The organism is Clostridium sp. AF32-12BH (assembly GCF_003477935.1).
In the GTDB taxonomy this organism is placed as follows: domain Bacteria; phylum Bacillota; class Clostridia; order Lachnospirales; family Lachnospiraceae; genus Brotaphodocola.
The window spans coordinates 106113-153226 of sequence record NZ_QUEH01000009.1 but is presented as its reverse complement, the minus strand read 5'-3'; the positions used below and the strand labels follow the sequence as shown (position 1 = coordinate 153226).

General features: G+C 46.9%; 40 protein-coding genes. 36 read left to right on the top strand and 4 right to left on the bottom strand.

Translation table 11 applies throughout. The annotated features are described in order from the left end of the window. The 3 genes from DWZ40_RS10920 to DWZ40_RS19300 form a co-directional block, all read left to right on the top strand. The coding region (locus DWZ40_RS10920; protein WP_243035313.1) for a Type 1 glutamine amidotransferase-like domain-containing protein at positions 1 to 558 on the top strand (558 nt) is incomplete at its 5' end. A 32-nt stretch (positions 559 to 590) separates the two neighbouring features. Continuing rightward, on the top strand, positions 591 to 2477 hold the full coding sequence (locus DWZ40_RS10915; protein WP_243035312.1) for a DNA methyltransferase: 1887 nt from the start codon (positions 591 to 593) through the stop codon (positions 2475 to 2477). After that, positions 2390 to 3298, top strand: coding sequence for a hypothetical protein (locus DWZ40_RS19300; protein WP_147354185.1), 909 nt, complete (start codon positions 2390 to 2392; stop codon positions 3296 to 3298). Before DWZ40_RS10915 ends, DWZ40_RS19300 begins: the two co-directional genes overlap by 88 nt. Here DWZ40_RS19300 and DWZ40_RS10905 read toward each other — a convergent pair. Continuing rightward, positions 3261 to 4073: an alpha/beta hydrolase gene (locus DWZ40_RS10905; RefSeq protein ID WP_118543070.1), complete on the bottom strand. Its 813-nt coding sequence runs from the start codon at positions 4071 to 4073 to the stop codon at positions 3261 to 3263. The two genes, DWZ40_RS19300 and DWZ40_RS10905, sit on opposite strands and share 38 nt — an antisense overlap. A gap of 506 nt (positions 4074 to 4579) precedes the next feature. Between DWZ40_RS10905 and DWZ40_RS10895 the strand changes: the two genes are divergently transcribed. Then, positions 4580 to 4801 (top strand): transposase domain-containing protein, encoded by a 222-nt coding sequence (locus DWZ40_RS10895; protein ID WP_347560074.1) that lies wholly within the window; start codon positions 4580 to 4582, stop codon positions 4799 to 4801. Positions 4802 to 5008: 207 nt separating this feature from the next. On the opposite strand, the gene DWZ40_RS10890 is transcribed toward DWZ40_RS10895, so the two are convergent. Next, positions 5009 to 5533, bottom strand: a complete 525-nt coding sequence (locus DWZ40_RS10890; RefSeq protein ID WP_147354184.1) for a hypothetical protein — start codon at positions 5531 to 5533, stop codon at positions 5009 to 5011. 314 nt (positions 5534 to 5847) lie between these two features. On the opposite strand from DWZ40_RS10890, the gene DWZ40_RS10885 reads away from it, so the two are divergent. The 21 genes from DWZ40_RS10885 (at position 5848) to DWZ40_RS10790 (ending at position 31072) form a co-directional block, all read left to right on the top strand. Further along, entirely contained in the window at positions 5848 to 6759 is a 912-nt protein-coding gene (locus DWZ40_RS10885) for a LysR family transcriptional regulator (protein ID WP_118543067.1), read from the top strand. 226 nt (positions 6760 to 6985) lie between these two features. Then, the gene (locus DWZ40_RS10880) at positions 6986 to 8404 is read left to right on the top strand and encodes an ABC transporter permease (protein WP_118543066.1); all 1419 of its coding nucleotides are present in this window, start codon (positions 6986 to 6988) and stop codon (positions 8402 to 8404) included. A 15-nt stretch (positions 8405 to 8419) separates the two neighbouring features. Continuing rightward, entirely contained in the window at positions 8420 to 9931 is a 1512-nt protein-coding gene (locus DWZ40_RS20080) for an ABC transporter permease (RefSeq protein ID WP_118543065.1), read from the top strand. Positions 9932 to 9948: 17 nt separating this feature from the next. Beyond that, positions 9949 to 10959, top strand: a complete 1011-nt coding sequence (locus DWZ40_RS19835) for an ABC transporter ATP-binding protein (RefSeq protein ID WP_118705772.1) — start codon at positions 9949 to 9951, stop codon at positions 10957 to 10959. A 3-nt stretch (positions 10960 to 10962) separates the two neighbouring features. Then, positions 10963 to 11952, top strand: a complete 990-nt coding sequence (locus DWZ40_RS19830; RefSeq protein ID WP_207664508.1) for a dipeptide ABC transporter ATP-binding protein — start codon at positions 10963 to 10965, stop codon at positions 11950 to 11952. A 50-nt stretch (positions 11953 to 12002) separates the two neighbouring features. Beyond that, complete coding sequence (locus tag DWZ40_RS10865; protein WP_118543064.1) at positions 12003 to 13850, top strand: ABC transporter substrate-binding protein; 1848 nt, start codon at positions 12003 to 12005, stop codon at positions 13848 to 13850. Between the two features lie 171 nt (positions 13851 to 14021). Further along, positions 14022 to 15470, top strand: coding sequence for a Sapep family Mn(2+)-dependent dipeptidase (locus DWZ40_RS10860; RefSeq protein WP_118543063.1), 1449 nt, complete (start codon positions 14022 to 14024; stop codon positions 15468 to 15470). After that, entirely contained in the window at positions 15467 to 16663 is a 1197-nt protein-coding gene (locus DWZ40_RS10855) for an amidohydrolase (protein WP_118543062.1), read from the top strand. Before DWZ40_RS10860 ends, DWZ40_RS10855 begins: the two co-directional genes overlap by 4 nt. 268 nt (positions 16664 to 16931) lie before the next feature. Continuing rightward, entirely contained in the window at positions 16932 to 17534 is a 603-nt protein-coding gene (locus tag DWZ40_RS10850) for a thymidine kinase (RefSeq protein WP_118543061.1), read from the top strand. Between the two features lie 60 nt (positions 17535 to 17594). Continuing rightward, positions 17595 to 19367: a DUF2075 domain-containing protein gene (locus tag DWZ40_RS10845; RefSeq protein WP_118543060.1), complete on the top strand. Its 1773-nt coding sequence runs from the start codon at positions 17595 to 17597 to the stop codon at positions 19365 to 19367. After that, on the top strand, positions 19364 to 19684 hold the full coding sequence (locus DWZ40_RS10840) for a nucleotide pyrophosphohydrolase (protein ID WP_118543059.1): 321 nt from the start codon (positions 19364 to 19366) through the stop codon (positions 19682 to 19684). Before DWZ40_RS10845 ends, DWZ40_RS10840 begins: the two co-directional genes overlap by 4 nt. 19 nt (positions 19685 to 19703) lie before the next feature. Further along, positions 19704 to 19880 carry a hypothetical protein gene (locus tag DWZ40_RS10835; protein ID WP_182430438.1) on the top strand — a complete coding sequence of 59 codons (177 nt, stop codon included), beginning with the start codon at positions 19704 to 19706 and terminating at the stop codon, positions 19878 to 19880. A gap of 486 nt (positions 19881 to 20366) precedes the next feature. Beyond that, on the top strand, positions 20367 to 20834 hold the full coding sequence (locus DWZ40_RS10830) for a low molecular weight protein-tyrosine-phosphatase (protein ID WP_118543058.1): 468 nt from the start codon (positions 20367 to 20369) through the stop codon (positions 20832 to 20834). After that, positions 20835 to 21740, top strand: coding sequence for a PfkB family carbohydrate kinase (locus tag DWZ40_RS10825; protein ID WP_118543057.1), 906 nt, complete (start codon positions 20835 to 20837; stop codon positions 21738 to 21740). It begins immediately after the preceding gene. 60 nt (positions 21741 to 21800) lie between these two features. Further along, positions 21801 to 22541 carry a YkgJ family cysteine cluster protein gene (locus tag DWZ40_RS10820; RefSeq protein WP_118543056.1) on the top strand — a complete coding sequence of 247 codons (741 nt, stop codon included), beginning with the start codon at positions 21801 to 21803 and terminating at the stop codon, positions 22539 to 22541. Further along, positions 22538 to 23437, top strand: a complete 900-nt coding sequence (locus tag DWZ40_RS10815) for a patatin family protein (protein WP_347560072.1) — start codon at positions 22538 to 22540, stop codon at positions 23435 to 23437. The genes DWZ40_RS10820 and DWZ40_RS10815 overlap by 4 nt, the downstream gene beginning before the upstream one ends. Positions 23438 to 23726: 289 nt before the next feature. Beyond that, positions 23727 to 26009, top strand: coding sequence for a hydratase (locus tag DWZ40_RS10810; protein ID WP_118543055.1), 2283 nt, complete (start codon positions 23727 to 23729; stop codon positions 26007 to 26009). Positions 26010 to 26195: 186 nt separating this feature from the next. Continuing rightward, entirely contained in the window at positions 26196 to 27134 is a 939-nt protein-coding gene (locus DWZ40_RS10805; protein WP_118543054.1) for a LysR family transcriptional regulator, read from the top strand. A gap of 112 nt (positions 27135 to 27246) precedes the next feature. Continuing rightward, on the top strand, positions 27247 to 29202 hold the full coding sequence (locus DWZ40_RS10800; RefSeq protein WP_118543053.1) for an aconitate hydratase: 1956 nt from the start codon (positions 27247 to 27249) through the stop codon (positions 29200 to 29202). A gap of 83 nt (positions 29203 to 29285) precedes the next feature. After that, positions 29286 to 30776: a C69 family dipeptidase gene (locus DWZ40_RS10795; protein WP_118543052.1), complete on the top strand. Its 1491-nt coding sequence runs from the start codon at positions 29286 to 29288 to the stop codon at positions 30774 to 30776. Positions 30777 to 30826: 50 nt separating this feature from the next. Then, positions 30827 to 31072: a LysR family transcriptional regulator gene (locus DWZ40_RS10790; protein WP_118719619.1), complete on the top strand. Its 246-nt coding sequence runs from the start codon at positions 30827 to 30829 to the stop codon at positions 31070 to 31072. An 86-nt stretch (positions 31073 to 31158) separates the two neighbouring features. Here DWZ40_RS10790 and DWZ40_RS10785 read toward each other — a convergent pair whose 3' ends face one another. Next, positions 31159 to 32079 (bottom strand): LysR family transcriptional regulator, encoded by a 921-nt coding sequence (locus DWZ40_RS10785; RefSeq protein ID WP_182431715.1) that lies wholly within the window; start codon positions 32077 to 32079, stop codon positions 31159 to 31161. A 261-nt stretch (positions 32080 to 32340) separates the two neighbouring features. Here DWZ40_RS10785 and DWZ40_RS10780 point away from each other — a divergent pair, with 261 nt between their 5' ends. From DWZ40_RS10780 to DWZ40_RS10755, 6 genes are all read left to right on the top strand, one after another. Beyond that, a complete protein-coding gene (locus DWZ40_RS10780) occupies positions 32341 to 33513 on the top strand; it encodes an isocitrate/isopropylmalate family dehydrogenase (protein WP_118543049.1) in 1173 nt (390 codons plus the stop codon). Positions 33514 to 33741: 228 nt separating this feature from the next. Beyond that, the gene (locus tag DWZ40_RS10775; protein WP_118543048.1) at positions 33742 to 34614 is read left to right on the top strand and encodes a MurR/RpiR family transcriptional regulator; all 873 of its coding nucleotides are present in this window, start codon (positions 33742 to 33744) and stop codon (positions 34612 to 34614) included. A gap of 185 nt (positions 34615 to 34799) precedes the next feature. Next, complete coding sequence (gene pfkB, locus DWZ40_RS10770; RefSeq protein WP_118543047.1) at positions 34800 to 35720, top strand: 1-phosphofructokinase; 921 nt, start codon at positions 34800 to 34802, stop codon at positions 35718 to 35720. Positions 35721 to 35723: 3 nt separating this feature from the next. Further along, positions 35724 to 37778, top strand: a complete 2055-nt coding sequence (locus tag DWZ40_RS10765) for a fructose-specific PTS transporter subunit EIIC (protein ID WP_118543046.1) — start codon at positions 35724 to 35726, stop codon at positions 37776 to 37778. Positions 37779 to 38152: 374 nt separating this feature from the next. Beyond that, complete coding sequence (locus DWZ40_RS10760; protein ID WP_118543045.1) at positions 38153 to 39583, top strand: amino acid permease; 1431 nt, start codon at positions 38153 to 38155, stop codon at positions 39581 to 39583. 175 nt (positions 39584 to 39758) lie between these two features. After that, positions 39759 to 40430, top strand: a complete 672-nt coding sequence (locus DWZ40_RS10755) for a GntR family transcriptional regulator (RefSeq protein ID WP_118543044.1) — start codon at positions 39759 to 39761, stop codon at positions 40428 to 40430. A gap of 101 nt (positions 40431 to 40531) precedes the next feature. On the opposite strand, the gene DWZ40_RS10750 is transcribed toward DWZ40_RS10755, so the two are convergent. Next, positions 40532 to 41200: a hypothetical protein gene (locus tag DWZ40_RS10750; protein WP_182431714.1), complete on the bottom strand. Its 669-nt coding sequence runs from the start codon at positions 41198 to 41200 to the stop codon at positions 40532 to 40534. Positions 41201 to 41438: 238 nt separating this feature from the next. Here DWZ40_RS10750 and DWZ40_RS10745 point away from each other — a divergent pair, with 238 nt between their 5' ends. The 5 genes from DWZ40_RS10745 to DWZ40_RS10725 all read left to right on the top strand — a co-directional run. Next, on the top strand, positions 41439 to 42563 hold the full coding sequence (locus DWZ40_RS10745; RefSeq protein ID WP_118543042.1) for a PrpF domain-containing protein: 1125 nt from the start codon (positions 41439 to 41441) through the stop codon (positions 42561 to 42563). A gap of 114 nt (positions 42564 to 42677) precedes the next feature. Beyond that, the gene (locus DWZ40_RS10740; RefSeq protein ID WP_118543041.1) at positions 42678 to 44945 is read left to right on the top strand and encodes a hydratase; all 2268 of its coding nucleotides are present in this window, start codon (positions 42678 to 42680) and stop codon (positions 44943 to 44945) included. 16 nt (positions 44946 to 44961) lie between these two features. Then, on the top strand, positions 44962 to 46356 hold the full coding sequence (locus tag DWZ40_RS10735) for an MmgE/PrpD family protein (protein ID WP_118543040.1): 1395 nt from the start codon (positions 44962 to 44964) through the stop codon (positions 46354 to 46356). A 12-nt stretch (positions 46357 to 46368) separates the two neighbouring features. Continuing rightward, positions 46369 to 46662, top strand: coding sequence for a citrate lyase acyl carrier protein (gene citD, locus DWZ40_RS10730; RefSeq protein WP_118543039.1), 294 nt, complete (start codon positions 46369 to 46371; stop codon positions 46660 to 46662). Next, positions 46605 to 47114: aldolase/citrate lyase family protein (locus DWZ40_RS10725; RefSeq protein WP_347560071.1), on the top strand; the 510-nt coding region annotated here is incomplete at its 3' end. The genes citD and DWZ40_RS10725, both read left to right, overlap by 58 nt.

The following is a 47114-nucleotide window of genomic DNA, read 5'->3' as shown; positions in this document are numbered from 1 at the left end:
ATAAAGGAAGAAATTGAAAATAAGAAAGTCGCATTTATTCCAACAGCTTCGCTGCGTGAAGGCTACACCGGTTATGTCGGCTCGGCTCGAAAGCTATTCAATAAACTGGGAGCAACCGTAACGGAAATTGATATTTCAACGGAGGCTTATTTAACGATACAGTCCGTTTTTGAAGATGCGGATGTGATCTATTTTACTGGTGGAAATTCTTTCTTTCTTATGGATCAGCTCCGTAAAACGGGAGCGAATGAGCTATTGAAGAAGGAATTGGCAAAGGGAAAACTGATGATCGGTGAATCGGCGGGTGCGATTATATGCGCTCCAACTATCCAATATATTGAACAAATGGATGAAAAGCCGGAGGACTACTCACAAGAAGATGATGCAGGGCTTGATTTGATTGATTTCTATGTTCTTCCGCATTATCTTACAGCACCATTTAAGAAGGTTACTGAGAAAATAATGACTGAATTTTCGGATTTGAATCTATGCCCAATTAACAACCGTCAGGGAATTGTAATCGATGGTGAAGGTTCAAAGGTTATTTGCAAAGACTAATTTGAAAATTCCAGTTTTACGAGGAGAACACAGTGTACGCACAGGCAGCGATAAAACCGAATACCTTACTCCGTAACGGTGCATACGGCATCGTTATGAGGGGTGTGCAAAAATGCACCTGTGCGGGTGCATCGTTAAGGGGTAGATATTCCGCTCCGTTATGTTGTATCAAATTAGACACGGCAACAGATCCAGCATGTGGCAGTGGTAACTTCCTTACGGAAACATATATTAGCATTCGTAGGCTTGAAAATAAGGTATTGGCTGAGTTGCAGAAGGGCCAGATTCGCTTCGGATTTGAAGAAGCAAATCCAATTCAGGTATCCATTGCTCAGTTTTATGGCATTGAGATTAACGATTTCGCCGTTACTGTTGCTAAGACAGCGCTCTGGATTGCGGAGAGCCAGATGATGAAAGAAACAGAAGCAATCGTATTGATGCAACTTGATTTCTTGCCTTTAAAAACTAATGCATCTATCATCGAGAGTAATGCTTTGCAGATTAACTGGGAAGATGTTGTGCCGAAAATGAGCGTCAATTATATTATGGGTAACCCGCCGTTTGTAGGTGCACGGATGATGAATAAAGTCCAGAAGGACGATATAGCACTCGTTTTCCCAGGTTGGAAAAATGCTGGTAACTTGGATTATGTTTGTTGTTGGTATAAAAAATGCACGGATTTTATGAAAAATACAGCTATACGCAGCGCATTAGTATCTACCAATTCTGTGTCACAAGGTGAAAGCGTTGCGAATTTGTGGAAGCCTTTATTTGAGGAAGGAGTTCATATTGATTTTGCTTATCATACATTTAGATGGGATAGTGAGGCAAAAATTAAAGCCCATGTTCATTGTGTAATCATTGGATTTAGCATTGCTGTGAATACGAAACAGAAGAAATTATTTACAGAGGAGAGGTACCAAGCTGTTAAAAATATCAATGGTTATCTGCTTGATGCTGAGGATATTTTTGTTGAAAGTAGAAATAAACCGCTTTGTAATGTCCCAGAAATAGGCATTGGAAATAAGCCGATAGATGGTGGATTTTATCTATTTGAAAAAGAAGAAATGGAGGATTTTATAAAAAAGGAACCTGGATCAAAAAAATATTTTCGACCTTGGTATGGATCCAGAGAATTTATAAATCAAGCACCACGATATTGTTTATGGCTTGGAGAGTGTAGCCCAGCTGAACTTAGAAAAATGCCTTTGTGCATGGATAGAATTAATAAGGTAAGGGAGTATCGTCTTGCCAGCCCAAGTGCAGGTACAATAAAATTAGCTGAAAGACCGACGCGTTTTCATGTTGAAAATATGCCAAAAGGAAACTATATTGTTGTCCCAGAGGTTTCGTCGCAAAGACGAAGATATATCCCGATAGGATTTTTTACACCGGAAATTTTTTGCAGCAATCTTGTAAAAATCATTCCGGACGCTACATTATATCACTTTGGAATACTTACCTCAAATGTACATATGGCCTGGATGCGTGTTGTATGCGGAAGATTAAAAAGCGATTATCGATATTCAAAAGATATCGTTTATAATAATTTCCCATGGCCATTACCAACGGAGCAACAGAAGCAGAAAATTGAGCAGACAGCGCAGGCTATTCTTGACGCACGTGCCATCTATCCTGATAGCAGTCTCGCAGATCTATACGACGAACTAACCATGCCCTCAGAACTTCGAAAGGCACATCAACAGAATGATAAGGCAGTAATGCAGGCTTACGGCTTTGATATTAGGACTACTACGGAAAGCAGTTGCGTAGCTGAACTAATGAAAATGTATCAGGAATTAACAGAAAAAGAAAATGCCAGAGGTAGAAAATGGCCAGAGAGGAAGTGTTCGATTATTGCCGCCAGCAATACAAAACTGAACCGGATTATCCATGGAAAGATTACAATGCCGTGTTGAGGCACTCGGATAATAATAAGTGGTATGGTCTGGTTATGACAGTATCTTTCTATCGCTCACCGGACGACCATCCAGAAGCAGTTCGTTGTGGAATTTTAACTGCCGATCACCAAATTTTCCGTAGGGAACGATGGACAGTTTTAAAGATTTTGCGTGTAAAAAGTGAGAGCAGTCCACTGTTTCTTCGATGCGATAATCCCTTAGTTTTAAGCCATTTTTTCGTGTATCAGGAGACGGAGCCGGATATGCGCTTGGGTGCTGCGTCAATTGGGATTATGACTGATGACAATTATAACATCTTTGAGGACGGTATTGATTTGATGGTAGGTGGTCGCATGATGCCTGTACCTGCTTATCCGGAGTATGAGCACAATCCAGAGCTGCTTGAAGATATGGAAAAGATTAAGTATGTGTTGGATGGAGGAAATCTGTCTTACCGGCCATCACCGCATCGTTTTATTCGCACCAATAGACCATCGACTTATGCTATGGATGAGATGATAGAAGAAGCAAAGCAAGGGCCGAGAAGAGAATTTCCAAAACATGGGAAAAGGACAGAATATACTGTTGATTGGCTGGAAGTACGGCGGAAGACCTCATTTGTACCGATCCAGCTGAGGCAAAAGGGTATGTTCGCTTTGCATCTGGAGCTGGCAAGCTCCGCACCGGACATTGAGATTGGTGCTAAGACGCAGAGAATAGAAAACGAGGAAAAAGTTACAGTCGATAAGTATTTATATAGAACAGAAAGGCAGGATTTTGGTCCTGCCTTTTTCATATTTATCAGTGGTTGCAAACAAAGTCCGCCACTTCTTTGTTGAATTTATCTGCTTCGTCCCAGAAAAGCATATGCCCGGAATCCTCGAAGAATACAGTCTTGGCCCCCGGAATGTTTTCGCCAACCCAGGCACTACCATGCCAGTCGAAAATGTTACTCTTTTTGGCAACACAGACAAGGGTAGGCAGGTTGATGTGCGGGATAAAGTCGCGCCAATCCAAATTTGTATGATCACGCATAATTTCAATGCGTGCATAAGGCGGGCACTTATTGGCTTCGGCTGCCAGCATCTTGGCATCTTCTGGATCCGGTGTATGATTTAAGCATCCAGTGATCAGTCCAGCTGCAGAGCCTTCTGGATCCGCTTGAATTCCACAGCACAATCTGATAAATGACTCAACATCATAGCAACCTTTCTGTCCCCATTGCCAATCAGGTCCGATATACTGAGCAGGAGACTGGTCCACGCAAATCAGTCCGCTTAGTCTATCGTTTCCAAAAAGTTCGATGTAGCTCCACCAAATTGATGCGCCCATGGACCAGCCAAGTCCAGTAACATCTTTGATATCCAGATAGTCCAGCAGATTCTTCACATCCATGGCATACCGAGAAATTCTATGGCTGTGCAGAACTTTTTCGGACTCTCCGTGTGCACGTAAATCCATGGTGATCACCTTGCAAGATTTTGCCAATTCATCGACATTCTGCTTCCAGAACTTCGTCGAACAGGTCCAACCAGGCAGCATCAACAGCGGTTTTCCTTCTCCCTGTACATCATAATAGATTTCCACACCATCATTTGTTTTAAATGTGCTCATATAGTAAACCCTCCTTTACCATAAGCAAACGCTACAATTCAGCTACCATCATTGTATCACAATTAATACAAACCAGAACGAAAGAATCTATTAAATTTACTAAAAACCTACAAATAAATAGTATTTTGCCCATGCAGAATTTCAGTAAATCAATGTAAAATCTAACTTTTTACCAGTATCTACTACAATCCGCTTCAAAATCGATTTTATTTTCTATCCCATTCTCCATCATATATATATTAGAAAGGATGGTGTATAACTATGGCAGAAGAACTTCGCATGGTCCAAGACATGGATTTAAGGGGTATATATTAGGGTCAGTGCATTGGTCTGATTAAGACTGCGGACGATATTAGAAATCCCTCCGAATCTATATGCCAGATTCAGAAGGATTACGATAAAAATACGCTCTTTTTGTTCTGTGGTAAGAGAACAAATCGTATCAAAGGTCTTCTCTGGGAAGGTGATGGTTTTCTGCTTCTCTACAAAAGATTAGATAATGGTGCATTCAGCTGGCCGCGTTCTGCAGAAGAAAATCATCCGCTATCATTTACAGCATCGCAGAAACAGCAAAAGCGAATAACTTAAAACCATACGAGTACTTTGAATATCTTCTGACAGAGATTCCAAAGCACATGGATGATACAGACCGATTTTTCTTAGATGATCTGCTTCCGTGGTTGGAAAAACTACCAGAGAACATCCGAAAACCGAAGAAGAGCAATTAAGCGAAGCCGCGAAAGCGGCTTTTGATTGGCAAGGTACTTGCTATGATGCGTTTACGGCAGATGTTATAGAGCTGATAGTATAAGTTGAAGCAACTGCCTCTTTGCCATGCTGGGCGAAGCGGGGCAGTCCATCCGGAAACCAGCGGAGTATCGCTCCCTGGCAGGAGGAATACGAAACGGGGACAACGGACTAACTTCGGTTTTCAATCAGCTTCCATTGATCCATGAGCAGATCCTGTTGTAGAGAACCATATCTTCTTTTGTATAGATCGGATTGTTGTAGAAGTCCATGTACGTATAGTCAACGCGTCCAACTTCACGTTTATTAGAGGAACCGTGGAGAGTCCAATCTTCCCAGCTCATATTGGTATACACACTGAATTCCCATTTTTCATTTTCCGTGTTCTCATGGGTGCAATCATTGCGATAAATACCAGGGGTGAAGCAGCCCATACCAAGTTCACGTCTCCATTGCCCATTTTCACCTGTATACCAGCCATCCGTTGTAACTCCGTTGATCAGTTTGTTCCCCTGTGCATCATAGAAAAACCATGTTCCATCGTATTCCCAACAAGCCTCACGTGGTGCCTGGTAATAGTCGCCGGAAGCAGAAGGGTCATAACTTCCGGCAGCATCGACATGAAGACAGCCATTATCTGGATCCAGTGTGTAGCGGATTGTGCCGTCAGCATAATAATTCGATACGGCAGCATAGGTCCCATCTCTGTACATAAGCATATCCGTCGTAGTGCACCCCATCTTCTTAAGTTTTGTGTCTGCCTGCATTTTCTCATATAGAATTCCTTTCTGCCGATTCACTTTCAGACCGGCACAGCGTTGCCATTTGTTTTCCTATCATCAATATACTAATGGCTTGCGTTTTGGAAAACCAACGGAAATTCACAATGCGCGCATAACTTGACAGAATTTATCAAATGTATTAGAATAAAACAAGTTGATAAAAGAAAAAAGTTAGATTACATGCAAAGAGGCTGGGATCCTACACAGGAACAGCCTTTTTGCGCACTGTACGGGGAGGCGCTATCATGGATATTGTCCAGTTAAAATATTTTAAAGCCGTTGCGCAGACGGAGCATCTGACCAATGCGGCTAAGCAGCTCAATGTGGCACAGCCGGCACTGAGCGTAAGTATCAGCCGCCTGGAAAACGAAATCGGAGTTCCGCTTTTTGACCGTCAGGGGCGCAGAATTAGTCTGAATAAATATGGAAAAATGTATCTCGAGTCGGTAGATCAGGCGCTTACAATTTTGGAACGGGCGCAGAATGAGGTGATCGCGGAGAGTGAGAAGAGTGAAGCGATACTGAACCTTGGACTGGTCAGCAAACTGTTTTCTCATATGGTTCTGATTGGGTTTAAGGAACTTTATCCGAAATGCCGGATCCGTTCGTTTGACATTATGGAAGACGGAATCGAGGAAGAATTGTTATGGGGAGATGTTGATTATGTGCTTGCCAGCTGTTTGAGACAGAATCCGGAAATTACAGAGGAAGAAATTTTTAAAGAGCGGTATTTTCTTGCTGTTTCTTCGGACAGCCCGTATGCTTCCTGTGAAGAAATCAGCCTGTGTGATTTAAAAAATGAAGAATTTATCAGTCTGCCGAAGGGATATGAACACCGGACGATTACCGATGAGCTTTGCAAAAAATACGGATTCGTGCCAAATGTAACAACAGAATGTTTTCATTGCCATATGCCTGGGGTAGTGGCATCGAAAACCGGTGTGGCATTTATGACAGAAAGTCAGATTGAGAAAAACCGGGCAAACCGTCAGCTTGCTTTTATTCCATTTAAGGAAAAGGATTGCATCCGACATTATTATCTTCTTTGGAAAACAGATCGGCATTTTAATAAGGTGGCAGAAGGGTTCCGTACTTACGCCAGGAACTACTATCACAATAGGGGAATGACAGATTCCTGCCGTTGTGATAACTGTTAAGACATGATATGCAAAGAGGCAATTGGAGAAAGGTATCTCTAATTGCCTTTTTTTAGACAATTCGCTGAAAATATGTAAATGTTGACCTGTTTGATTCGTTTTTTTATATAAATTCATTATAATTGTATATTAGACATATTGGTAATTTTTTGTTAAGATATTCTCAACAATACAACATGTGCTTGAATAGAACACGTTGGAAAAAGGTCTGGAGGGATAAAAGAAGATGAAAGACAAATTAGACAAACTGATGAGTCGCGCCTTTGGAAAACCGATGTATCGTTTGGCGATGATCATACTCGGATTTCCGACCATTCTGGTAGCGTTCCTCGCATTCCTGATGAACCGGGGCAAAGAATCTGCAGAATACACTGCAGATATGGATTCGGTCAGAAAGAGTGCAGAAGAAGATGGGACGCTGGAGCGGATTCGCAAGGATGCCCGGTATTATCTGACCAGCAAGTACCAGCATTTTGGAAAGAGTACAGATAACTCACAGTTCCAGAAAGAACTGGAAAAGCAGATCGCAAAAGATACCGAGACAGAACTTGAGGCAAGACTCCAGGCAATGTACACAAAAGAAGGAAAACACGGACGTCAGTCCTTTATCCAGTTTTTGTGCAGAGCCTTAAACAATCAGGGACTTTTGATGTTATCGGTAATTACATCATTCCCAATGTACATTCTGCTTCTGATTTTTGCAAACCCGTATACCCGCTACATATTTGAACGTCTGATCATGATGATCTTTGTTGCGTTCGGTGTTGTTATGGTAGTATTTACGATCCTGCATTTTGCATCATCCAACCCGGCGCTGAATGTACTTGGTGAGTATGCAACTGAGCAGCAGGTTGCAGATTTCAATCATCTGCATGGTCTGGATCAGCCATATATTATCCAGTTGTTCCGGAACTTTAAGAATCTGGCAACATTCAACCTTGGAAACTCTTATCAGGGTAATGAGGATGTTATGGCAGCTATTTTAAGAAAGTTTCCGGTAACGGTAGAAATGAGTGTCTATGCATTTGTTATTGCAGCTGTGATTTCGATTCCGATCGGTATCATTTCTGCTATTAAGCCAAATACCGCATTCGATTACATTTTCATGTTCCTTGCACTGGTTGGTCTGTCCCTTCCGGCATTCTGGTTTGGTATGATCATGATCCTGAATTTCTCGATCAACACACACTTACTTCCGGCTTCTTATGTGGAAGGAAATAAGATATCCCTGCTGATGCCGGCCCTCGTATCTGGAACGCATCTGGCAGCCAGCCTGGCACGTAACACCCGTTCAGCACTGCTTGAAGTTTTAGGTCAGGATTACATCGTAACAGCAAGAGCAAAAGGTTTAAGCAACATGCGCGTGATTTTGAAGCATGCACTTGGAAATGCCATGATCCCGATCGTAACCGTTGCAGGCTTACAGTTTGGCGGAACCCTCGGCGGATCTGCTATCATTGAGAAAGTATTCAACGTAAAAGGTATCGGAAGCTACATCATCGAGAAACAGTTCCTTCCGGATATTCCGGCTATCCTGGGCGGTGTTGTATACGTATCCATCGTGATCAGCCTTGTGAACCTGGCCGTGGATCTTCTGTATGTATACTTAGACCCGCGTATCAAGTCCAGACTGAAGAGCCAGTAAGGGAGGAGGAGAAACATGAAAAGCGAAAATTTCTTTGTGAAAAAAGCAAACCAGAGAAAGCTGAACCGTCATCAGGAGCCCGGATCTCTGGCATTTGCGGCAGGTGCTTCCCTGTGTCTGGCCCTTGTGATTGTACTCATGTCGTTCGATTTAAAAACACGGACCTTTGGAACATTGCCGTTAGCAGTAGCCGGAGTATTTCTGGCAGAGGCACTGATCGCCTTTGGAATCGGAACACTGGTTAATAAACAGATCATCAAAAATAATCAGATCAGCACAGGCCTGCGTCTTCTTGGTATCGTGCTGATTGCAACGATCGTAAACGGCAATATTTTCTGTGCGGTTGCCGGCCTGATGCTGATCAAGAAAAAGAAAAATCTGGAGTATCAGGTTGCAAGCTATATGCTTCTGGTGGAAGTCCTGATCATCATGGTATCTGCCCTGAATGTTTTCAAGCCGTATGTGTGTGACACATTCTTCCTTGGAATGGGCGTTCTGGCAGTCGTGATCCTCATTCATGCAGTCAGCCTTCCGCTGGTAGTTGCTCATGTGAAAGGAAACCGTGCGGATAAGTGCATGATCCCGTTGGGCATTGTACTGATCCTGACGACAGCGACCGGTAATCTGTTTTCCCTTTTACTGGGCCTGATCCTGCTCCGCAAAGCTTATACCAAAGATGATTACGTATCCATTGGCTGGATCGATGTAGTAAAACGTCTGTTCCGCAGCCAGATGGCAGTACTTGGAGCATTCATCATTGTATTCCTGCTTACTTTGTCTGTATGCGCGATTATGACATTTGATTACAGCATTGCAGTAGATAATGATTATTCCCTGATCCTTCAGAATCCAAGCCTGGCGTATCCGTTCGGTACGGATGATTATGGCCGCTGCGTATTTACCCGCGTTGTATTTGGTGCCAGAATCTCCTTAACAGTAGGTATCATTTCTACCGCAATCTCGATTGTAGTAGGAATTATCCTGGGTGCAATTGCAGGTTTCTATTCCGGCAGTACAGACAATATCATCATGCGTGTGCTGGATATCTTCATGGCAATCCCGGGTCTGCTGCTCCCAATCGCAATCATTGCAGCATTCGGTACGAGCACCCTGAATATTACCATTGCACTTGGTGCAGGCGCAATTCCAGGATATGCAAGAACCATCCGTGCATCCGTGATGACTCTTTCCGACGCTGAGTTTGTTGAGGCAGCAAGAGCATGTGGAGCAAAGGATAAGATTATTATCTTTAACCATATTCTTCCGAACTCCATGGCTCCGCTGATCATTCGTGCAACACTTGGTATTGGTTCCGGTGTTACTGCAGTCAGCTCCTTAAGTTACCTTGGTCTTGGTATTGCACCGCAGATTCCTGAGTGGGGCAATATCTTAAAGGCAGGAAGTTCTTATCTGGAAACCAATGCTTATATGGCTATTTTCCCAGGTCTTGCAATTGTAGTTCTGGTACTCGCGTTTAACTTCCTGGGTGATGGTCTTCGTGACGCACTTGACCCGAAACTGAAATAAATAATTAGGAGGCAACCATGGAACAGCAGGATAAAAAATGCATTCTGCAGGTGAAAAACCTGCATGTGCACTATATCACAGAAGAAGAAGAGGTCTATGCTGTCAACGGAATCAGCTTTGATTTGAACGAAGGAGACAGTATCGGCCTGGTAGGTGAGACCGGCGCAGGAAAAACAACCACAGCAATGGCAATCATGCAGCTGATCCCGGATCCGCCGGGGGTAATTACCGACGGCGAGATTTACTTTAAAGGAAGCAATATGATCACCAATACAGATAAGGAAAACCAGAAAATCCGCGGAAACGGTATTTCCATGATTTTCCAGGATCCGATGACGGCATTAAACCCGACCATGACCGTTGGCGACCAGCTTGTTGAGGTTTTACGCCGTCACAATAAAGGCATGAGCAAAGATGAGGCGAAGAAACGCTGCATCGAGATGTTAGAGATGGTAGGCGTGAAGGCGGAGCGTTTTGATGATTATCCGCATCAGTTCTCCGGCGGTATGAAACAGCGTGTGGTAATCACCATGGCTCTGCTGTGCAATCCGGATCTTCTGATCGCGGATGAGCCAACTACGGCACTGGATGTAACCATCCAGGCGCAGGTGCTCGACATCATGATGGATTTAAAGAAAAAGTTCAACATGGGTCTGATCATGATCACCCACGACCTTGGTGTGGTTGCGGAAACCTGTGACAAGGTGGCAATCGTTTACGCAGGCGAGATCGTAGAATCCGGCACGGTAGAAGAAGTATATCTGAATCCGCGTCACCCGTATACCTGCGGTCTGTTTGACTCTATCCCGAAACTGGAAGAGGACAGCACAAAGCTTGTACCGATCGAAGGTATGACTCCGAATATGGCAGAACCGCCAACAGGCTGTTATTTCCATCCGCGCTGCAAATACTGTCAGGAAATCTGCAAGACACAGTCTCCGACGATGACAGAAGGCAGCCACCGTTTCAAATGCTTCTTCCCGTTAGGCAATGAAGTAGATGAAAAATTAGAAAAGGAAGGAGAGTAAGCCATGGGAACAACACTGGAAGTTATTGGATTAAAAAAATATTTTAATGTTGCCAACGGCGGACTTCTCCATGCAGTTGACGATGTAAGTTTTAAGATTGAACGCGGCGAGACCCTTGGTATCGTAGGTGAGTCCGGCTGCGGCAAGAGTACTCTGGGCCGTACCATTTTGCGGCTCCATGAGCCAACCGCCGGCAAGGTTATTTTCGATGGAATGGATATCTGTTCTTTCGATAAAGAAGAGATGCGCCAGATGCGTAAGGAAATGCAGATTATTTTCCAGGATCCGTATGCATCCTTAAATCCGCGTTTTACCATTTCCCAGATTATTGAAGAGCCGTTAAAACTTCACAATATCTATAAAACAGCAGCAGAGCGCAGAGAAAAAGTTGAGGAATTAATGGCACTCACCGGACTGTCAAAGAGAATGTATAACATGTATCCTCATGAATTCGATGGTGGACGCCGTCAGCGTGTGGTTATTGCGAGAGCACTTTCCCTGAATCCGAAATTTATCATCTGCGATGAGCCGGTCAGTGCACTGGATGTATCCGTGCAGGCGCAGATCATTAACCTGATGATGGAACTTCAGGAAAAACTGGGACTGACGTATGTGTTCATTTCTCATGATATGTCCGTAATCAAGCACATTTCTACCAACATTGGTGTTATGTACTTAGGTCAGATGATTGAAAAAGCTTCCAAAAACGAGATTTTCAGGCATCCGCTCCATCCATATACCATCGCACTTCTCTCTGCAATCCCGTCAGTTAATATCCGGGAAAAGAAAGAGAAGATCATCTTAAAGGGTGAGATTGGTTCTCCGGTAAATCCGAAGCCGGGCTGCCGTTTTGCTCCGCGTTGTCCATTTGCTACGGAACAGTGCCGGAAAGAAAACCCGGTATTCCGTGAGGTACAGCCAGATCACTTCGTAGCCTGCCACCGTGTGGACGAAATGTTAGCAGGTAAGTTGCAGTTCCCGGGCAGAAGCTAAAGCGTATATAAAGATTCTATTTATATAAAATTTTTCAAGGAGGAAATACTATGAAAAAAAGAAGAATGGTCGCACTTGGATTGTGCGCAACAGTCGTTGCATCTTCTATGGCAGGATGTGGCGTAAAGACCAAGAGCGACACCACCAAGGCAGCAGCAGAGGCAGCAGGAGAGACAGAGGCTGATCCAAACGCAAACGTAGAGATCGGAGACGTGAATTTAAACTTCCTCTACAACAGCAGTGATGAGAACGTTGCAAACGTTATCCGTGACCAGCTCTCCAAATCCGGCTTCACCGTAAATATGACTGCAGCAGCAGACGGCGCTTCTTTCCGTGAGCAGGAGGCAAATGGTAACTTCGATATTTCCCTGGCAAGCTTCGCAAACCCGGTAGGCACTCCGGACTATGGTATCCGCGGTGTATTCTACAGCAAGGGCGACAGCAACTACACCGGTGTCAATGATGCAGACCTGGACAAACTCATTGACGATGCAGCAACCGTAACCGCTGACAAATATGCTGAGGCATATGGTGAAGTTGAGAAACTCGGCGTAGGAGAAAAAGCTTACTTTGCACCGGTTTATCTGGGTGTAAACGGCCGTGCATTCAGCAATGTCCTGAATCCGGATACCGTTGACAACAACCAGAGATGGGAAGATTTCGATTACGCAGATCCGTCCCAGGATGATTCCAGAACGTTAAATATCACCCAGACTGGTTCTACCATTACGACCTGGGATCCGATCCGTGCCGATGACCAGAGTTCCGGTTATGCACTTGACCACATGTACATCCATCTGCTGACCTTAAAACCAGACTGGTCTGTAAGCACCGATGCTTCCCTGTCTTACAACTATGCGATCGCAGATGACAACAGCGAGTTCTATTTCATCTTAAGAGATGACTGTGGATTTGCAAGAATCGACAAAGACGGAAACGTTTACGATTCTGGCGTGAAAGTTGCTGGTGAAGATGTAGTATATTCCCTGAACCGTGCAAAAGATAAAGATTCCACCCCGATGCACATGACCTACAGCATGTACACCAACCTGGATAAGGTTGAGATGGTTACCGACATTGCAGAACTGGAAGAGAAGAAGACTGCAGACGGTGAGAGCGTAAAAGACGTTCTGGAAAAAGATATTACCCCGATCAGCAATCTGGTAGATTCCAGAGACGCTGTTGACAATGCAGCTGGTAATTATCAGGTAATCCGCTGCACCACTGCTATGCCGTATCCGCAGATCTTAAATGCACTGACTTTCCATGGCGCAGGTATCGTGGACAGTGAGTGGGTTGAGAAGATGAACGAGGGTGTTGATTTTGCTACCTACGATGCGACCAAAGACAAACTGTATGGCGATGGTGTTACCACCAGAGAGGGTGCAACCTTTGACAACCAGCTGTCCTTAAGTGGTACCTATGTTCTGACTTCCATGAACGACTACCAGATGAACTTCAAGGCTAACCCGTATATCCGCACCAACGAGCCGGATTGCGTAAAGATCAAAACTCTGGTAAACAAATTTATCTCTGATAAAGACACAGCACTTTCTTCCTTACGAAGCGGTGATGTAGACTACTGCTACAGCATTAACTCCACCAAATACGATGTGGTAGAGGGTGATTCCAACTTAACCTTAAAGAAATTCCCGGGTATCCGTGTTTACATGCTTGGCTTCAACCTGCATGGCAACTCTGAGGTTTCCAATTCTGTAGATTTAAGAAAGGCAATCTCTTCTGCAATCAACTTTGAGGATGTAAAGGCTGTTCTGGCTGGCAATGCATACGAGTGCTACAGCTTTATGGCAAGCTGCCTTGACTGCGGCAACAAGGTTGACTGGAAACCGGGCGATACCGAGCGTTATCTGAGAGCTTACTTCGCAGAGAAGAAATAAGTGGGAAACCTGTTTTCAAACAAATACACGGTTCGTGCATTTGAAAGAAACAAAAACATATAGGTGATAGAACGGCTCTCCGTCGCTGGCAAGGCGGCGGGGAGCCTGTTCTTTTCAGGGAGATCCGCTAAGATGGCTCCCATATTTAGGAAATGACAGAAGGTTGAAGATATGGAAAAAATGGAACTGATGAATCAGGTTGAACAATACATCAGCGATCACCGTACCGAAATCCTGGAAGATTTAAAAACGCTGGTGCGGTTCCCAAGTGTCAGCAGGGAGGGGGCAGACGGTCTTCCGTTCGGCAAGGAATGTGCCAGAGTATTGGATAAGGCACTTGAGATGGCTAAAGAAAAGGGATTTCAAGTCAACAACCACGATTACTGGTATGGAACTGCTTTTCTTGGCAGTGAGCAGAATGATAAAGGTCTGATCGGTATTTTCTCCCACCTGGATGTAGTTGAGGCCGGAGATGGCTGGATCTATGATCCTTTTGAGCCGACCGAGGTCGATGGCTTTCTGATTGGCCGCGGAGCTGGCGATAACAAGAGCGGTGCAGTGATTGGCATGTATACCATGAAGATCCTGCAGGAACTGAATATTCCCTTAAAGAGTAGCGTGATGCTTTATTTTGGCTGCAATGAAGAGCATGGAATGAAGGATGCAGAGAAATTTGCAAAGGAACATCTGATGCCGGATTATTCCATGGTACCGGATCTATTTTTCCCGGTGTGCCATGGAGAAAAAGGAAATCTGAAGTTTAAGATTATGCCTAAGACTGGTTTTTCCACAGTCCGTTCTGTTTTTGCAGGTGATGCAGAAAATAAGATCCCGGGGCAGGCGGAAGCTCTGATCCCATTTGATGAGAATCTGTTTGCTGCATGTAAAATTCTGGTTGCGACACATCCGGATATCCGTGTAGAAGCAGCGGATGGAATGATCCGTATCACAGCACTGGGCAAAGGCGGACACAGTGCGATGCCGAAGGGCACCGTCAATGCAATCTGGCTGCTGATGCGATTCTTAAAAGAAGTGGATGGACTGCCGGATCATGACCGCGAAATTGCAGCCGCTTACGAAAAGCTGCTTTCCGATACCGATGGCATCGCACTTGGTATCGACTGGTCGGATGAGCCGTCAGGTTCTTTGGTATGTTCTGCGGTTATGGCAAGAACAGAGGGGAATGTCCCGAACATTTTGTTCAGTGCCCGTTATCCGGTTACGGACTTCAGGGAGAGAATTGAGAATGCACTGGAGGCAACGGTGGATTCACAGATGTTTGAGATCCGCATTGTATCCAACAATGATCCAATGTACATCCCGGAAGATGACCACTATGTTCAGACACTCATGAACGTTTACCAGGAGGTTACCGGCAATACGGATAGAAAACCGTATATCATTGACGGCGGAACCTATGCCCGCAAACTGAAAAATGCAGTTGGGTATGGCGGAGGCAATGGTGTGAGCGCAACCTTCCTTCCGGCAGGTCATGGACGGGTACATCAGCCGGATGAGGCGAGAAATATCCAGGGAATCCTGGAGGCGATCAAGATTTATGTTATGTCTGTGATCGAACTGGATCAGCTGATTCAGAAAGAAAAAGGGGCGCAGGCATGAATCTCATCGCAGAACTTGCAGAAAAGTATGAGCAGGATATCATTGAACTGAGAAGGTACTTTCATCAGCATCCGGAAACAGCGTGGGAGGAATTTGGTACGACAGACCGCATTGAGGAAGAACTGAGAAGTCTTGGTCTGACACCGCACCGTTTAAACGAAAATACCGGCTTATGGGTTGATATAAAAGGCGGAAAAGCGGATGGAAGCGAGGTTGTTCTGCTTCGTGCGGACATCGACGCACTTCCCATCCAGGAGATGACCGGCCTTCCTTATGCCAGCCAGACTCCCGGGAAAATGCATGCATGCGGGCATGACTGCCATGCGGCCATGCTTTTGGGGGCAGCAAAGATTTTTATGGAGATCCGGAAAGCAATTCCCGGAACCGTGCGCCTGTTATTCCAACCGGCAGAAGAGGGCGGAAAAGGCGCGCAGGCATGTATCAGACAAGGGGTTCTGGAAGAGGTCACGGCAGTTTACGGCTGCCATGTCGGAGCCGGTATTGAAGCACCGTATTTTAACCTGGAACCCGGTCCGCGAACAGCCAGTGCAGACGATCTGAATATCATCATTCACGGATATGCAGCGCATGCCAGCGCTCCGCACCGCGGACACGATGCAGTTCTTGCAGCCGGCAATGTACTCATGTGTCTGCAGACTCTGGTTTCCCGCCATAATGATCCGTTAAATCCCCTGGTCGTTACCATGGGCACGATAAACGGCGGTCAGAAGCGCAATATCATCGCAGATGAAGTACGGTTGGAAGGGACTGTCCGGACCTTTTCAAATGAATTGAGAAAGAAACTGCCAGATATGATTTCTTCAATCGTACAAAATGCAGCAGCCGTGTGCGGCTGTACGGCAGAAGTGGAGTATATTCCGAAAATCGGTGTAATCGTCCATGACGATCCAAAAACATTGCAGATTGGTCTGGAAGCAGCAAAAAAGCTTTATGGAGAGAATTTCCTGGTGAATGCCGGAAAGGTAACCGCAAGCGATGACTTCGCTGATTATCTGGAGCATGTACCTGGAATTTATCCATCCCTTGGAATCCGCAATGAGGAAAAAGGCTGCATCTATGGTCATCATAATGGAAAATTCTGTGTGGATGAGAGCGCTTTGAAACGGGGCGCGGCGATGTTTGTACAGTTTGCGATAGACTATCTTGCAGATTTGCAGAAAAATAGAAAATAAAAACGGAAAAGTTGGAAGTAAGCGGTGAGGCAGATTGTCTTGCCGCTTTTTTGTTTCATAGGAAATTGAAATTGCGTTCCACGAAACATAGTTTGAATTTAATCTGGCAGAAGCATGTAAGATTGACGAAGTTTCTTTTTTAAGAGTATAATGGAATTGGTTTATGAAAAAGAACACAAGTTTCTGAACTTTCTGTGATCGTGCAGCACAGGAATGAACGGATATGACAATCCCAGAAACGAAAATAAATGATGGAGAAACGATAAAAATGCCAAAATTATATTTCCGATACGGAGCGATGGGCAGCTCAAAATCTGCCAACATCCTGATGGTACGTTACAATTATGAAGAGCGCGGTCAATATGCCGTGCTGCTAAAATCAAGGACTGACAACAGAGATGGGGAGCGTGAGATCAAATCCCGTATGGGTCTTTCTGCTCCGGCCGAATATGTGGATGATTTTATAAAAGAAATTTCAGAAAACTGGAAACCGGAACATGAGGAACATTTGTATCATGGGAAAAAAGTGGATGCAGTTCTGGTGGATGAGGCGCAATTCCTTTCCGAGGGGGAAGTCGATATCCTGTCAGATCTCGTTGATTTTTATGGAATTCCGGTTCTCTGCTATGGTCTGCGGACAGACTTTTTAAACCATCTGTTTCCGGGTTCCCGGCGTCTTATGGAGATTGCAGATGTGATTGAGGAAGTCCCGACGGTCTGCTGGTGTGGAAGACGTGCCCAGTGCAATACCAGATATGCAAATGGAAAAATCGTAAGGGAAGGTGCGCAGATTATGATTGGTTCCAATGAAAGCTATGTGGCACTTTGCAGGAAGCATTATAAAGAGGGGAAGCTGTGGCCGGAGACGTAAGTGTCCTATTAGATTTTATGGAATATTGTAAAAGATGATAATCTGGGAGAGGAAAAGCAAATGAATCATAGTGTTGTAGCCAGGCCGGTCATTCGGCAAATTAGAGATAGCCGGGATTCTTTGGATTTCTTTGAAAACGTAGCGTTGGCAGAAGAAAACGAGAAAACGCAGGAAATTATCCGGGATTTTCCAACGGTGTATATTCATAATTGGCAGAAATCCGGTGATTTTGAAGTATATGTTGGGGAATCAAATGACATATTTAAAAGGACCCGTCAGCATTATGATGCAGCTTCAGATAAATCGAGATGGCAGAGTAAACTCATCGGGAAAGATGCCAGTTTATTTATCATTGGACATGAGCATTTTAATAAATCATTAACACTTGATGTAGAGAATCGCCTGATGCATTATATGATGAGCGTAGAACGTGTGAAGCAGGTACATAATCTGCGTGGCAATCCACAGACAAGTTACTATCCAATGGAAGAACTGGATGAGATATTTGGTAAAATATGGAGAGGTCTGCACAAGGAAAATAAGGACTTGTTTCCAACAGAAAGTTCAATAAAGGATTCGGCAATTTATAAGGCGTCACCACTGCATAAACTGACAAAAGAGCAGGAAAAGGCGCGGGAATTAATTATCGAAAAAGTGGTAAAAGCACTTGAAAATGGTGAAACCAGACAACTGATATTTATTGATGGGGAAGCTGGTACAGGAAAGACGGTTCTTAACAGCAGTACATTTTACGAGCTGTATTGCCAGGCAGAAGAAAATCATAAAGAATTGAACTGCTATTTGTTAGTGAATCATGACGAGCAGATCACGGTGTATGAGCAAATTGCAGAAAAACTGGGCTTGACGGAAAAGTATGGGAACATTATTAGTAAACCTACCACGTTTATTAATAATCATTCAGCGGACGATCCGGTAGATGTAGCATTTATTGATGAAGCGCACTTGCTGCTTACTCAGGGCAAACAATCATACAGGGGAGAAAATCAGCTGAAGGATATTATTGACAGGGCACGAGTGACCGTTGTAATGTTTGATGAAAATCAAATTCTTACAACAGAGCAGTTTTGGGAAGCGCAGACTCTGGAACGATACCGAAAACAGGCGAAAATGGCGCACAATTATATGGTATTGGATAAACAACTGCGTATGCAGGTAGATGCAAAAACCATGGATTGGATTGATTCGTTTACCAAAAAACAAGTATTAAAGAAGATACCAAATACGCCGGGTGGATATAGTATCTTAGTTTTTGATAAACCGGAATTGCTTGATCTGGAAATTAAAAAGAGGGCAAGTGAGAATGATTCCGCATTATCAAGAGTTATAGCAACATATGATTGGGAATATAGTAAGAATCACAAGCCGGAAGATCGCATGATGAAATATTGGGAAGTGTTTATAGGAAAATGGCACAAACCATGGAACAGGGAACTGGAGACCGGGCTTTCCAGAAAAGAAAAACAAAGTATAAAAGGATTAGCATGGGCAGAACAGCCACAGACAATTAATGAAGTGGGATCTACTTTTACGATTCAGGGATTTGACTTAAATTATGCGGGAGTAATTCTTGGACCTTCCGTAAAATACAGAAATGGAAAGATTGTATTTGATCCATCGGCCAGCCATAATGAAAAGGCAGTTCGAAACAGGACTTTATCGGATGGAACAAAACAGAAATTTGGTGAAACCCTGATTCAGCACGAAGTGAGAGTTCTCATGACACGTGGAGTAAATGGAATGTACATATATGCATGTGATCCGGAGCTTCGGGCAGCGCTGCTTTCTGCAGCAAAAGAAGAGGAGTATTTATGAAACAGGAGACGATAGAAAGAATCCGGAAATTTACAGAAGACCGGGACTGGGATCAGTTTCATTCACCGGCAAATCTGGCAAAATCAATCGTTATTGAAGCAGCAGAATTATTAGAGTGTTTTCAGTGGTCGGATGAGAAATATGATTTACAGCATGTCAAAGAGGAACTGGCTGACGTAATGGTGTACAGTCAGAATCTGCTGGATAAACTCGGTCTTGATGCAGATGAGATTGTGAATATGAAAATGACTCAGAATGAGACGAAGTATCCGGTAGAGAAGGCAAAAGGAAAAGCGGAAAAATACGATCAGTTGTAATAAAGAAAGAGGAAAGACAATGGAAGAAGATTTTGAAGGTGCTGAAGATGAGATAAGAAATGCTTATGAGAAAAGACGAAAAGGTGATAATAAAAATGCAATATTAGGAGTTGGCGGGAGTTATTGTAAATACCGAACATACCAGGCAGGCAATAACCAAGGACCAGATGAAAAAGTTTTTGAAGTTCGTCCATGATGATAATGTGTACTACAAATACTACGCTGTTTTCTATATTCTCTTCCATACAGGACTTACAAGAGAATGCTGCTCAGGTTATTCAGCAACTTGGGTGCGCAGATTATGCAGAATATAAAGTAATACCATACATGTGTATGAATAAGGTACTGATTTCAAGATATAAAAAAATAGCATTTCCTATCGTATCGTATCCAGAATTAGAGGAAATTATTTCTGGTGTCATAAGGGAATAATATTTTTACATATCAACTTATAAAAAACTGCACCCTCTATCTTTATAATCGTTAAAAGGTTCAAAAACCTCGGTAGTCTGCACCCCCCCTAAACTGACTACCAATTGACTACTACAGACTATTACACTTGGTCTCGAACTGCCGTATTTTGCCACTTTCACTACAGTTTCCGGAAAACTGTAACTCTTGAAGAAATCCAAAAAAGTGCGTAAAATAGGGCAAAACGAAGCATTTCAGGAGGAAAAATACAATGATAAAAGTCCTATTCATCTGCCACGGCAACATCTGCCGCTCCACAATGGCCCAGAGCCTTTTCACCCACCTCGTCACCCAGTCCGGTCTCGCCGATCAGTTCGAGATCGATTCCGCGGCTACCAGCCGCGAAGAAATCGGCAATCCGCCGCATTACGGCACGGTGGAGAAATTGCGTCAGAAACACATCCCGTTAATCCCGCACCATGCGCGTCAGATGACGGCGGAGGATTACCGGTATTACAATTATCTGATCGGTATGGACACGGCGAATATCCGAAATATGACACGGATTGCAGGTGGCACAGATAAAGACCAGAAGATTTATAAGCTTTTGACGTTTGCGGGAAGCGGGCGCGATGTGGCGGATCCGTGGTATACGGGTGATTTTGATGCGACATTTGAGGATGTTATGGCGGGATGCACCGGGTTACTGGAGAAAATCCGCAGAGAGGAACACATATAGATGGACAATAAGACAGCAGGAGTCAGAGAACAGGCAGAAAAGACAAGGCAGTTTCGGAGTGAGTTGAATCATCACCCCAAACGCATTGTCCTTTTCAATGATCTTCCCGGTTATGGAAAGGTGGCACTTGCGGCTATGGTGCCGCTTTTTTCCCGTATGGGTCATTTCCCATATCAGGTACCAACTGCAGTGGTCTCCAACACATTGGATTTTGGAAAGTTCCGTATTCAGGATATGACGGATTATATGCGGGATACGATCAAGGTGTGGGACGAGCTTGGGTTTGATCCGGATTGTATCTGTACTGGTTTTGTACTTTCTGAGGAGCAGGTAGAACTGATCGGGGATTATATCAAAAGTAGGAAGCCGAAGGAACGTCTGGTGATGGTGGATCCGATTATGGCAGATGGCGGAAAGTTGTATAATGGGATTGGCATGGAGCGTGTGGCTGCCATGCGAAAGCTGGTCAGCTATTCGGATGTGATGGTTCCGAACATGACGGAAGCTGGTTTCTTGACAGGAATTTGTCCGGGACGGGAGACTGCCACGGCGGGAGAATTGCAGGAACTGATGAATGGACTTCACCGACTTTCTGGAAAGTCCGTGGTGATTACCAGTGCGCAGGACTCGGAGACGGGAGAGCATCTGGTCTGCGGTTATGATCACAGGCTGAACCAGTATTTCCGTGTGTCGTTTATGTATCTTCCGGTGCGTGTTGCTGGAAGCGGGGATATTTTTTCTACGGTTATGACGGGAAAACTGTTAAATGGGAAAAGTTTGGAGACTGCAGTGCGGGAGGCAGTGCGTGTACTGACTGCATTGATCCGGGAAAATCAGGAACACCTGGATGAGTACAAGGGAATCCTGGTGGAGAAATACTGGGAATTACTGGAATCGTCAAATTAGTAATTAGCCATACCCAGGTAGAATAGGAAGCAAAGAAGCATAGAGCGGGAGGAATTAGGAGTGCTGAGAGAAGTGAGTCTGGAAGAAATTTCAGATGGAAGATTATACACATTAAATGATATGGCAAAGCTGGGATGTAATGACTGTGCTGGTTGTTCTTCCTGCTGCCGCGGCATGGGCAATACGATCGTGCTGGATCCGTATGATGTCTGGCGGCTGACGGGAGGTCTTGGTGTGTCTTTGCAGCAGCTTTTAGCGGGGCATCTGGAGCTGAATGTAGTGGATGGAATTATCCTGCCGAACTTAAAACTGGCTGGGGATTCGGAGCAGTGTACGTTTTTAAATGGGGAAGGCCGCTGCAGCATTCATCCGCACCGTCCGGGAATCTGCCGGCTGTTTCCGCTTGGCCGGTATTATGAGGAAGATGGATTCCACTATATTTTGCAGACGCACGAGTGCGAAAAGCAGAACCGTACAAAGGTAAAAATCCGAAAATGGATGGATACCCCGGATATGGAACGATATGATGCGTTTATTGTGGACTGGCACGCGTTTCTAAAAAAGCTGCGGGAACGCCTGCTGCCGGATACAGGTGCCGGACCGAAGCAGAGAGAGACCACGGAAGCAGCACCCAAAACATCAGAAACAGCTTCAGAGACCGACCGGGAAGCCCTGGCCAGGTCCATCAGCATGTACATTTTACAGCAGTTTTATCTGCTTCCTTATGACACCAGCCGGGACTTTTACAGGCAGTATGAGACCCGCATGGCAGCGGCAAAAGAATGGAGTGAGAAGTTATGAGCAGCAACCGTAATGACGATATGATAAAAACAGGACTGGTCCTGGAAGGCGGTGGCATGCGCGGCATGTATACGGATGGAATCCTGGATGTCTTTATGGACCACGGGATTTCTTTTGACGGAGTCATCGGTGTTTCAGCCGGGGCAATCCATGGCTCCAGCTTTGTGTCCGGACAGAAAGGGCGAAACATCCGCTATTACAAAAAATATATCCGTGATAACCGGTTTATCAGCATGAAAAATCTTATAAAGACCGGAGATATTGCGGAGGTTCAGTTCTGCTATCATGATCTGCCGGAAAAGCTGGATCTTTACGATTATGATGCATTTAACCGGTCGAAAACGGAGTTTTACGCAGTATGTAGCAATGTGGAGACGGGGCAGCCGGAGTATATCCGTATTACGGATATGAAGGGACAGATCGATGTGATCCGGGCTTCGGCATCGCTTCCATACGTTTCCAGATTGGTGGAGTATGATGGAATGAAGCTTCTGGACGGTGGCTGCACGGACAGCATTCCGCTCATGGAGTTTCGGAAGATGGGATTTTCCAAAAATGTGGTGATCCTGACCAGACCGAAGGGCTACCGGAAGGAACCAGAGCAGCTGGCTATGGCAAAAATCCGTTACCGGAAATATCCGGCTTTTGTGGAAGCGCTGTCTCATCGTCATGAGCGTTACAATGAAACGGTGGAGCAGATCGAACAGTTGGAGAAGGCTGGTGAGATTTTTGTGCTGCGGCCGGATAAGCCGTTGGAGATTGGCCGTCTGGAACGAAGCCCGGAAAAACTGCAGCAGGTATATGAGATTGGAAGGCGGGATGCGCTGATGAAATTGCGGGATTTGAAGTATTGGCTGCAGCAGGATGAAGCAGGAACAAAGCAGCCATTGCAATAACTGGTCATCAAGCCCTGCAGCACCAAAGAAGAAAATCTACAGCATCATAGTAGAAATAAGACTATAGCAAAACCTATAGCAAAAACCTATAGCTTTTATATTATATATAGTATTTTACAAATACTGAGAAAAGGTGCATAATAAAGCCATCGAAAGAAAAAGCCGGATGCAGGAAAGCTGGAAGCAAGATAGTGAAAAGCAGGATAGCGAACAGCAAGAGAGCTGAAACAGAAAGCATGAAAAGCCGGCTTGAAACTAAGAAACCACACATTACAGGAGGAGAGTTCGTATGGTTAAGTTACACGATGGCGGTGTTTATCTCGTAAACGGCGAGACCCTGGTTCCAGAGGCAGAGGCTGCAAAGGTTGAGCAGATGAGCGGCAAGCCAGTTGCAAAAGAAGAGGCAAAGAAAGGTACCATTGCGTATGGCATCATGAAGGCACATAACCAGTCTGAGAACATGGACAAGCTTCAGATCAAATTTGATGCTATGGTTTCCCACGATATCACATTTGTTGGGATCATCCAGACTGCACGTGCGTCAGGAATGGAGAAGTTCCCGCTTCCTTACGTTTTAACCTGCTGCCACAACTCTCTGTGTGCAGTTGGCGGTACCATCAACGATGATGACCATTACTTTGGTCTTTCCGCAGCAAAGAAATATGGTGGTCTCTTTGTTCCGCAGCACATTGCAGTATGCCACCAGTACATGCGTGAGTGTTTCGCAGGCGGCGGCAAGATGATCCTTGGTTCTGACTCCCACACCCGTTATGGTGCACTGGGTACCATGGCCATCGGTGAGGGCGGCGGTGAGCTGTCCAAGCAGCTGTTGAAGCAGACTTACGATGTTGCTTATCCGGGCGTGATCGCAATTTACTTAACCGGGAAGCCACAGCCGTTCGTAGGACCGCACGATATCGCACTCGCCATCTGCGGCGCTGTTTACAAGAATGGTTATGTAAAGAATAAAGTAATGGAGTTCGTTGGACCTGGCGTTTCTTCCATGACAACTGACTACCGTAACGGTGTGGATGTTATGACCACCGAGACCACCTGCCTGTCCTCTATTTGGAGAACCGATGATGATACCAAGGCATTCCTGGAGAAACATCACCGCGGGGATGAGTTTAAGGAGCTGAATCCGGAAGCAGTTGCTTATTACGATGGCTGTGTTGAAATCGATTTAAGCACCATCAAGCCGATGATCGCGCTTCCGTTCCATCCGTCCAATGCTTACGAGATCGATTACCTGTATGAGAACCTCGAAGACATCCTGCGCGAGACCGAGAAGGCTGCAGAGCAGGTTGCAGAGGGCAGAGCACATTTTACCTTACTTGACAAAATTACCAAAGATGGTAAACTTCAGGTACAGCAGGGTATCATCGCTGGCTGTGCTGGCGGTAACTACACCAACGTGGTAGAGGCTGCACATGCATTGAAGGGCAAGAACATTGGAGACGGTGAGTTCTACTTATCTGTATATCCTTCCTCCCAGCCGGTTTACACCGATCTGGACCGCAAGGGTCTGTTAGCTGACTTGATGGATGCTGGTGCGATCATCCGCTCCGCATTCTGTGGACCGTGCTTCGGCGCAGGCGATACCCCGGCTAACAATGCACTTTCCATCCGTCATACGACCAGAAACTTCCCGAACCGCGAAGGCTCCAAGCCGGGTAACGGACAGATGTCCGCAGTTGCCCTTATGGATGCACGTTCCATCGCAGCAACTGCAGCAAATGGCGGTAAGCTGACTTCCGCTGAGACCATGGATTGCTGGGGCGATATTCCGGAGTACAACTACGAGGATCGCGCGTACAAGGCGAGAGTATACAATGGTTACAACAAGGCAGAAGAGGATTCCGAGCTGCGCTTTGGTCCGAACATCAAAGACTGGCCGGAGATGGAGGCACTTTCCGACAATATCCTTCTGAAAGTTTCTTCCAAGATCCTGGATGAAGTAACCACCACCGATGAGCTGATCCCGTCTGGTGAGACTTCTTCCTACCGTTCCAATCCGCTTGGACTGGCTGAGTTCACCCTCTCCAGACGTGATCCGGAGTACGTAGGCCGTGCGAAGGCAGTCCAGGCTATGGAAAAGGAACGTCTTGCAGGTAAGGTAAATGCAGAGATCGCTGAGGTGATGAAGGTTGTCAATACCATTCCGGGTCAGGAGCAGGTAAAGGCAGAAGATGTTGAGATTGGTTCCAGCATTTATGCAAACAAGCCTGGCGATGGTTCTGCACGTGAGCAGGCCGCTTCCTGCCAGAGAGTCCTGGGTGCCCTTGCAAACATTACCCAGGAATACGCAACCAAGCGTTACCGTTCCAACTGCATGAACTGGGGTATGCTTCCGTTCCACTTAAAGGGCGAGCCGACCATGTTCGAGGTAGACGATTACATCTATGTTCCGAATGTGCGCACTGCATTAGAAGGTGATCTGGCTGACATTCCGGCTTATGTGATCAAGAATGGCAAGGCAGAGGAAATTCACCTCTACATCCAGCCGATGACAGAGAACGAGCGCAAGATCGTAAAGGCAGGCTGTCTCATCAACTTTAACAGAAACAAATAATCAGCAAGGATTCCTCATCTGATACAGATGGCGGAAGAAACAATAGACGAAAGAATGAAACGATAGAAACAGATAAGATTCCCACCGTTTTACGGCTTATCTGCTACTATAAAACTCCTTATGTAAGTGTAAGAACAAAATGGGGCTGTCTGGACAGGCAGCTCCGTTTTGTAGTTGGAGGAAACGATGGAATTAAGACAATTTACCTATGTCCGCCAGGTGGCGGAGTCTGGAAGTTTTACAAAAGCCGCTGCGAAGCTTTTCATCAGTCAGCCGGCGCTCAGCAATTATGTCAGTAAAGTAGAGGAAGACCTTGGCGTGAAGCTGTTTGACCGGTCTGCAAATCCGCTGAAACTGACTTACGCGGGAGAACAGTATGTAAAACGTGCCAAAGCAATCCTGGGGCAGATGGAAGAGATGAACCGGGAACTTAGGGACATCACCCATCATATGACAGGGCGTCTGCGGATCGGGTTTCCGAGTGAGCGGATCGTGTACATGCTGCCGCTTCTTTTAAAACCGTTAAAGGACCGCTATCCAGGCATTGATGTAGAAGTTTCTACGGGTCCTGGAAACCAGCTGATCGCGGACTTGAAAGCGGGCAATGTGGATTTTGTGTTTTTGCCGTATTGGACCCCGTTAAAAGATATCGTTCAGGTAGAAGTTTCGCAGGAAGAGCTGGTGCTGGTTGCCGCAAAAGAATATATGAACGAATCCTGTTTTCTGGACCGGGGAAAAAAGATCATTAACTGGAAAGAAGCAGCAAAACTGCCGCTTATTACCTTGAAAAAAGGACATGCACTGCGTTCGAGCGTAGATGTTTTGTATGCCAATGCGGAAGTGAAGCCAAACATTTTCTTTGAATCGCACAGCAATATGTTGTCCTACCGCCTGGCAGCCCAGGGGCTTGGCGTGGCAATCATTCCGGAGATTACGCTGGAACTGATGGAAGGTGGCATGGAGGCGGAGGTTTATCATCTTTCCGTTACACCGGTTCAGTGGCCGGTCATGGTATTGTACCGGGAAGGCTGCTATATCGGGGAAGTGGAACAGGCACTTCTGGACATCGCACGGGAGACCATGCAGGCTCATAAGAAAAAGCTATGGGCTTCATTTGCAAAATGAAATTTTACTTATAATCAGTACCCACTTATAATGAGCTCAGAAGTTGAGAATCAGTTACTGTTTGCGGTTGTATGAACAGTAACCAGAGTCATTTAAGGAGGGTACTTTTTTCATGGGAAAGAATCTGACAAGAAAAATCCTGGAGAGTCATCTGGCAAAGCCGTCTGCCATGAATCCGGGCGATGAGATCTATGTAAAGGTGGATCAGACTTTGACACACGACATCAATGCGGTGATGACGTATCTGGCGTTTGAGGCCATTGGTCTGGACCGGACGCAGGTGGAGACCAGCGTGAGCTATCTGGACCACAACCTGTTATATCTGGATAACAAGACGCCGGATGACCACATTTATCTGCAGTCTGTGGCAAAGCGTTATGGTGTGCATGTTTCCAGACCGGGCAACGGAATCTGCCATGCGGTACATGTAGCGAGATTTGGTGTTCCGGGCAAGCTGAGCATGGGTGGTGACAGCCACACACCGCACGGCGGTTCCATCGGTATGCTGTGCATCGGCGTGGGTGGTATGGACGTGGCAACGGCAATGACCGGTGTTCCGATGCGTCTGAAAATGCCGCAGATCATCAAAGTAAACTTGAAAGGTCATCTAAAACCGGGCTGCAATGCCAAGGAAATCATCCTGGAGATGCTTCGCCGGGTTGGCATCAAGGGCGGCCTTGGAAAAGTATTTGAGTATGTAGGAGAGGGTGCTGCAGGTTTGGAGGTTGCAGAGCGTGCGACTATCACGAACATGGGCGCAGAGATGGGTGCGACCACTTCCATTTTCCCAGCAGATGAGCAGGTGCGCAAATTTATGAGGGCACAGGGCCGGGAAGATCAGTATGTGGAGATGATTCCGGATGCAGATGCCGAATACGATGGCGAGATGGAGCTCAACCTGGATGAGCTGGAACCGCTGATCGCTTGCCCGCATCAGCCAGATAATGTGATGCCGTTAAAGGATGCGGAGAAGAAAAAAGTACAGCAGGTATTCATCGGAAGCTGTACGAATGCAAGTTATTCCGATATCGCGAAAGTTGCGCTGGTATTACGGGGCAGACATGTCAATGAGGATGTGAGCTGCACCTGCGCGGTTTCTTCCAAACAGGTATATAAGCAGCTGCTGCGTGACGGATATCTGGAGATGCTGATCGATGCCGGTGTGCGGATCCTGGAGACCGCCTGCGGCCCGTGCTGTGCAATCGGCCAGTCACCGGCTACCAAGGGCGTGGCTGTGCGAACCTCCAACCGGAACTTCAAGGGACGCGCCGGTAACCCGACTGCGGAGATTTATCTGGTAAGTCCGGAGAGTGCGGCAGCAACTGCCATTCTTGGAACCTTTGCAACCGCAGAAGATATTCTGGGCGAAGATGTCGCAAAACTGGCAGAGATTCATGAGCCGGAAGTCTATCCGGTCGATGATTCCATGATCATCAAACCGCTTCCGGAGGAAGAGGCAAAGAAAGTTGAAGTGGTAAAAGGGCCGAACATCAAATTCCTTCCGGTTCCGGAGCAGCCGGCCGAGCATCTGTGCGTTCCGGTCAGCTTAAAGACGGTGGACAACATCACGACCGACGATATTACTCCGGCCAGCGCAGAATTCTCCAGCATGCGCTCTAATATTCCGCTTATGAGCCAGTACTGTTATCACCGCTACGATCCGGAGTTTGCGGCAAGGGCAAAAGAGATGGGACAGAGCATCATCATCGGCGGCGAGAACTATGGTCAGGGATCTTCCCGCGAACACGCAGCCATCAACCCGATGTACTTAGGCGTACGTGCCGTGATCGCAAAGAGCATTGCGCGTATCCACAAGGGCAACTTGATCAATCATGGCATTATCCCGATGATCTTTGAGGATCCGGCAGATTACGACAAGATCGAGCAGGGAGACGAACTGGAAATCAACGGACTGTTAGAGCAGATGCAGACGAAAGAGGTGGAAGTGCGCGACAATACAAAGGGTGTGACATTCAAGGCGCGTCTGGAACTTTCTGATAGTGAGCTGGAGGTGATTTCCTGCGGCGGACAGCTGCGGTATCTGAAGAAGCAGTTGGGCAAGGAATAGAAGTTCTGTCTTTCTCATTGTTTTTTTCTGTATCCTGCGGTAAGATTGTTATATAGAAAAATTGACATCAGGAGGATACAAACATGGCTTGTACAACAATTCTTGTAGGAAAACATGCATCTTACGACGGTTCTACCATGATCGCCCGGAACGATGATTCCGGATCCGGTCATTTTACCCCGAAAAAATTTGCAGTCATTCATCCGGAGGAGCAGAAGCGGACTTACCGTTCTGTGTTGTCTCATGTGGAAGTGGAACTTCCAGAGCATCCGTACCAGTTTACAGCGGTTCCAAATGCAGTGGAAGGAAAAGGAATCTGGGCAGCCAGCGGCGTGAATGAAAAGAACGTGGCTATGACTGCCACTGAGACCATCACGTCCAATCCCCGGGTGCTTGGCGCAGATCCTCTGGTGGAATACCAGCCTGCGGAGGACGGGAAAGAGGAAGTGCCGGGCGGCATCGGTGAGGAGGATATCGTTTATCTGGTACTTCCTTACATAAACAGTGCCCGGGAAGGTGTACTTCGTCTGGGAAGCCTTTTGGAGACTTACGGAACCTATGAGAAGAATGGCATCGCATTCCAGGATCAGGATGAGATCTGGTGGCTGGAAACCATTGGCGGCCATCACTGGATCGCGAAGAAGGTTCCGGATGACCGGTATGTAGTGATGCCGAACCAGTTTGGCATGGATGAATTTGACCTGGAAGATGCGTTTGGTGCAAAAAAAGAACATCTCTGCTCTGCGGATTTGAGAGAGTTTATTGCAAAAAATCATCTGGATCTGAGGCTGGATGAGGAAAGTGTCTTTTGTCCGCGCGATGCATTTGGCAGTCACACGGATTCCGACCACGTTTATAACACGCCGCGCGCATGGTACATTGAGCGCTGCCTGAATCCACATACCTTTACCTGGGATGGGGCAGATGCCGAATATGGTCCAGAGTCGGATGATATCCCGTGGAGCCTGGTCCCGGAGAAGAAACTGACCGTGGAAGATGTGAAATATGTGCTTTCCACCCATTACCAGGGAACGCCATACGATCCGTATACGCACAGTGGAAATCTTTCTGAGCGGGGAAAATATCGTGCGGTTGGGATTAACCGGAATGACTTTGTATCTGTGATCCAGATGCGTCCGGATCAGCCGGGGGATGCGGCGGTGATTCAGTGGCTGGCCTTTGCCTCGAATGCGTTCAATGTGTTGGTGCCGTTTTATGCAGGTGTTTCGGAGACACCGGAGTATCTTGCCAATACGACCAAAGAAGTTTCTACCGATAATTTTTATTGGAACAGCCGCCTGATCGCAGCCATGACCGATGCTTCCTACGGAAAATCCATTGTCCATGTGGAGCGTTATCAGCTGGCAGTTCAGTCGGATGCGTATGCGATCCTGCACAAATATGATGCAGCTTTAAAGCAGACAGAGAATATGGAAGAACGACGGATCCTGCGGGAAGATGCAAACCGGGAGATTGCACAGATGTTAAAAGAAAAGACGGCAGACACCCTGGATAAGGTTCTGTTTGAATTGAGCAGTCAGATGAAGAATGCTTTTTCCAGATCGGATAACTAGTGTGCAAAGAAATCTTGTTTGGAGTGCAGGATCGAATGGGGGAAAAGTGTATGAATGAGAAAGAACTTCGCTATATGAAATGCATCGCAGAGGCAGGAAGTATCCAAAAAGCAGCGGTTCTGCTTCGGAAGAATCCTTCTTCCTTAAGTCGTGCGGTGCACCGTGTGGAGGAAGATATGGATATTATCCTTTTTAAGCGGACTCCAGAGGGGCTGCGGCCAACGCAGGAGGGAGAATTGTACCTTCAGGCGGCGGGAGAGATTCTTTCCATGTATGATGAGTTAAAAGAAAAATAGGATGATATAGCAAAAATAGATGGTGGCAGCAGTTCATCAAATGATTGAAAAGCAGATATCTGTAAAAAAATCCAGCAGGCGAAGTATTACACTTCGTCTGGCTGGATTTTTTGTTTCAGAAAACGGATAAATTCTTTTGCGCACCGGGAAAGCGGGCGTCCGTCCGGGTAGCCGATGACCAGCTTCCAGGATGCGTTCAATGCCGGATCCAGTGGATAGCAGGCGAGGTTTTCGACACCGGAAAAAAGATTCAAATAAGAATGCGGGAGAAAGGTGATCCCCATACCGACAGCAGCCAGGCGTTTGGCTGTTTCCATATTTTTTGTGGTATAGCGGATATTGGGTTTGATGGAGAGCTGGGACAGAATCGAGTCTGCCACCTGCCGCAGTTTTTGTCTGCTTGCTACCATGAGGAAAGGTTCTTGTTCCAACGCTTTCAGATCGTAGATGCTTAAAGTGCGGCAGTCTGGAAATTGGTATTTACGGGCAAGCGTAAGCGGCATGACCAGATAGAAGTCATCTTCGGCTAACAGATCATAGTGGATGGCTTCATTGGGTGTTTCGTAGTGCATGACAGAAAAATCGAGTTTTCCGGACAGCATCCGTTTGTCCAGTTCCGTGGAGTTGTTTTCTTTAAACTGTACGGTAATGTCCGGATAAATCTGCTGGAAGGCAGGAAGAATCCTCGGGAGAAGATAGGCGCCAAGATTGAAGGGAATGCCAAAAGTCAGGCTTCCCTTACGCAGCTGGCGGTATTCGTCCAGATCGGTTTCCAGCTTTCTGTATCGGTCCAGGATGTTTCTTGCGGTTTTCAGATAATGCGCTCCGAATGCAGTAGGAACCAGACCTTCCTGGGTACGCGAAAAGATCCGGGTGCCAAATTCCTGCTCGACTTTATTTAAAGATTCGCTGAGAGATGGCTGGGAGATAAAGAGCTCCTGTGCAGCCCTTGTGATAGTTCCGTGTTCTGCAATGGTAAGCATATAGAGCAGTTCGTTCTGTGTCATGGAGAAACCTCCGGATATTCTGGGATGATATGGCTGGCATATGGTGCGACAGCAGTGTATGGCCATGCTATAGTTTGTATAGTTCTATAGTTTAGTTTACCACACATCATGCAAAAATCCTATATGAGATATGCTGATTTATGTATTTTACCTATGAATAACTCCATGTTAAGATAAAGCCATAACAAACAACGAGATTGCAGTTCATATCCAATGTGGATCATGAGCGGCAACAGACGAATCATTCATGGAGGGAAAATCATGGAGAAGAATGTAGAGAACGTAAAAGCTGCACAGGAAAAATTCGGGGAATTGATCCAGTCTGAGTTTGAGCGCATCGAGCGCATGAAAGCAGACAACGAGGTGACCGACTTCGACAAACTGGAAAAGATCGTAATCGGTGTACTGCCGGGCGATGGCATTGGCCCGATCATCATGAAGCAGGCACTTCGCGTGTTAAACGATCTGCTTGCACCGGAGATTGCAAGCGGCCGTATTGAGATCCGCGAGATTGAGGGCATGACCATTGAAAACCGTGCCGCAAAGCTGCAGAGCCTTCCGGACGATGTATTTGAAGAAATCAAGAAATGTAATGTTCTGATTAAAGGACCGATGGTTACCCCGCGTGCCGGTGAGCCGTGGCCGAACCTGGTATCCGCAAACAGCCTCTTACGCCGTGGGCTGGAGCTGTTCGCAGCGGTCCGCCCGATCAAGATCCCGGAGAAGAACATCGACTGGACCTTCTTCCGTGAGAACATTGAGGGTGAGTATATCTGGGGCAATAAGGGCATTCAGGTGAATGATGACCTGGCAGTCGACTTCAAGGTTCAGACCAAACAGGGAAGTGAGCGTATCGCGAGAGCTGCTTTCGAGTTTGCAAGAAAGAACGGCAAGAAGAACGTGACCATCGTAACCAAGGCAAACATCGTAAAGCTGGCTGACGGCAATTTTATCAAAGCTGTCCGCAAGGTTGGCGAGGAATATCCGGAGATTGAAATCCAGGAGCGTCTGGTTGACGCAATGTGCGCAAAGATGCTGGATCCGGAATTCAACAAGGGTATTGAGGTTGTAGTTCTGCCGAACCTGTACGGCGATATCGTAACCGATGTAGCTGCAGAGCATCAGGGAGGTCTGGGAACCGCTTCTTCCTCCAACCTGGGCAACAAGTACGCGATGTTTGAGGCGATTCACGGAACTGCTCCGTTCCTGATCAACCACGGCAGAGGCGATTACGCAGATCCGTGTTCCCTGATTCGCGCAGCCGGCATGCTGATGGCGCACATCGGTTATGCGGACCGCAAAGAGATTCTGGAGAAGGCCCTGGACATCTGCACCATCACCGAGCGCAAGAAAGTGGTTACCACCGATGTAGATGGCGCAAGCGCAGCAGAGTTCACTGATTATCTGTTAGAGACCATCGACAAAATTAAATAATTGATACAGTTTCCCCTTCCTGGAAAGTCTGTCGCAGAAATGGCATGATGCCTGAACCTGCGGCGGGCTTTTCTGTGTTTTGACGTGAAAATCAGTGGAGCGTCTAGTTGTTTTATCCATTTCTTTTTTGCAGGAGCTGTGTTATAGTGTTTTAGAAAACAAGTTTGTAACGGTTTGCCTGGCGCGTGAACCGTTACGCAAATTTATATGAAATCGGAAGTGGACGGAATGAATGAAGCGCGGAATGCAACGTCGGTGATCTGTTCGGCCTATGACAGTTTTTTTGAGGCAGAGAAAAAGATCGCGGATTTTTTGATGGAACACAAGGCAGAGGCGGCAGGTATGACTGTCGGGGAGCTGGCCAAAGCAAGCCAGACCAGCGATGCAACGGTGTCACGCTTTTGCCGCAGATGCGGCTTTAAGGGCTTTCAGGATTTAAAGCTGGCTCTGACCAGGGAACTTTTGGAGGAAGAGCACCAGGAGCAGGAGGTTACGAATGAGATTGACCGGAATGATCTGGCGCAGTCACTGAAAAATATCCTGGCAAACAAGGTGGCGGAGCTGACGGAGACGTTTCGTATGATGAATCCGGAAAATCTGGAGCAGATATTAAGAAAACTGGAGCATGCAAAAACGGTACAGTTGGCGGCGGTAGGAAATACCTTGCCGGTTGCACTTGATGGCGCGTTTAAATTGAACCAGCTTGGAATCCCGGCTGTGGCAGGAACCATCTGGGAGGCACAGACGGCATATGCCCTGAATCTGGGACCGGAGGACGTGGTCCTTATGATTTCGAACTCCGGTACCTCCAACCGCCTGCAGATTTTGGCGGAGGGCTCGAAGGAGAACGGAGCAACCGTGATCCTGATCACGAATAACCCGGAATCGCCGCTCGCACAGATGGCAGATTACCGCATCATTACGGCAACGAGGGAAAAACTTTTCACGGAAGAATTCTGGTTCTCCCGTGTCGCGGCGACAGCGGTGATGGAGATGCTGTATCTGCTTCTGATGGCGGGAAAGAAAGATGCCCCGGAACATATCCGGCGTCATGAAAAAGCCATTTCCGCGGATAAACAGCAGGAAAAAAGGAAAGAATAATATCGGGATTTTCAACAAAAAAAGGCGGGATTTTCGAATAGAGACCCCGTCTTTTTATTTCATTTGACGAAAATCGATATGAAATAAACTTTCATATAAAACACTGTTGACGAAAACCAAAAATCATATTATGATGAATTCAACGATAAGAAATAAAATTTCTTAAAACCGAGGAGAGATGACATATGATTTACACAGTAACCTTTAATCCGGCCCTGGACTATGTGATCGCTGTGGATCATTTTGTACCGGGTCAGATCAACCGCACGAAGGAAGAAACGATGGTCTGCGGAGGAAAAGGCATCAACGTATCAGCCTTACTTGCCAATCTGGGGGTTGAGAGTACAGCTCTTGGATTTGTAGCTGGCTTTACCGGGGAAGAAATTGTACGCCGGTGTCAGAAGGCAGGGTTTCACTCAGATTTTATCCGCGTAAAAGAAGGCTTGTCCCGCATCAACGTGAAGATGAAATCGGATGAAGAGACCGAAATCAATGGAATGGGACCACGCATTACGGAAAAAAATGTGGAACTTCTGTTTGAACAGCTTGATTTCCTGAAAGCGGACGATGTTTTAGTGCTTTCCGGCAGCATTCCATCGAGTTTAAGCAGCAGCATCTACAAGGAAATCATGGAACGGCTTTCTGGCCGTGATATTCGGATTGTAGTCGATGCAGAAAAGCAGCTTCTCTTGGAAGTGCTTTCGCTTCACCCATTCCTCATTAAGCCAAACAACCAGGAACTGGAGACGATGGCGGGAAAAACACTTTCCACCAGGGAAGAAATTCTGGAGGCTGCGAAATGGCTGCAGGGTCAGGGGGCACGCAATGTACTGGTGTCGATGGCAAAGGATGGAGCTTTGCTTCTGACAGAAGATGGAGACGTTTACGAGGAAGGAGTATGCCGCGGAACAGTGGTCAACTCTGTGGGAGCTGGGGATTCCATGGTGGCAGGCTTCCTTGCCGGGTATTTTAAGACAGGAGATTATGGTTACGCATTAAAGCTTGGAACCGCCAGCGGCGGAGCGACTGCTTTTTCACATGGCATTGGCAGCCGGGAAAAAATTATAGAACTGTTGAAACAGCTGACTGAGAAACAGGGGGAGTAACGTATGCGTATTACAGAGTTGCTGAAAAAGGAAAGTATTGGACTGGGAGTATCCGTATCTACAAAAGAAGAAGCGATCGATAAGCTTGTTAATCTGATGGATGCGGGCGGCAGATTAAGGGATAAACAGGGGTATAAGGAAGGAATTCTGGCAAGGGAAGCACTTGGAAGCACGGGAATCGGCGGCGGAATCGCGATTCCGCATGCGAAGGTGGAAGCAGTAAAGGAGCCGGGACTGGCTGCCATGGTCGTGCCGGACGGTGTGGATTATGAAGCGTTTGACGGTTCCCTGGCACACATCCTGTTTATGATCGCGGCACCGGCAGAAGGGGCAGATGTGCATCTGGAAGCATTATCCAGACTGTCCACATTGTTGATGAATCTGGACTTTATGGAGGGATTATTGAAGGCGGATTCCAAAGAAGCATTTTTGAAGGTCATTGATGATGCGGAGACTGCAAGATTCGGAGTGGAAGAAGCAGAAGAAAAAGATGCTGAAAAAGATGCGGAAGGGAAGACCGTTGAAAATGCTGCAGAATCCGCAAAGAAAGAAAACACAAATTCTGCGGCAGTTTCTGCAAAAGATAGGGTAGAAGATAAAAAGTCTGGAGACCAAAAGTCAAAAGCGTCAGGTCAGAAGTCAGGTTACCGTGTTCTGGCAGTCACAGCTTGCCCGACCGGCATTGCCCACACCTATATGGCTGCGGAAAGTCTGGAAAACATGGCGAAAAAGCTTGGTATTTCCATCAAGGTTGAGACGGACGGCTCCGGCGGTGCCCAGAATGTGCTGACGAAAAAAGAAATTGAGGCAGCCGAGGCAATTATTGTTGCAGCGGATAAGAATGTTGGTATGGCACGCTTCCACGGAAAACCAGTAATTCAGGTTCCGGTTGCGGATGGCATTCACAAGGCAGAAGAACTCTTAACCCGTGCCGTGAGCGGCAATGTTCCGGTTTACCATCACACAGAGGATGGAGAACAGGCAGAAAAAACAGAAGGGGGAAAGGACAGCATCGGAAGAACCATTTACAAGCATCTGATGAATGGTGTGTCCCATATGCTTCCGTTCGTGATCGGCGGCGGCATCCTGATCGCACTGGCGTTTTTGCTGGATGATTATTCCATTGATCCTTCCAACTTTGGTAAAAACACACCGCTCGCAGCTTACTTAAAGACCATCGGAGAGCAGGCCTTTGGCATGATGCTTCCGATCCTTGCCGGTTTCATTGCCATGAGCATTGCAGACCGTCCGGGACTGGCGGTTGGTCTGGTTGCAGGTCTGATCGCAAAGATGGGCTGTACCTTTGCGAACCCGGCAGGCGGCGATGTGAATGCCGGATTCTTAGGCGCGCTGTTTGCCGGTTTTGCAGGCGGTTATCTGGTTCTTGGATTGAAGAAGCTGTTTTCGAAGCTGCCAAAATCCTTAGAGGGGATCAAACCGGTTCTTCTGTATCCGGTAATCGGTATTTTCCTGGCAGCAGTCGTAACAACCTTTATCAACCCGTACATGGGTATGATCAACAATGCACTGAGTAATTTCTTACATGGCATGGGCGGCACCAGCCGTATCGTGCTTGGCATGATCCTTGGCGGTATGATGTCCATCGATATGGGCGGTCCATTCAATAAGGCAGCTTACGTGTTTGGAACGGCGCAGCTTGCAGAAGGCAACTTTGAAGTCATGGCAGCCGTTATGGCAGGCGGTATGGTTCCGCCGATCGCAATCGCACTGTGCACTACCTTTTTCCCGAAGAAATTTACGGAGAAGGAACGTCAGTCTGGTCTGGTGAACTATGTCATGGGACTTTCCTTCATTACAGAAGGTGCCATTCCGTTTGCAGCACAGGATCCGCTGCGTGTGATTCCATCCTGTGCGATCGGTGCTGCGGCAGCAGGAGGACTTTCCATGGCATTTGGATGTACGCTCCGGGCACCGCATGGCGGCATGTTTGTGCTTCCTACCATCGGCAATCCGCTTATGTATCTGGCGGCGGTTGTGATCGGATCGGTGATCGGATGTGTGATTCTTGGATTTTTGAAGAAGAATATGGAAGACTAGGAGCTTGCACGGACTGGAAAAGAATGTTGTATGCGTGAAGAAAAACGACAGGAAAAGTATAAGGGAACTTGAACGGTTTTACCAATCGGTAAATGGGAGTATTTTGCAATAAATAGGAAAGGAAGGAATCCGGCTGAGGGGAGAAAAGTCGGATTCCTTCCTTTGTTTCATAGTCCGCAATTTCTTGTGAAACAAAAAGGATTCATCGGCTGTTTGCTAAAACAGGGAGAGGGAAAGTTGTGTTCATTCGTCAAAAATTGTCAACAATCTACAATAAACTATTTACAATCGAACCAATTAACGATAAAATAGGAGTACTTAGTAACTGTCGAGATATCAGATGGTTATATGATAAAAAACAAAGGAGAGGAATTATGTCAGACAAAAACAAGATCACATGGAGTGCGCTTGCTCTCATGGCATTTTCAACGGTATGGGGATTCGGAAACATTGTGAACGGCTTCGTGTATTTCAACGGAGTCCAGGTTATTTTCAGCTGGCTGTTAATGTTTGCGCTGTATTTTATCCCTTATGCGCTCATGGTAGGTGAACTGGGTTCTGCATTTAAGAGCACAAGCGGCGGCGTGAGCGGCTGGCTCTTTGAGACAACCGGAGCGAAGATCGCTTATTATGCAGGCTGGACCTATTGGGCATGCCACATCACCTACATTGCAAGTAAATCGAGCGGCGGCTTAAAGGCGTTAAGCTGGGCAGTGTTCCGCAATGCCGAGACCTACGACACACTTCCGACACACATGATTCAGATTGCAACCCTGATTGTATTCTTAATCGGCTGTTACGTAGCCAGCAAGGGCTTAAATCCGTTAAAAAAGATGCTTACCCTTGCGGGAACTACGACATTTATTATGTCTCTGCTTTACATCGTGATGATGCTCGCAGCACCAGCGATCAACCCGGCAGCAGAGTACACCCATGCGGATTTCTCATTAAAGGGTTTGATTCCGCAGTTCAATTTAGGCTATGTGACATCCATTTCTATTCTGGTATTTGCCGTGGGTGGATGTGAGAAGATTTCACCGTATGTAAATAAGGTAGAAAACCCAAGCAAGGGATTCCCGAAAGGCATGATCGCACTTGCCGGTATGGTGGTTGTCTGTGCAATTCTTGGTACTTTGGCTATGAGCCGTATGTTTGATCCGGCTGTGATCAATGCGAGTGAGGAAAGCTTCAATGCCTATGCGGCAAATGGTTCCTACTGGGCATTCCAGAAGCTTGGCCAGTATTATCATCTTGGCGATACCTTCCTGATCATTTATGCACTTTGCAACGTGATCAGTCAGTTTGCGGTTCTGGTACTCAGCATCGATGCACCGCTGCGAATGCTGTTAGACAATGAAAGCACCGCACAGTTTATCCCTTCTGCGTTAAAGAAAAAGAACCAGTACGGCGTATACAGCAATGGTATTAAGATGGTAGTTGTACTTTCCGGCGCGATCATTCTGGTACAGTCTTTTGTACCGGGAGCAGCAGCGGTTCTGCGTCAGCTGACCAAATTAAATTCTGTCTGCATGCCGATGCGTTATTTATGGGTGTTTGTTGCTTATATTGCTTTGCGCGGAGCCGTTGACAAGATTCCGGCCGAGTACCGCTTCGTGAAAAACCAGGCAGTAGCAAAGTTTTTCGGCGGCTGGTGTTTCTTTGTGACGGCAGCAAGCTGTCTTTTAGGTATGTATGATAAGAATCCATTCACCTTTGCATTGAATGTGATCACTCCGGTCGTTTTAACAGCACTGGGACTGGTCCTTCCGCAGATTGCAAAAAGAGAAAAAGAGAAGCAGGCTTAATGCCGAAATAAAAAGTAAAGTGGGATATCAGAAAAACATTCTGAGTTCCACTTTACTTGTTTAAAGTGCTATGGTACAATAGCAAAAACTGATACACGAAAACACAAATTGGAGGACAAGATCAAAGCATTATGGACACGCATTGCGTGGGTCCTGGCAGAAAACAAGAGGTAACATGGGCAGACTGGATTATCGGACATTAAGAGAAAACGTTGCAGACGAGATCAGAATGAAGATTATAAGCGGGGAACTTACTCCCGGCGCAAGAATTGTGGAGCAGGACCTGGCATCGGAATTCGGTGTCAGCAGAGGTCCCGTAAGGGAAGCATTGCGTCAGCTGGAGGAAGAGGGCCTGGTAGAATATACCCGTAATGCCGGCTGTTCTGTGCGTCAGATCGGCCCGGAGGATATTTACGAGATTTATTATATGCGGGCAAATTATGAGATGATGGCGGTAAAGCTTTACGGAAAGGCATTTCCGAAAGAAACATTAGAGCAGATGCAGCATATTTTAGACCAGATGACACAGCTGGACTGCAAGGCTTATCGGGAGGTCTTTGAGCTGGATAACCGTTTTCATGCACAGATCATGGATTTAGTTCCATTTAAACGTCTGAAAAAGGCCTGGGAAGATTTAAACTATGGGAATATCGTGATCGGTTATAATATGTTTGTAGACCGTCAGGATGTCACGGAAATCCAACACCGGATCCATGAAAAACTGTTGTCTGTCTGCAGAAATGGAAGTCTGGAGGAGATTGTGGAGGCCATTCAGTATCATTATCTGTACGGCCTCGAAAAGCTTATCCGGAAGATGAAACAGGAGACGGATGCGCAGAGCGCGTAAATCGCGGAAAATGGAAGAACGTGTAAGTAAAAATAAAAAAGTAAAAGTAAAATACAAAAAAACGAGAATACGCACAAAGACGTGTTCTCGTTTTTTTAAGTTTATGACCGGCTGGAACCGGCAACGATCACGCGGGAGCCGCCTTCGGTTCTGCTCTCCTGGGTGGTCTGCTTGTTTGCGGTGCTGTTGTTCTGTTGGTTTGCTTCCTCGCCGATGGTAAAGGAGTTTGCGGTATCAACATGGGTGGTGCAGGTACCATCTGCGTTGAAGGTATAAGAAACACCGCTTATGGTGCGGGTGGTCCCGGCATACATGACACCATTTGACGGGTCAAAGTAATAGGTGTTTCCATTGACGTTCTGGAAGCCGGTCTGCATCTTGCCGTCGGTTCCGAATAAGTACCAGCTGCCGCCGATTTCCATGGCAACGTTTAACGCACATTTTCCGGATTCCGGATAGAAATAGTAGCGGGAACCGCTTATGGTTCTCCAGCCGGTCCAGAGTGCGCCGTCATCATTCATATAGTAGTAATCCTGATCCAGGTGAAGCCAGCCGGTAACCAGGCTGCCGTCGGAGAGGGCATAGTAGTATTTGTCGGAAGCAGTATCATGGATCAGACCAGTACCCAGAGAACCGTCTGCCTGGTAGTAATAAAGCTTACCATTTGATTTGGTTACGCCTGCAGCGTATGCACTGAAGCAGCTTCCAAGCACCATGGTTCCTGCCAGTCCGGCAAGAAGTACAGTTTTTATCTTATGATTCTTTCTCATTTCTGAAATCCTCCATTTATGTAACATCTTTTTTGTTTCTATTATAAACCCTGGAATCGTTCTAGGGTCAAGTTTTTTCACCGATAGAAATTATTTCCCAAATTAGAATTGGATATTATAGAAACATTCCAAATAGTTATTGATAACGATAAAAATAGACCATTTTACTTTATGATATGGATAACGTATAGTAAAGATAACAAAAAACGAGCATGAAATCGGAAAGGAGTTGTCAGTTATGTATATGAAAAAGTATCCATGCGTGTATATGCGCGGCGGTACCAGCAAAGCCGTATTTTTCCATGAGAAAGACCTTCCGGAGGACAAAAGTCTCTGGGATGAAATTTTTCTGAAAGTGATGGGAACGCCGGATGTGAAGCAGATTGATGGAATGGGAGGTACCGTCTCTTCCACCAGTAAAGTCGCGATTATTTCCCCGTCAGACCGGGAGGACGTCGATGTAAACTATACTTTCAAGCAGGTTGATATCGTGATCCCGCGTGTGGATGGAAGCGCAAACTGTGGCAATATTTCTTCTGCAGTAGGACCATTTGCGATTGATGAGGGACTCGTCCCGGCAGTAGAACCGATTACAGTCGTGAGAGTATTAAACACCAACACCAACAAGATCATTGAAGAACATGTACGCGTGGAAGACGGACATGCCATGGTACACGGCGATGAGGTCATCAAGGGTGTTCCAGGAACCGGATCCCGCATCGATATGTACTTTGAAGATCCGGCTGGTTCCAAGACCGGAAAGCTGTTTCCGACCGGAAACAAGCGTGATATCTTCGATGTTCCGGGATATGGCGAGATTGAAGTGACCGTACTGGACTGCTCTAACCCGATGGTATTTATCCGGGCAAAGGATCTGGGAATCAAGGGAACGGAGCTGGTGGAATTAAACCAGAATCAAGATGTGATGGAGTACATTGAGCGGATCCGCTGTATCGCAGCGCAAAAATGTGGCTTTGTAGAGAACTGGGAGGATGCGAGAACGAAATCCACCTCTGCGCCGAAGGTTTCGATTATTTCCGAGCCGCAGAATTACATTGACATGGACAAAAATGAGGTCAAAGCAGAGTCCATGGATATCTGCTGCCGGGCTATTTCTGTAGGATCCCTGCATAAAGCTTACCCGATGACCGTTGCAGTCGGAACCGGGGCAGCCGCAAGAATTCCGGGAACCATTGTAAATGAGATCGCGAAACCGGCACCGGATCAGGATATCATCCGGATCGGCCATTCCAGCGGCGTGACAGAAGTGGATGTCAAGATGGACGGCGAGCGTGTCATTAAGGGCGGCGTGACCCGTACCGCAAGACGGATCATGGACGGCTGGGTTTACGTCAGAGACTGATGCAGCCCGAAGCACCGACAAAATCCATTACTGTATGCGTAATGTGTAAAAAATGCATTTGGAAAACGGAAAACCGGTCCACATTCGTTTGGAAAATGAGAGGAGAATATTCACATGGTAACCTTACATGAAGGAAAACATTACATTGTAAAGAATGATCATATCGCAACTGCAGAGGAGGCTGCAAAGCTTTCTGCCGAAGAGGGCAGGAAACAAACCCTGACCTATCAGGTGCTGGAAAAGCACAATCACTCTGATAACATGGAGCATCTGGAGATCAAATTTGATTCTATGGGCGTTTACGACAATACCTACGTTGGTATCTTGCAGACTGCATATGCAAGCGGACTGAAAGAATTCCCGATGCCGTGTGTCTTCACCAACTGCCATAACTGCCTGTGTGCAGTAGGCGGCACCATCAACACCGATGTACATAAATATGCAGAGTCTGCCTGCAAGAAGTCTGGCGGTATCTTTGTTCCGCCGCATGAAGCAGTCATTCACCAGTACATGCGTGAGATGATCGTCAAATCCGGTGATATGTCCATCGTATCCGATTCCCATACCCGTTATGGCACACAGGGTTCTGTATCCATCGGTGAGGGCGGTCCGGAGCTGGCAAAGGCAATGCTCGGAAAATATTATGAGATTGATTACCCGGAGGTGATCGGCGTATTCATGACCGGCGCACCGAAGCCGTGGGTAGGACCGATGGACGTGGCATTGAGCATCATCGGCAAGGTATTTAAGAACAACTTTGTAAAGAATAAAGTGCTGGAGTTCATCGGACCTGGCGTTGGCAGTCTGTCCATGGATTTCCGTAACGGCATTGACACCATGACCACCGAGTCTGCCTGCCTGTCCTCTGTATGGGCCACCGATGACAAGGTCAAAGAGTACTTCGAGATCCACAAGCGTCCGAATGATTTTAAGCGTATGCAGCAGGGTGACGCAGCTCTGTATGACGGCATCGTAGAGATCAATCTGGATACCATCGTTCCGATGATCGCATTGCCGTTCCATCCGAGCAATGCGTATCCGTTAGCAGATGTGATCGCAGATCCGGAAAAGTATCTGGGTATGGTAGAGAAAGAGGCAGAGCGTGTCTTCGAGAACAACAAAGACATCCACTTAGATCTGCGTTCCAAGATCCACAACGGAAAGATCAAGGTAGACCAGGCAGCGATCGCAGGCTGCGCAGCAGGCTCCTTTGAGAACATTTATGCGGTAGACCAGATCGCGAAGAGGTTAAATCACGGTCTTGGAACGTTCCCGTTAAACATCTACCCGGCATCCCAGCCGATCATGTATGAGTTAAACAAGATTGGTGTGCTGAATGACTTAATGAACTATGGTGCACGCGTGAAGACCGCATTCTGCGGACCGTGCTTCGGTGCTTCCGATGCTCCTGGCAACAACGATTTCTGTATCCGTCACAGCACCAGAAACTTCCCGAACCGCGAAGGTTCCAGCCCGGCAAACGGCCAGATCGCATCGGTAGCGCTGATGGATTCCAAGTCCATCGCGGCAACCGCATTCAACGGCGGCTACTTAACCTCTGCTGAGAGCTGTCCGGTTGAGTTCACAGTTCCGGCTTACGAGTTTAACAGCAACATTTACGATAACATCGTTTATAACGGTTATGGCAAGGCACAGCCGGAAACCGAGATCGTTTATGGCCCGTCCATCAAAGACTGGCCGCAGATGTCTGCCCTGACCGACAATCTGCTCCTTCAGGTGGCAAGTGTGATCCGTGATGAAGTAACCACCACCGATGAGCTGATCCCATCTGGTGAGACGGCATCCTACCGTTCCAATCCGTACAAGATCTCTGAGTTCACCCTGATCCGGAAAGATCCGGAGTACGTCGGCAAGGCAAAAGCCGTTCAGGTCTATGAGAAAGCCCGTGTGGCAGGCGATGCAGCAAAGACTGCGGAAGTTTACGAAGTTTTAAAGGCAGTTGGCGTCAACGCACCAACGGAAGAACTCATGAAGACCACTGGAATCGGTTCTGTTCTGTATGCAAAGCGTCCGGGCGATGGCTCTGCGCGTGAGTACGCAGCAAGCTGCCAGAAGGTACTGGGTGGTCTGGCAAACATCTGCATCGAGTATGCAACCAAGCGTTACCGCAGTAACTGTGTAAACTGGGGCATGCTGCCGTTCACCTACCCGGATGACAACATCAATCTGGAGGTTGGCGAGTATGTATACCTGCCGGGCATCCGCAAGGCGGTAGAAGATGGTGCAACCCGGTTTGAGGCAACCATCATCGGAAAAGACGGAAGCACCCGTACCATGGAGCTTCAGTTAAACGGTGTGACAGAGGCAGAGAAGAAAGTACTTCTGGCAGGCAGCCTGATCAACTCTTACAAAGCAGAATAGAAATGGGGGCGTGTGTATGTCGGATCTGCGGAAATTAGCACAATTTATTCATGACATCACATGGGACCAGCTGCCGGAGCGCGTGCGGGAAACTGCCGCGCTCCGCGTGCTTGATCTGGTCAGTGTGGCAGCCGGGGCGGCGAAAGATCCGCTGGTGGCAGCAGCGAAACAGGCACTGGGCGCGGTAAGCGGCTGTGGTAATGTTTCTGTCTGGGGCGATAGCCGGAAATATCCGCTGGCAACAGCCGCGATGTTAAATGCCATGCTGGCGCACACTCTGGAGCTGGACGATGTCCATACGGCATCTAAAACTCACGGCAGCGCAAGCCTGATCCCAGCCGCCTGGTCCTGTGCGGAGTATCTTGGGAAAAGCGGAAAAGAGTTCCTTCTGGCAGTGGTCTGCGGCTATGAGACTGTGAACCGGGTAGGCATGGCATTCGGAGTATCTGCGCATCGGAACCGGGGCTGGCATGCCACGGCAACCTGCGGCGTGTTTGGCTGCGCTGCTGCCTGCGCGAAGCTTCTGGATCTGAGCGTGGACCAGATCGTGTCAGCGCTTGGCATGGCGGGAACCCAGTCGAGTGGTGTCTGGGCTTTCCTGGGAGATGGAAGTAACTGCAAAATCCTGCATCCGGCGAGAGCTGCGGCAGACGGAATCGAGGCAGCATTTCTGGCAAAGGCAGGCATGACCGGCCCGGAGCATATTTTTGATGCGAAGGATGGCGGACTTTTGTTTGCCATGTCGGACGGCGGAGATGTTTCGAAACTCAGCCAGGGACTGGGGGAAGTTTATGAGATTTTAAATATGGATATGAAGCCTTATCCATGTTGCCGGAGCGCACACTGCGCGATCGATGCGGTTCTCGACATCCGCAGGCAGATGGAAGCGCACATGGGCCTTACGATCCAGACGGAAGGCGAGGCAGAGATTCTGGCAGAACAGATTCAGAAAATCGAGATCGATACTTATCTGGTGGGCTATAAACAGTGTGCGGTCAGCGATGGCTGTCTGCATCCAAAGACGATTCTGGATGCAAAATTTTCCACGCCATATTCCGTGGCAGCAGCATTTCTTTACGGAACCGTGGCAATGGGACAATTTGAACCGGAAGTTGTGGAGAAGAAAGCAGTTCAGGATCTGCTGGCAAAAGTTATCGTGCAGCCGTCAGACCGTTTTACGGAACAGTACCCGAAACATTGGGGCTGTTTTATGAAACTGACTATGCAGGATGGCACCTGCTATGAGACAGAGGTGGAAGATCCGTCAGGAAGTGTGGAACGTCCGTTAAGCAGAGCGCAGGCCAGAAACAAGGCAGAAGAATTTCTGTCGGTGGTATGTCCGGGACGTGAGCAGGAGACCATAGAGAAAATTTTAAATCTTGCGGGAAGCGAAAGGCTTCCGGTGATATAAGGAGGAAAAAGCATGTTAGTGAAGAAAGCTGCCATGGCAGGTACTCTGGAGTCCAGTGATGCCCAGGTTACTGTAGAGCCTGGAAATGGCACGGTAGAGCTTTCCATCGAGAGCAGTGTGATTCATCAGTTTGGAAAGCAGATCAAGGAAACGGTTCTGGAAACCTTAAACCGTCTGGAAGTAACCGATGCAAAGGTAACGGTGGTAGGCAAAGGAGCATTGGACTGCACCTTAAAGGCACGCGTTGAGTGTGCCGTATACCGCTCCAACGATATTACGGAAAAGAGTCCTGCAAGGGTGTCTTAAATGCCCTTGAGGTTTGCAAGTCTTCTGACCGACTGATCGGTATTGCTCTTTCCGGCGGTGACTACACCAAGGATCTGCAGACCGTGATCACCGGAACCGGTGTGGAGCTGCAGGGAGCAAGACAGCAGATGATCATCGCCGCAAGGGCAGCCGGTGTGCAGTGCTGGGATACCGTGTTCACCAACCTGGATGCTATGGATGTGTTCGAGGAAGAGGTCAAGATGATCAAGATGATGGGCTTCGATGGCAAATCCCTCGTAAACCCGCGTCAGATCGATGTTGTCCATAAGATCTTCACCCCGACCCAGAAGGAGATCATCTTCGCAGAGAAGGTCGTAAAAGAGATCGATGAGAAGAAGACACTGGGTATCGGCGTATTTACCGTAGACGGCAAGATGATCGATATCGCATTCTACGACGGCGCAAAGAGAACCATTGCATTAGCAAAAGCA

Bases quoted from the DNA above. Each gene is read 5' to 3' on its own strand.
- DWZ40_RS19300 (WP_147354185.1), top strand. From the start codon at position 2,390: ATGGCCAGAGAGGAAGTGTTCGATTATTGCCGCCAGCAATACAAAACT.
- DWZ40_RS10905 (WP_118543070.1), bottom strand. From the start codon at position 4,073: ATGAGCACATTTAAAACAAATGATGGTGTGGAAATCTATTATGATGTA.
- DWZ40_RS10890 (WP_147354184.1), bottom strand. From the start codon at position 5,533: ATGTACAGAGATGGGACCTATGCTGCCGTATCGAATTATTATGCTGAC.
- DWZ40_RS10885 (WP_118543067.1), top strand. From the start codon at position 5,848: ATGGATATTGTCCAGTTAAAATATTTTAAAGCCGTTGCGCAGACGGAG.
- DWZ40_RS10880 (WP_118543066.1), top strand. From the start codon at position 6,986: ATGAAAGACAAATTAGACAAACTGATGAGTCGCGCCTTTGGAAAACCG.
- DWZ40_RS20080 (WP_118543065.1), top strand. From the start codon at position 8,420: ATGAAAAGCGAAAATTTCTTTGTGAAAAAAGCAAACCAGAGAAAGCTG.
- DWZ40_RS19835 (WP_118705772.1), top strand. From the start codon at position 9,949: ATGGAACAGCAGGATAAAAAATGCATTCTGCAGGTGAAAAACCTGCAT.
- DWZ40_RS19830 (WP_207664508.1), top strand. From the start codon at position 10,963: ATGGGAACAACACTGGAAGTTATTGGATTAAAAAAATATTTTAATGTT.
- DWZ40_RS10865 (WP_118543064.1), top strand. From the start codon at position 12,003: ATGAAAAAAAGAAGAATGGTCGCACTTGGATTGTGCGCAACAGTCGTT.
- DWZ40_RS10860 (WP_118543063.1), top strand. From the start codon at position 14,022: ATGGAAAAAATGGAACTGATGAATCAGGTTGAACAATACATCAGCGAT.
- DWZ40_RS10855 (WP_118543062.1), top strand. From the start codon at position 15,467: ATGAATCTCATCGCAGAACTTGCAGAAAAGTATGAGCAGGATATCATT.
- DWZ40_RS10850 (WP_118543061.1), top strand. From the start codon at position 16,932: ATGCCAAAATTATATTTCCGATACGGAGCGATGGGCAGCTCAAAATCT.
- DWZ40_RS10845 (WP_118543060.1), top strand. From the start codon at position 17,595: ATGAATCATAGTGTTGTAGCCAGGCCGGTCATTCGGCAAATTAGAGAT.
- DWZ40_RS10840 (WP_118543059.1), top strand. From the start codon at position 19,364: ATGAAACAGGAGACGATAGAAAGAATCCGGAAATTTACAGAAGACCGG.
- DWZ40_RS10835 (WP_182430438.1), top strand. From the start codon at position 19,704: ATGGAAGAAGATTTTGAAGGTGCTGAAGATGAGATAAGAAATGCTTAT.
- DWZ40_RS10830 (WP_118543058.1), top strand. From the start codon at position 20,367: ATGATAAAAGTCCTATTCATCTGCCACGGCAACATCTGCCGCTCCACA.
- DWZ40_RS10825 (WP_118543057.1), top strand. From the start codon at position 20,835: ATGGACAATAAGACAGCAGGAGTCAGAGAACAGGCAGAAAAGACAAGG.
- DWZ40_RS10815 (WP_347560072.1), top strand. From the start codon at position 22,538: ATGAGCAGCAACCGTAATGACGATATGATAAAAACAGGACTGGTCCTG.
- DWZ40_RS10810 (WP_118543055.1), top strand. From the start codon at position 23,727: ATGGTTAAGTTACACGATGGCGGTGTTTATCTCGTAAACGGCGAGACC.
- DWZ40_RS10805 (WP_118543054.1), top strand. From the start codon at position 26,196: ATGGAATTAAGACAATTTACCTATGTCCGCCAGGTGGCGGAGTCTGGA.
- DWZ40_RS10800 (WP_118543053.1), top strand. From the start codon at position 27,247: ATGGGAAAGAATCTGACAAGAAAAATCCTGGAGAGTCATCTGGCAAAG.
- DWZ40_RS10795 (WP_118543052.1), top strand. From the start codon at position 29,286: ATGGCTTGTACAACAATTCTTGTAGGAAAACATGCATCTTACGACGGT.
- DWZ40_RS10790 (WP_118719619.1), top strand. From the start codon at position 30,827: ATGAATGAGAAAGAACTTCGCTATATGAAATGCATCGCAGAGGCAGGA.
- DWZ40_RS10785 (WP_182431715.1), bottom strand. From the start codon at position 32,079: ATGACACAGAACGAACTGCTCTATATGCTTACCATTGCAGAACACGGA.
- DWZ40_RS10780 (WP_118543049.1), top strand. From the start codon at position 32,341: ATGGAGAAGAATGTAGAGAACGTAAAAGCTGCACAGGAAAAATTCGGG.
- DWZ40_RS10775 (WP_118543048.1), top strand. From the start codon at position 33,742: ATGAATGAAGCGCGGAATGCAACGTCGGTGATCTGTTCGGCCTATGAC.
- pfkB (WP_118543047.1), top strand. From the start codon at position 34,800: ATGATTTACACAGTAACCTTTAATCCGGCCCTGGACTATGTGATCGCT.
- DWZ40_RS10765 (WP_118543046.1), top strand. From the start codon at position 35,724: ATGCGTATTACAGAGTTGCTGAAAAAGGAAAGTATTGGACTGGGAGTA.
- DWZ40_RS10760 (WP_118543045.1), top strand. From the start codon at position 38,153: ATGTCAGACAAAAACAAGATCACATGGAGTGCGCTTGCTCTCATGGCA.
- DWZ40_RS10755 (WP_118543044.1), top strand. From the start codon at position 39,759: ATGGGCAGACTGGATTATCGGACATTAAGAGAAAACGTTGCAGACGAG.
- DWZ40_RS10750 (WP_182431714.1), bottom strand. From the start codon at position 41,200: ATGAGAAAGAATCATAAGATAAAAACTGTACTTCTTGCCGGACTGGCA.
- DWZ40_RS10745 (WP_118543042.1), top strand. From the start codon at position 41,439: ATGTATATGAAAAAGTATCCATGCGTGTATATGCGCGGCGGTACCAGC.
- DWZ40_RS10740 (WP_118543041.1), top strand. From the start codon at position 42,678: ATGGTAACCTTACATGAAGGAAAACATTACATTGTAAAGAATGATCAT.
- DWZ40_RS10735 (WP_118543040.1), top strand. From the start codon at position 44,962: ATGTCGGATCTGCGGAAATTAGCACAATTTATTCATGACATCACATGG.
- citD (WP_118543039.1), top strand. From the start codon at position 46,369: ATGTTAGTGAAGAAAGCTGCCATGGCAGGTACTCTGGAGTCCAGTGAT.